This window comes from Priestia iocasae (assembly GCF_016909075.1).
Lineage (GTDB): Bacteria > Bacillota > Bacilli > Bacillales > Bacillaceae_H > Priestia > Priestia iocasae.
On sequence record NZ_JAFBFC010000001.1, the window covers coordinates 346,029 to 403,699 of the forward strand.

The following is a 57,671-nucleotide window of genomic DNA, read 5'->3' on the forward strand; positions in this document are numbered from 1 at the left end:
TGGCTATTACCGCTATTTTTTGTTGGAGGGCTAGGGTTATTTTTGCTATTTGGGACCCTGTATTATCTATCATTTCTGATTGAAGAAACCTACCATATCGATGGTTTTTTTAAAGGGACCGCTTTTCTATTTCCTTTAGGAGCAATGACCATTACGTCTTACTGGACAGGTAAAAAAATTAAGAATAATCATTTGCATATGAATAAGCTTATGATATTGGGTTTTTCACTACTTTTAGTTATGTTCTTATTATTAATTTTTTTTCATACATTAGCTTTTATTATGCTTTTTCTAACAATTGCATTTGCTGGATTAGGATTTATACTTCCTTGTGCCAATATGTTAATCACTTCTAGTGTGAAAGACGAAGAGCGGGGGTTTATGGTTTCTCTTTACGGAACGGTTCGCTTTTTGGGCGTAGCATTAGGACCCATTGTGTTTGCAAAGTGGATGAAAGATGAAGAGCGAATGTTTACAAATAGTTTTTTTCTTTTATTATTTGCGGGAGTTTGGGTTGGTTATAAAATGAATTTGTTTAAGGTGATTCGTGCCTTTAGATCTAGTGAGACAAAAAGATGAAATAGTTCTTTTTAACTAAAATTCACATCCTATTTACAATTCCTTTACATTTTTCTGCCATAATTTATGTGGGATAAAAAATGGAGGGCTTACTATGAAATTTAGAAGAACTAATAAAGCTGGACAATTATTTAGGAAAAAAAAACAAGTAAGGAATGCAAAAGACAAACCTTTTAAAAAGGTAAAGGCAATAGAAAAAATAACATCCGGCATTTCTCTACAAGTAAGATTACTTGTAGCAGTTTTATCTTTATTACTGATTTCTACAAGTGTAGTCAGCTTTATTTCCTACAATAAGTCAAAAGAAACAACTATAGATATCATTGAAAATCGACTTGAGAGAGAAGCGCAAACTACGTTTGAAATTTCTCAAAATTTGATGTATATGTACATAAATGATGAACCAAATTTTATGAGACACTTAAATCAATCCATTAAGTCACAAGATGCTCAGTTAACGCAGGATGGTTTAAAAGCACACTTCTTCTTAATAAAAGAAGACGCATTAAGTCCTTTCTCAGTAAGTGCACATAGTAACGTATCTTTCTCTGATGACATCTTAAATCAAGTAAATGAGAAACAGCATGGTGTTTTACATATTAAGCAAAGCAACACAAATTACACACTGGCTTTTAAAGAAATTCCCGAATTAAAAGGCATTTATCTCATAGCCGTACCAACTGAAAATTATTTAGAGCCCATTCAACAATTAGGATTATTCATGTTAACAGCTGTAATAGGAAGTATAGCTATTACATCAGCAGTGATTATTTTATTAGTTCGAAGCTTGACTAGTCCTTTAATACAATTGCGTCATACAATTAGAAAAGTAAGAGAAGGGGACTTAAGTCAGCAAGTGGCTATTGAGACATCTATACCAGAAATCTCATCCCTAAGTAAAACATTCAACCTAATGATTGAGCACATGCGTACGTTTCTTTCGCAAATCGATGAAACGACAAACGAACTACATAAAACAGGAAATGAGCTCCAAAATGCTTCTCGAAGTTCGATGTTTTATAATGAACAATTAAATGCAGCCATTTCTGTTGTGAAACATGGTGCAGAACAGACAGCAGCAAGCTCTGAGCATAATATTCAAGTGTTTCAATCAATGAAGCATGACATCCACTCCATCACTAGTCATATGGATGTTATTACTCATACTGCTCATAATATGAATACAAAAGCATATGAAGGAGAACAAAGTATTTCAAAAATTATTCGTTCAATGACAACATTTGAGCAAGAGTTTTTTGAAATGAATGAAACAATGAAAGAAGTAAAGCGACACTCTCATTTAATTGCACGTATCGTCAGTCTGATTCAAGATTTTGCTGAGCAAACAAAGCTATTAGCATTAAACGCTACGATTGAAGCAGCTCGCGCAGGAGAAGCAGGAAGAGGATTTGCTGTTGTAGCGAATGAAGTTCGTAAGTTAGCAGATCAATCAACAAATGCAACAGAAGAGATCAAAGAGTTAATTACATCCATGGAAGGCATCTCACTAAAAGCATCCTCAGAGTTTGAGGAGATGCTTTATAAAAGTAAATCAAATGTAGCTGTTGCTAAAGAATCAAGGATAACATTTGATCATTTATTAAAAGAGATTGACCACGTTAGTCAGCAACTACAGCTGGTTAAAGAGGAGTGTGGTGAATTGTATGAAATGGTACCAGGAATGGAGCAATCTGCAGAGAGCTTTGTTTCGGTTTCTCAAGAAACATTAGCAAGTGCTGAACAGATGTTAGGAACATCCAAAGAGCAAGTTGCACACGTGAACAACACTCATGAAATAGGGATGCAGCTAACAAATTTATCAACGACCCTCACAGGGATTACAAGTGAATTTTATGTCACTCAAAAACAATCTTAAAAAAAGAGGCTGAGTCAAACAGGGGTATTCTTTTCCCCCTTTGTCTCAGCCCCTTTTTTGTTTACATTATGAACTCACTAGCTTTTTTTTATTGTAGGTTGTTTACGAATCGGTACACGTTTCATAGCGAAAAATAAAAATAACAAGGTAACTACAGCGTGTGAAAAAAAGCTATATGGCACCATAATATGTAAAGCGTCTGTTAGAGTAAAGGTTAATGTCATGAGAGTGCTACTATATGCCCACATTACCCACACATGTTTGTATGTAAGAGGTCGATTTAATAGCTTGGCTAATCCTAATCCAACTATAGCAAGTAGGCTTACTTCAATAAACTTTACCCCTGATGCGACTATATACAAAAGAACCAGTGCTAATGGAATAAGGATAATGAGAAGTTGCTTTGCTTGATCGAATATGCCAAAAAACTCCTCTTTAGTTAAGTTATTCATTTGTAAAAGAGAATAGCTATAGGTTTGGGTGCTATAGTTGGTTGTAATGAACAAGCCATCTTGTAAAAACCCAATAGCTTGCCTGTAAGTATTTGTGTCCGTCGTTGTAATAGAGCCTGTTGAGTCAAAGATAAACGTTGTGTCATTTCTCGACGTAATTAATGGCTCGTTCATCGATGAATAAAGAGAGTCATCTTGAATTGAAAAGTCACGGATTTCCGTTAATAAAATGGTTTTTGATTGTGCATAACCATTTACAACGGTTTGGGTAATAAAAAACATTGTCGGTAACAATGAAAGAAATGTTAAAAGAAACAGATAAGAAATCGTTTTACCAATCCCTTGAAATCGAAACATCGCCACTATTTTTGGAGAATACAAGCTATAAAATAACTGATGAAATGCATTCATTGTTTTCACTCCTCGCCTATCTATTGTTCATTTTATAAAGAGGATGGAATGAATACAAGAAATTTTCAATACCAACAATAAATGTATGTACTGATAAATAATGTGAAGTTAATGTTAAGAAATTGTAAATATTAAAATAAAAACATTTACAATAACTTTATTTTAAGTTAATAATGATAAAGGACTTGTAGATATGTGTCGAAAAAACATAGTTAGGGGTTGAATTTTTGTGGAACTTGATGTTCAAAAGATGATATTTGAATTCATTGGTGGCCTTGGGATTTTCCTGTTCGGTATCAAGTTCATGGGTGACGGCTTGCAAAAATCAGCAGGCGATAAGCTCAGAGATATATTAGATCGATTTACAACAAATCCATTAATGGGTGTTTTAGCCGGGATTATTGTAACTATTCTTATTCAAAGTAGTTCAGGAACAACGGTTATTACGGTAGGGTTAGTTAGTGCTGGCTTTATGAACTTACGCCAAGCGATCGGTGTTATTATGGGAGCGAATATCGGAACAACGGTGACAGCTTTTATCATCGGTATTAAAATTTCTGATTATGCGTTACCGATTTTAGCTGCGGGTGCTTTATTATTGTTCTTCTTTAAAAGTCCGCGAATCAATAACTTTGGTCAGATTGTTTTTGGATTTGGAGCGCTATTCTTTGGACTCCAATTAATGGGAGATGGAATGAAACCATTGCGTTCATTACAGGCTTTCCAAGATTTAACGGTTAGCATGAGTGATAATCCAATTCTTGGTGTATTAATTGGAACGGTGTTTACGGTTATTGTTCAAAGCTCTAGTGCTACAATTGGTATTTTACAGGAACTATTTGGACAAGGTGCTCTTGACATTAAAGCTGCGTTACCGGTTTTATTTGGTGATAACATCGGAACGACCATTACAGCGGTATTAGCATCACTTGGAGCTAGTGTGGCAGCAAGACGTGCGGCCTTAACACACGTTATGTTTAACTTAATTGGAACAACCATCTTTTTAATTATTTTACCGTTGTATACAAAATTTATTGTGTATTTACAGGACTCTTTAAGCTTGAATCCAGAGATGACAATTGCTTTTGCACACGGTATCTTTAATACATCTAATACAATTATTCAATTCCCATTCATCGGGTTGCTTGCATTAATTGTAACGAAAGTCATTCCTGGTGAAGATTCTTTAGTGGAATTTAAAGCAAAACATCTAGATCCTGTCTTTATTCAACAGTCGCCTTCTATCGCATTAGGACAGGCGAAGGAAGAATTAATTCGTATGGGACAATTTGCGACAATTGGTCTAGATGAAGCAAATAAATATTTGAAAACAAAACAGCATAAACATGCGGAAATGGCACTACAAGTCGAAGATGCAATTAACAACTTAGATCGAAAAATTACTGATTACCTTGTAATGCTTTCATCGAGTTCAATGTCTGTATCTGAAAGTGAAGAGCATTCTACTTTCTTAGACTCTGCTCGAGATATTGAACGAATTGGTGATCATTTTGAAAACATTGTTGAGTTAGTTGACTATCAAATTGCTAACAAAGTGAAAATGACAGAAGAAGCAAACAAAGATTTAGAAGAGATGTTTGAATTAACAATTTCAACTGTAAAAGAAGCAATGTCAGCATTAGAAAACAATGATCGTGAAAAAGCAGTAAAAGTAATGCAAAAAGAAGATCAAATCGATACAATGGAGCGTACACTTCGTAAACAACATATTATTCGTATAAATGAAGGGCTATGTACAGGCTCGGCAGGTATTGTATTTGTTGATATTATTAGTAACTTAGAGCGTATCGGCGATCATGCTGTAAACATTGCAGAAGCAGTACTTGGAGATCGTCATTCAAAAACAAAATAATTGAAACGAAGTCACACTTTTTCTAGTGTGACTTTTTTTCTTTGATCAATTAATATACAATAATAATGGTGAAAGTTGGAAAGGTTAGGAGTGAGTAAAAACGGTGGATATTGTTTATTGGAGTGTTATTCTTATTGCTTTTGTTGTGTCTTTTGTAGGACTTGTTTATCCAATTATTCCGAGTGTTCTCTTTATAGCGTTAGGCTTTATCCTTTATGGTATCTTTTATACATTTAACGATTTTTCCGTTCTGTTTTGGATTGTTCAAGGTTTGTTTATCCTTGCTCTATTTGCTGCTGATTATGTAGCAAATATAATTGGCGTTAAGAAGTTCGGTGGAACAAAGGCTGGGGTATGGGGAAGCACAATTGGTCTTTTAGTTGGGCCGTTTGTTATTCCTGTTCTAGGGATTATTATTGGTCCTTTTGTTGGAGCGGTAGTAGGAGAGTTAATTTTTCAAAGAACATCTTTGTTACAAGCGATAAAAATCGGTTTTGGTTCATTAATTGGATTCTTCAGCGGTGCAGTTACAAAAGGTTTCATTCAATTAATTATGATTGGTTACTTTTTATATGTGGTTCTTTAACGGATTGTATTGACATGGTAACGAAATCATGATAAAGTTTCTATGTCGTTAGTTATTATTTCGTTTTTCCACAGTAGCTCAGTGGTAGAGCAATCGGCTGTTAACCGATTGGTCGCAGGTTCGAGTCCTGCCTGTGGAGCCACGGCGGTGTAGCTCAGCTGGCTAGAGCGTACGGTTCATACCCGTGAGGTCGGGGGTTCGATCCCCTCCGCCGCTACCAATTCTATACATAGTTTTTCATTCCACAGTAGCTCAGTGGTAGAGCAATCGGCTGTTAACCGATCGGTCGTAGGTTCGAGTCCTACCTGTGGAGCCAGTGGACCCTTAGCTCAGCTGGTTAGAGCAGACGGCTCATAACCGTCCGGTCGCAGGTTCGAGTCCTGCAGGGTCCACCAGTAATGAAAAACATCAAACGGAGGAATACCCAAGTCTGGCTGAAGGGATCGGTCTTGAAAACCGACAGGGGTGTTAAAGCCCGCGGGGGTTCGAATCCCTCTTCCTCCTCCATACATACACACTCAAGCTTTCTTATTTATAAATAAGAAAGCTTTTTTATGTTTAGATGGCATAGAAGAGGGGAAATCGGTAATTATATAGAAGGAATTAAATGCTTTTTCATTGAAAGAATAGGATGAATTTGCTAATCTTAAAGTATTGGTGCTTAGCACCTTACATTATTTCTACATATTTGAAGGAGGAATTTTCATGGCATACGAATTACCACAATTACCTTATGCATATGATGCACTAGAGCCACATATCGATAAGGAAACAATGAACATTCACCACACAAAGCACCATAACACGTACGTAACAAACTTAAACGCTGCAGTAGAAGGTAAAGCAGACTTAGCAGGCAAAAGTGTTGAAGAATTAATTGCAGATTTAGATGCGCTTCCAGAAGATATCCGTACAGCAGTACGTAACAACGGTGGCGGTCATGCTAACCATTCTTTATTCTGGACAATCTTATGTCCAAATGGTGGCGGTGAGCCAACTGGTGAATTAGCTGAAGCAATCAACAGCAAATTCGAAAGCTATGATAATTTTAAAGCAGAATTTACAAAAGCTGCTACAACTCGTTTTGGTTCTGGTTGGGCTTGGTTAATTGTAAACAATGGCGAATTAGAAATTACAAGCACTGCGAACCAAGATAGCCCATTAATGGAAGGTAAAACTCCTATTCTTGGCTTAGATGTTTGGGAGCATGCTTACTACTTAAATTATCAAAACCGTCGTCCAGACTACATTTCAGCATTTTTCAACGTAGTAAAATGGGACGAAGTGGCAAAGCTTTACTCAGAAGCGAAGTAATCGCACTAAAGCCAGAAAAGGATGATATTCCTTTTCTGGTTTTTTCATTATGTACATAACTCCTTTTCTTTTTGACACACTAGGTGTTAGAAGAGAAAAGGAGTTTTTTACATGCCTTTATTAAAAAAAGTAGTTGGAGACGTCGAAGTCAATAAAGATTTAGTGTTACTTTTATTAATTGGTGGTCTATACGCACTGTCAATTTCAATATCTAATTCGTTTGTGAATGTTTATTTGTGGAAACAGTCGGGGAAATTTTCAGACCTTGCCATTTACAACTTAGCAGTTGTTGTGTTGCAACCTCTAACGTTCATTGTAGCAGGAAAATGGGCTAAGAAAATAGATCGAGTCATTGTGCTAAGACTTGGTGTTTCTTTTTTAGCTGTTTTTTATTTAGTTGTTTTATTTGTCGGAACACAAGCTTCTAAATTCTTACTTGTGTTAGGAGCATTATTAGGGATTGGATATGGTTTTTACTGGTTAGCCTTTAATGTATTAACATTTGAAATTACAGAGCCTGATACAAGAGATTTTTTTAACGGTTTTCTTGGTGTACTTAATTCCTTTGCAGGAATGATAGGCCCATTGGGTGCAGGTTTAGTTATCTCAACTTTTTATGAGTATATTGGTTATCGAATTGTATTCGGCTTTTCTTTAGCTTTATTTGTGAGTGCGGTCTTACTAAGCTTTTTTCTTCAGAGAAGGCCAGCAGAAGGGCAATACATGTTTAGGGAAGTATTAGCAGAACGGAAAAGAAATAAGGATTGGAGACGTATTTTAAATGCTCATTTTTTTCAAGGGTTAAGAGAAGGTACATTTATTTTCGTTGTGTCTGTACTCGTATTCATTACAACAGATAGTGAACTAGCGCTAGGTACATTTGGGCTTGTAAATTCAGCTGTTGCGTTTGTCGGGTACTACCTCGCTTCTCGATTCATTAAAAAAGAGCAACGATTAAAGTTTATTTTGATAGGTGGCTGTATTTTATATGGATCAGTCTTTTTGCTTATCTTTAATCTGTCGTATACAAAACTGATTTTGTATGCAATCTGTATAGCAATTGCATATCCTATTTTACTTGTCCCTTATATGTCGTTAACTTATGATGTCATAGGAAGAGCGAAGGATATTGTTCAAAAGCGAATTGAGTACATTGTTGTACGGGAACTGTTTTTGAATATAGGACGAATTGTATCCATTACGTTATTTTTACTTTCTGTCACATTATTTGATGAACATAAAAGTATGCCAATTTTATTATCCATTATCGGAATTGGCCATACAATAATTTATTTCTGTGTGCGCAATATCCCTCAACAGATTGATTCAGGGAGAGGAGAGGAAGAGAAGAAACCTGTCACTTCGCCAGTTCTAAATGAAGGAGATGGGGAATCTCCTGCCTAAAAGAAGCTCAATATTAACAGATAGCTTTTAGTCTTTTATAAGAGAAGGTATAAACATTTTTTACTATAGAAATTTTTTTCTATTTCTTTTAAAATAGTATTAAAAAAGAGCTTGAATCAGCAGGAGAGTGGTGTCTTTTGTCATTTAAGCTAAATAAAATGGAACGTCGCATAATTCCACTTAATAAGGAAGTATGTTTACGTTCCATTTTGCGTGAAAGGCCCTTTTTGGTTTTAGTAGGTGGAGTTCCATTTATCTATGATCCTTACTTGTCCATTCAAAGTAACTAGTCAGCATGAAAGAATGTGTTATTTCTTTATGTGAAAATGGTTCATGATATGAATAGGCTTATTATGATAAAGTGTAGGTGTTTCAATGAAAAAGAAAAAAAAGAGAAGGACTCATGTGCCTTTTCGATTAAATTTACTATTTTTTATTGTGTTTTTATTATTCTCCGTTCTTATTTTGCGTTTAGGGCTTGTACAAATTGTATACGGAGAGAATTTTCAAAGAGAAGTGGAGAAAACGGAAGATGTAACAATCAATACTCCTGTCCCTCGTGGAAGAATTTACGATCGCTACAATCGAGTAATTGTAGATAATGCCCCATTAAATGCAATTACATATACACGCTTTCAAGGAACAGATGCAGAGGAGCGTTTAGAAGTAGCAAAGAGGTTAGCGAATCTGATGACCATTCCGCTATCTGCAGAATTCATTGATATAAAAGGGTCAGATGATCGTGAAGTAAGGCAACAAGAAGTAAGGTTGACAGAGAGAGATCTAAAAGATTACTGGATTATGACTCGACCAGAAAAAGCCGAAAAGAAAATTACTGCGGAAGATCGTCAACTTCTTAAAGAAGGAGAAATAACAGATAAGGAAGTGTACGATCGCCAGTTAGAACGAATAACGAAAAAAGATTTATTAGAGCTTAAAGAAGAAGTGAAAGTTATTGCAATTAAAAGACAAATGGAAGCAGGATATGCTCTTACACCTCAAATTATTAAAAGTGGTGTAACCAAAGAGGAGTTTGCCATTGTTAGTGAAAATTTAGAGCAACTGCCAGGTGTTGATACAACAACATATTGGGAGCGTTATTACCCAGAAGATCGTACTTTACGTACATTATTAGGGAATGTTTCTTCTGCCAATGAAGGCTTGCCACGAGATCGCATTGATTATTATTTATCAAGAGGTTATAACCGAAATGACCGAGTTGGAACCAGTTATCTTGAAAAGCAATACGAAGATGTATTAAGTGGTCAAAAAGCACAAGTAAAGCATGTCACAAGTAAAAGTGGAAGTTTATTAGAAACAATTCAAGTGTCTGAAGGTAATCGAGGGAGCGATCTTGTTTTAACCGTTGACATGGAATTGCAAAAAGAAGTAGAAAAAGTACTAGAAGAAGAGCTATTACAAACAAAACGAAAAGCTGGAACACAATATCTTGATCGTGCTTTTGTGGTAATGATGGATCCTCGCACAGGAGAAATTTTAACAATGGCTGGTAAGCAGTATACAATTGATCAAGAAACAGGTAAGCCTAAGGTGGATGATTTTGCATTAGGGAATATTTCTAGCTCTTATACAATGGGATCTGTTGTCAAAGGGGCAACAATTTTAGCCGGATTTGATTCAGGTGCTATTTCACCAGGAGATGTGTTTGTTGATCAACCATTAAAGTTTGCTGGTACAAAAGAGAAAAAGTCTGTTCGGAACTTCGGTCCCATCAATGATTTAACAGCGTTACAGCGTTCATCAAACGTCTATATGTTTAGAACAGTAATGGAAATGGCGAATGTGAAGTATCGTTTAAATGGAACATTGCCAATCAAGTCATCAACCTTCGCTCAATTAAGGTCATATTATAGTCAGTTTGGATTAGGAATTTCAACGGGTATTGACCTTGATAATGAATCGACTGGTTTCCAAGGTGGCAGTGATATTCCTGGTACAGCCTTAGACTTAGCGATTGGACAATATGACACATATACGCCGTTACAACTTGTTCAATACGTAGCAACCATTGCCAATGGTGGCTATCGTGTGAAGCCACAAATTGTGAAAGAAGTGCGTGAACCAACCATTCGAGAAGACGAAATTGGAAATGTTCAACACTCATTTGAACCAGAGATTTTAAACAAAGTAACGATGAGTAAAGATGAAATTGAGCGTGTGCAAGAAGGGTTTAGACGCGTGATGCAAACACAAAATGGTACAGCATACAGTGCATTTGCTAACGCATCTTATAAGCCAGCAGGGAAAACAGGTACAGCTGAAGCGTTTGTTTCTAGCAAAGTAAAAGGAGCAAAGCCAATTGAAGTGCGAAACTCAACACTTGTAGGGTACGCACCTTATGACAATCCTGAAATTGCATTTGCTGTTGTTGTACCCTCTGCTTATACACCTAATAGTTCTCATAGTATGAGTCGTGACTTAGGAAAAGCAGCATTAGATGCATACTTTGATTTGAAAGAAAAAGGTGAAGAAGAAGTAGCCGAAAAAGAAGCGCAAGAGGAAGTACAAGAACAAGAATAATATGAGATAAAGGCACTGATGCAATACGTTTCGGTTCAGAGGTAGAAAAGTAAAAATAACAAGTGTTGGCAAGCGAATTGACATAAAAATCCGCTTGCTTCTTTTTATTATGATGACAAGAATTATTGAGTTTTAACATCAAAAATAGCAATACATTTAGCTTAGGTTTTAACAAAAGGTCTATAGCTAGTGGTCACACTACAAAATATGTGTTAAAAGTATGATTAAAAACGGTGTTAAATGTGTAATCGCATGTAAGGAGTATCTAGGAAAGAAAAGGTTTATGTTAAACTGTATATAGAGAGTTTATGAAAAAATGCACTTACACTAACGGACAGGTTAGCAAACATCTGGAGTGTTTTTAATGTTGAAATGATATAAGTGAAACACTAATGAAAAAATATAAAAAATAAATTAGAGTTTTACAAGGCAGGGGAACAACTATTAAAAAGGCACGGGGTGTTAAAAAATATGAAACCATTGGGGACGCTTTACTTTTTCTGTGGAAAAATGGGTGCAGGAAAATCAACTAAATCAAAACAATTAGCGATAGATAAGCATGCTGTACTGTTATCTGAGGATGAATGGATTTCATCTCTTTATCCCAATCAGGTCGCATCATTTGAGGATTATCTAAAATTCTCAGCTCAGCTCAAGCCGTTGGTGAAAAAGCATGTCCAAAACATATTAAGTGTCGGTACTAATGTAGTGATGGATTTTCCGGCTAACACTCACAAACTGCGAAAGTGGTTTTTGGATATGGCGTCAGAGGTCAATGCAAGCCATCAACTAATTTTCCTTAATCTAACTAACGAGCAATGCTTACGTCAAATTGCACAAAGGCGTAACGAACAACCTGAAAGAGCAGCTTTTGACACGGAAGCGGTGTTTATTCATGTTACTAAGTTTTTTGAAGCACCAGAAGCATCTGAGGGTTTAAATATTTTGGAGATTAGTGAAAAAGAATCACAAGGAGTTCAACACAGCGTTATAGAACCAGAAAGAACAGATTATTAGGTGATTAAAAACGCAGAGGCTGCTAAAACCTCTGTGTTTTTTTGTGTGATTTTGTTGTCTAAAAGTGTGAGATAGCTTGTCAATTGAGCTTTTCTATTTCACAACCGAACTACTTAGCGATAAGCTTCGATGCTTTTTATGAGAATTAAATTCAAAAAAAAGTAAAAGATAATAGTGTTTCCTTTGTTGTTATAGAGATATAAGACAAATTGCCCGTATTTACAAAAGCTTAACATATTGTTAAAACAGAATTAATAGTTGAGCTTTATTCTATAACTCGTAGGACAATACAACCAAATGTCGTAGGGGGAATTAAAGAATGAAAAGCTTTAAATTTCTAACATTATCAGTAATGATCGGAGCGGTTTTAGCGTTTACAACTGCATGTGGTCAATCTAACGAAAGTAACGGATCATCTGGACAAGAGCAGTCTGGAGAAGAAAATAAACAATTAGAAGGTAACATCGCAATTGATGGTTCATCTACTGTTTATCCAATCATGGAAGCAATTGGTGAAGAGTACATGGCTACACAACCAGGTGTAAAAGTAGCGGTTGGATTGTCTGGTACAGGTGGCGGATTTGAAAAGTTCACAAAAGGTGAAACTGATTTCAGTAACGCTTCTCGTCCAATTAAAGATGAAGAAAAAGCAGCAGCAGAAGAAAATGGAATTGACATTCAAGAATTTGAATTAGCATATGATGGTTTATCAATCGTAGTAAACAAAGAAAATGATTGGGTAGATCATTTAACAGTTGACGAGCTTAAAAAGATGTGGGTACACAGCGGTAAAGCTATCAAATGGTCTGACATTCGTGAAGGCTGGCCAGAAGAAGAAGTTAAATTCTATTCTCCAGGTCATGATTCAGGTACATTTGATTACTTCAACGAAGTGATTTTAGAAGATGAAGAAATGAACGAAGCAGCAGTTCTTTCTGAAGATGATAACGTATTAGTTAATGGTGTAACTGGTGATAAAAATTCAATTGGTTACTTCGGTTATGCTTACTATGCTGCAAACAAAGATAAGTTAAAAGTTGTTCCTGTAGATGGTGGTAACGGCCCTGTAGAGCCAAACAACGAAACAGTAATGTCTGGTGAATATGCACCTTTATCACGTCCTTTATACACTTATGTGAACACAGCAGCTATTAAAGATAAAGAGCAAGTATATGATTATGCAAAATTCATGCTTGAAAATGCTGGTCCTCTTGCAGAAGAAGTTGGATATGTAAGCTTAAAGCAAGAAGAGTATGACGCGCAATTAGAAACACTTGAAGGATTAAAGAAGTAATAGACAAATGAAGATGAGAAGCGTGGATGTGCTTCTCATCTTTCCATGCAATGGAAAGGGGTTACGACATTGGCTTTCGTAAAAAGTGATGAAAAGAAAGTTTCCATTCGAGAAATGATTAAAGAGAATAAATCTAAAAAGGGTGCATCTACAATTATAGAAAAAGTGATGCCACTTCTTTTATTAATAACAGCAGTTGTTTCAGTTTTAACAACAGTGGGTATTTTATTTACATTAATTTTTGAAACAGCAACGTTCTTTTCGCGTGTGCCTTTTTTTGATTACATTACAGGCACAAAGTGGCTTCCTTTTGTTGAGGCAGAAGGTAACTACGGCGTATTACCATTAATTACAGGTACATTGCTAATTGCATTCATTGCAATGGCAGTGGCAATACCGGTAGGCTTAGGAGCAGCTATTTTCTTGAGTGAATATGCTTCAGACCGTACAAGAAGAATTATTAAGCCGATTTTGGAAGTTCTTGCTGGAATTCCAACAATCGTATACGGGTTTTTTGCCCTTACGTTTGTGACTCCATTATTAAAACAGGTTATTCCAGACTTAGGATTATTTAATGCGCTAAGTCCTGGTATTGTTGTTGGTATTATGATTATCCCTATGATTGCTTCATTATCTGAAGATGCAATGAGCTCTGTTCCTCGATCGATGCGTGAAGGTGCACTAGCTTTAGGAGCAACACGCTTTGAAGTAGCAATTAAAGTTGTGCTTCCAGCTGCCTTATCGGGTATTATTGCGTCATTTGTGTTAGGTATTTCACGTGCAATTGGAGAAACAATGATTGTAACAGTTGCAGGTGGTGCTACACCGACAATGGCAACAGATGTCACATCATCTATTCAAACAATGACTGCTTACATCGTTCAAGTAGCAACAGGTGATGCAGGTTACGGAACAACTGTTTATTACAGCATTTATGCAGTTGGGATGACATTATTTGTGTTTACGCTTGTGATGAACTTACTTGCTCAGTTTATTACGAAGCGCTTTAGGGAGGAATATTAATCATGTACGTAGATCGACAGCAAGTACAAAAGAGAATGGGCGGAAGATTAGTACAGAACAACATCTTTAAATTTATTTTCTTCTGTGCAACCATTTTTGGATTAGCCGTTTTAGCAATGCTTTTATATCGGATATTGACTCAAGGATTAGGCTGGTTAAATGTTGATTTTCTTCAAAATTTCGCGTCAAGAAGACCTGAACAAGCAGGTGTGAAAGCAGCGTTAGTTGGATCACTATGGTTAATGGCTGTAGTGGCACCAGTATCACTGTTTCTTGGTGTCGGAACAGCGTTATATTTAGAGGAATATGCGAAGAAAAATAAATTCAATGATTTTATTAAATTAAATATTTCAAACTTGGCTGGTGTGCCATCAATTGTATTTGGTTTATTAGGTTTAACGATTTTTGTTCGAGAGCTTGCGCTTGGAAGAAGTATTTTAGCAGCAGGTTTAACAATGAGTTTATTGATTTTGCCTGTTATTGTAGTAGCGGCTCAAGAAGCCATTCGCTCTGTACCTAGAGACTTGCGCGAAGCATCATTCGGAATGGGTGCGACGAAGTGGCAAACTATTTATCGTGTGGTTTTACCGGCAGCAATTCCTGGGATTTTAACAGGTAGTATTTTAGCGTTATCTCGTGCAGTAGGTGAAACAGCACCATTAGTTGTTGTAGGTTTACCAACATTTATTGCTTATTTACCAGCTGGCGTTTTAGATACGGCTACTGTGTTACCTATGCAAATTTACAACTGGACGAGTCGACCACAAGCAGACTTCCAAAGTGTTGCAGCTGCAGGGATTATCGTATTATTGGCTTTCTTAATTTTAATGAATTCAATTGCTGTGTTTATTCGAAATAAATTCCAAAAACGTTATTAATAAAGAGCGAAAATTTTCAACTTGGATGAAGGAGGACCATATTTATGGCCATCAATATTGAGACTCAAGAGAAAAATCAAGTAGAAGGCGTAAAAAAAGAAATTGTTTATAATACAAAAGGATTAAACCTATGGTATGGGGATACACATGCGTTAAAAAACATTGATTTACCAATTCGTGAAAATGAAGTAACAGCCATCATTGGGCCATCAGGATGCGGAAAATCAACGTATATTAAAACGTTAAACCGTATGGTAGAGATGGTGCCGACTGTTCGTACATCTGGAGAGATTGAGTACCGTGGTCGTAATATTTTTGATAAATCGTACCGTGTAGAAGATTTGCGTACTCAAGTAGGAATGGTGTTTCAAAAGCCAAATCCATTTCCGAAATCAATTTATGAGAATATCACGTATGGACCAAAGATTCATGGTATTCGTAATAAAAAAGTATTGGATGAAATTGTTGAAAAGAGTTTAAAAGGCGCGGCGCTGTGGGATGAGGTAAAAGGTCGTTTGCACGAAAATGCTTATGGATTATCAGGTGGACAGCAACAGCGTCTATGTATTGCTCGCTGTTTAGCAATTGAGCCAGATGTTATTTTAATGGATGAGCCAACATCAGCACTTGATCCAATCTCTACATTAAAAGTAGAAGAGCTGGTTCAAGAATTAAAGAAAGATTTTAGTATTATTATCGTTACGCATAATATGCAGCAAGCGGCTCGTATTTCAGACAAAACAGCGTTCTTCTTAAATGGTGAGGTTGTTGAGTATGCTGAGACAGATAAAATCTTCTCTAACCCAACAGATAAGCGTACAGAAGATTACATTACAGGTCGTTTCGGTTAAGACAAAACATCATTGAGGGGGTACGTAAAATGGTTGTACGTGAAAAGTTTCATGGTGAGTTAAAAGTACTTCGTGAAAAGTTATTAGAGATCGGTCGTTTAACAGAAGAATCATTAACAAAAGCCATTGAAGCATTGGAAACTAAAAATGTAGATTTAGCGCTCGAAATTATTGATGAGGACTACAAAGTAGATAATCTTGAAGAAGAAATTAATGATTTGGCAATTTGGTTAATTGCAAAGCAACAACCAGTGGCAATTGATTTACGTCGTGTGGTAGTAGCGATTAAGATTGCATCGGATTTAGAAAGAATGGCTGATTTTGCAGTTAACATTGCTAAGTCTACAATTCGTATTGGTGAAGAGCCTCTTATTAAGCCGTTAGAGCATGTTAAACAAATGCATACCATTTCTGTTGATATGTTATCCAAGTGCCTAACCGCGTATCAAGAAGAAGATGTGTTATTGGCTAAGCAAGTGGCAGAAATGGATGATAAAGTAGATGATTTATATGGTATTACAATTAAAGAACTACTAACTCTTGCTCAAGATGAAAAAGGTTCAATGAATCAAATTACTCAATTAATGTTTGTTGGTCGATATTTAGAACGTGCAGCAGACCATGCGACAAATATTGGAGAAAGTGTCCTTTATCTTGTAAAAGGAAAACGATACGATTTAAATGAATAAAAAAGGTGGTTGCGTAACGGCGCAGCCACCTTTTTTATTTAATTCGTGTTTGTTAAAATTTCTGCAATCTCTTTATGAGACATATCAGAAGAGAGTAAGTAAGAGCCAATTTGAATTTTTGTTGTTAGCTGATTCTTGGCTAAATACTGTTCAAAATCAGCAGAGTTTTTGATGATTTTTGCTTCAACAAGCTTAGAGCTAATATCCATACTCGTCATGCCACTCGTAATTTCGATCTTTGCTTTATTGATCAAATGAGATGCTTTATCTTTTTCATGAGGAGCGGAATTTTCGTTATGCTTTTGATTTTTTTGAGCTTGTAGAAGGTGTTCATAATCTGCTTGTTTTATTGTTGCGTAGCCTTTGCTGTCTAGATACTGTTGAGCATGTTGAACCGAAGAAACTGATTTATCATCTGGCTGATTATTCCCTTCCATATAATAAACGAGTCCTAAGATAGAAGTTGCTAGCAATACACCTGTCGAAAATCCTTGTAGTGTTGACCGATTCACGTTAACGCTCCTTCCATTTAACGTGATTGACAATTAGCCGAACTTCCTCAATAGGAACTGCTAATTGCTTTGCAATGGCATCAATGGTCATGCCATTACTAAATAATTGCAGGACATTGTGATGAAGAGAGGAAGCTTTCTTGTCTTTTTTTATACCTTCGTCCTTATTAGTAGCTAGATGCTCATAAGTAGGAGGCAGTAATAGCTCTTCTTCTAGTCTTTCGAAACGCCTCTTTGTTTGATATTGTTCTTGCAATGCATTTAAAGAGAGTTGTTCAACTTGCTGTTCTAATGATTTTATTTTATCTTCTTTAAAAAACGAAAATAGAAGTAGAATCAAAGATAAAATAATTAAACTAATAAATGCATATGTCATGAGTTCACCTCTTCAGTAATATAACGAATATAGTATACCATCAATCGACAAATTGTGTTTATTGTGGCAACATTTTCTTAATGTTAAGATAAAGGAAATCTAATTAAAAAGGTACTGTTGTAGATAGGGGACTATTATTCTTTTTGACACAGTTCCTAGTCAATGATACAAGTTATAGCAAGGTGGAAAAATGTGAAATATTTTGAGGTTAATGATCGGTTAGATGAATGTGTTGCTATTAAAAAAGGACAAGCCTCTATTTTGGTACAGTGGCATCTTTCGTCTACTACAAAAGAAATAATAAAAGAAAGCTTTGGTGTACATGTCACAGGAAAAAATATTGTGATTGTGATTTATGACACGACAGGAATTGCATTTAATGGTCACAATGCTCATAGGCTTAAACAATACAGAAATATTAAAGGTAGAAATTGCTGTTTCATTCAGCACTTACCTGTAAATCAGACGTATACCCTGGATGTAGCCATTTACACAAAGAGCGGTCAATTATTTTCACTTATTCGCTCAAATGAAATTTATCTAGATGGACCTGCTAATGCAAATAGAAAGTATGATTCAGCTTGGAAACATATCCATAAACGTTCTCCTAAATGGCAAGAAACCTTTAGTGCATATTCGTGTTATACGATTGATATGAATATGAAGGAGCAAAAGCGAGTAGGGAGATTGACTTTAAATCAAATAAATCAAAGTAAAAGATACGTGTGAAGGTGAGTGAGTACATGAAAAAAGAATACGAAAACAAAATGGATAGAAATGGTCAATCTACCTCTCAACCTTTATGCATTTTAATGCTATCGTGGGAATTTCCACCTCATATTATCGGGGGATTAGCTCGCCATGTGTTTGATTTGTCTCGCGCTTTCGCAAGAGTGGGGCATGATGTCCATGTTATAACTGCTTTTGTAGAGGGCTTGCCTGTTTACGAGCGTCTATACGGTGTACACGTTTACCGAGTGAAAAGTTTGCAGCCTCATCATGAAGATTTTCTAGCTTGGGTAAGTAGCTTAAATATTGCGATGACTCAAAAGGTTTTAAAGCTGTCAGAAAGTCTCTCCTTCGATTTAATTCATGCGCATGATTGGCTTGTTGGAGCCTCCGCTCGCGCCTTGAAAAAGAATATCAATAGACCTCTTATTACAACGATTCATGCAACAGAACATGGAAGGAATAATGGAATCTTCACAGAAATGCAAAGATCTATACACGATCAAGAACATTCTTTGATACAAGATTCTGAAGCTATTATCGTTTGTAGTAACTACATGAAAGCGGAAATTACGCGTTTGTTTCATGTACTTGAGCAGAAGGTCTCGGTGTTTCCAAATGGAATTGATGTAGATATGATTGTGTCACATACGCGGTCTTTAAAAATAAAAGACAAATTTCAGATTCATCCAGGTCCACTTGTATTTTCAATTGGAAGGATTGTGTATGAAAAGGGATTTAGTGTCTTAATAGAAGCTACTGAACAGCTAGTAAAAACGATACCAGATATACGAATAGTGATTGCAGGAAAAGGACCGTTACTGCATCATTATCGAGCGAATGTAATCGAAAAGAATCTGCAACAACATGTGTACTTTGTTGGTTATATTACAGATGAAGAGAGAAATCAACTTTTTCACTTGTGTGATGTCGCTGTATTTCCAAGCTTATATGAACCGTTTGGAATTGTAGCATTAGAAGGTATGGTTGTTGGAAGGCCAACAATTGTTTCTGACACAGGTGGATTAAGTTCAATTGTAACACATGAAGTAACAGGTTTACTTTGTAAGCCTGGAGATGTATCGAGTTTAGCTCAAGGCTTAATGCGTGTACTATCAGACCCACTATTTTCTGCAATGATAGGAGCAAATGCGAAAAAAGAAGTAACAGGTAAGTTTGGATGGGATGAAATTGCTTCTAAAACAAGTGAACTGTTTAAATGTAAAGTAAGCAAAAATAAAGCAGGGAAGGAAGAAGCAAATTGAAAGGGATTATATTAGCTGGTGGTCAAGGGACAAGGCTAAAGCCTTTAACCGATGAAGTCCCGAAGCCAATGCTCCCTTTATGTGGGAAACCGGTGATGGAATATAGTATCGAACTTCTAAAAAAACATGGGATTACAGATATCGCTGTTACATTACACCACCTTCATCATCATATTACTTCGTATTTTGGAGACGGAAGTAAATGGGGAGTAAGGCTTCATTATTTTATTGAAAAAGAGCCGTTAGGAACAGCTGGTAGTTTGAAGAATACTTGTGAGTTTATTGATGATCATTGTGTAGTTATTAGTGGAGATGCGCTCACAGCCATCGATTTACAATCTGTTTTTACTTACCATCATCGGCAACAATCAGTGATGACCATTATTACAAAAGAAGTAGAAAGTCCTTTAGATTACGGCATGGTATTACGAAACGCTTCTGGATTTGTCGAAAAGTTCATTGAGAAACCAAGAAGAAATGAAGTAACGAGTAATCTGATTAACACAGGTGTATACATTGTCACGAAAAAAGTCCTTCATTATATTGAAGAAAATAAGCCCTTTGATTTTAGTCTAGATCTCATCCCAGAGCTATTAAAAAGCAATGAAAAAGTTTGCAGCTATTTAACAGAAGACTATTGGATTGATATTGGTCAAATTCACCACTATCGACAGGCTAATTACGACTTGCTCAATCAAAAGCCCACTCTCACTTTTCCACTTTCTACATGTATAGAAGAAGACGTTATAATTGCAGAACAAGTCACCATCCACCCACCTGTTTATATAGGAAAAGGTGTAACAATCCAAAAAGGAGCTACGATTGGTCCCTATACAACCATTGGATCAAATAGCTTGATCGGTTCATCTTCCTCTATCTCCTATAGTGTTTTATTAGAAAATGTATTCGTAGGAGAAGAATGTCATCTCTATGAAGCAACCGTTGCTTCAAACGCCTCCATTCAACAACGTTCTACTTTATCTACGCTTGTGATAGGAGGGGATTGTTTAAATAAAAGTGCCAATGAGCTCATGAAAAGCACGGAAAATCCTCTTTTCATAAATGGCAGAGTGATAGTGAACGCACAGGAAGGCAAATCTCCTCAAGCTGTTTTTCGGCTATGTCAAGCGTTGCGGATGAGTATGCCTAATGAAAGTGTCATTATAGTAGGTAGTGATGATGATAGGTGTGCTCATCTTTTTAGTAATATTCTTATGTCTGGTCTTCAATTGCAAAATTTCAAAGTATATACAGTTGGTGCGCTCCCTCTTCCGCAATTGCGATATCAAGTTACAAAAGAAGCAGCAGATTATATGATTTACGTTCACAGAGAGCCACATCGAGCAGGAAGCTTTCTTTGCTTAGAAATATATAATGAAACAGGCTGTCTTATTGATTCAATGGTGGAGTGGAAAGTCGAAAAGCAGTACACATCTATGACAAACCTCGATGTTAAAATAGAGAATGTAAGCCCAATCTTAAAGCTTAAAAGTAACCAAAAGGATTATATTGACTATCTTATTCGGTCTATTAATGTATCGTCGGTCATTGGAGCAAATATTTCAATCATTGTTGTGGGCCCTTCCTTTATTAAGGAAATGGTTCACCATCTTTGCGACGAGTTGCGTATTACAAGATATGTGGCTTGTGGTAATGAAATAAACGAGGAGGACATCTCGGTACTGATTAAAAAGTATAGGGCAAGCTTTGCGATGATTATGGATGAAAAGGGCGAATTTTTCTCATTGTATGATGAAAATGGGCGAGTACTAACAGAGACAAACATATTAGCTCTTTACATTTATAGTGTAAGCCTTACAAAAAAACGTTCCATTATTCCTGTACCTGTTCATTATCCTTCATCTTTAGAACTACTTGCGAGTCGATTGCATGGAAAGTTAGTGAGGGTCAAATCTCAAAAGCGTGCTTTATTAAATGTGTTGGGCCCTATACATTTTCAAGTAGACGCATTGTATGCGCTATGTCAAATTATCGAATTGTTATCTATTCAACTTCACTCCATATCAGCTCTTATTGAAACTGTTCCTAAGATTCATATTGAAAAAGAACATATATTTTGCCCATGGGAATCACAAGGTCTTGTTATGCGAAAGCTATTAGAAGAATTCAGTGATCAACAAATTGAGCTAATTGATGGAGTCAAAGTTTATCATCAAAATCGAGGTTGGACACTTATCTTACCTCATGGAGAAATGCCGGCTTTAACCATTTATTCTGAAGCTACAAATGAATTGTTAGCAAAAGAGCTTTCAACATATGTTATGAGGAAAATTAGGGAGTATCAGGAAAAATAACATCATAAATTATTTTTAGCTCATCATGCTAGACAATGGGAAGAAGAAATTTAATATGTGAAATTGCATTCTTCATAAAAACAGACTAGAATTTCAAAATGAAAAGTGATATTATAGTATAGTCTGATTTATGTTCTTAATGTTTGGAGGGAAAATAGATGCGTGTAAACATTACATTAGCTTGTACTGAAACTGGTGATCGTAACTACATCACAAAGAAAAATAAGCGTAACAACCCAGATCGTCTTGAGTTAAAGAAATACAGCCCAAGACTTAAAAAAGTAACGCTTCACCGTGAAACAAAGTAAGCAGTAGGATGTTATTCCTACTGTTTTTTTTATAGGTTCTTTCAATCTCGAATAGATAGGTGAGGAGATGATGAAAGTGAAAGCAATATGGCGAAAAAAAATGAAACAACAATTAAATGAAATAGATGAGCTTACATATAACATTTTCTCAAAAGATATTATGGACGTGTTATGTCAATCTTCGTACTGGAAAGAAGCAAAGACGATTGGTGTAACCATTTCTAGAGGTAGAGAAGTGGCAACAAATGAAATTATTAAGAAGGCGTGGGATGAGGGGAAGCATGTAGTGGTTCCAAAATGTAACCCAAAAGAAAATGTCATGACGTTTTATGAAATTACATCATTTTCTCAATTAGAAACGGTTTATTTTGGGTTGCAAGAGCCAATTGTACAAAAAACAAAGAAGTATTTTCCAAATCAAATTGATTTAATCATCGCACCAGGGATTGTGTTTGACCAAAATGGCTATCGAATCGGATATGGTGGAGGCTATTACGATCGGTATTTGGCTGAATTTAACGGAGAAGTCATTGCACTTGCTTTTTCACTTCAAGTAGTAGAAGAAGTTCCTTACGAAGAACATGATCTTCCTGTGAAAGCACTCGTTACAGAACAGGGGATTATTCATTGTGATGATTGAAGGCCTGTTCGTTTATGTTGTTATTATCCTTGTTGCTCTCTTTGGCTATCTTGTACATTCATTGTCTGGATCAGGAGCAGTAGCGGCTGCTCTTGTAGGAATCTCTATCTATATAGGCTATGAGATTGAAGGGCTTATTGTATTAGGTGTATTCTTTGGTACGTCTACCTTATGGAGTAAATATAAAAGGGAAAAGAAGCGTGACTTAACAGAAAAAGTTGAAAAAGGTGATAGACGAGATTGGATTCAAGTCTTTGCAAATGGTGGAATAGCAGCGTTGATTAGCATATGCTACGCATTTAGTGGGTGGAGTAGTCTTGTGTATCTGTTTCTCATTAGCCTAGCCGCTGCTAATTCTGACACATGGGCTTCAGAAATTGGTTCATTAAGCAAACGAGCACCTTTTTTTATTTTATCGTTTAAGCGAGTTGAAAAAGGAACATCAGGAGCGGTTTCGTTGTTAGGAACATGTGCAGCTTTAGCTGGTTCATTTGTAATTGGTTATATAGGATACTTATTGTTTGAGCCTATTCATTTTTATTCTCTGTTATTTGTAACATTGTTTGGCTTTTTGGGAAATTTATTCGATACCTTGCTTGGTGCGACAATTCAAGTCGTTTATCGTTGTTCAGTCTGTTCGATTAAAACGGAACGTACATTGCATTGCGGAATAACAACAGTAAAAGAGAAAGGTTGGACGTTTTTTAATAATGATGTCGTGAATGTAACTGCGATTATTCTTTCAACGGTCATTGGTGGGATTGCTGTCCAACTGTTTCTCACTTAACTTGTATGCATGTGGACTTTCATCTATAAAACATACTGTGGAAGGGATAAAGTTATATAAATGGAGCAAGTTAATAGTAAGGAGGTCGTGAGAGTGCAACGTATCTTACTAGTAATACTTGGACTGCTTCTTCTTATTGTAAGCTATCGAATGAGATACCGTGTCGTCAACCTTATTTTAGGAAGTTCAGCGATTAGAAGTTTGGCCATTCGCTCATTATTAAATATCCCTTATGTAAAAGATAAGCTACTTGGGCAAGTATTTCGTTATTCATAATGAATGAAAGTAAAAAACAAAGGGTGAGCAGAACCTATACAGGGGACCGCTCACCCTTTGTTTATTAAGTATAAAAGGTTGCTTTTTCGTTTATTTTCTGACATCGTTAAGAAGAATAAATGCATATGAATCCTTATTTTGTAGGGTTAAACCGTATACGTGATAGGTAAGCCTTTGAAAAGGGAGTTAAGAGTTATAGAATAAGTTTTGAAGGTTGCTTTTTAAAGAAGCAACCTGTCGCTCTTTAATTGAACTTATGTAGACTCAGTTCGATTGCAACATCATTAGCATAAACTGATGAATGACTGATCTTGTTTATTGCATTTACAAGCCTTTTTATAATGGATTTTTAAATTGACTAAAGGGAGGGTTCGTATTTATGAAGCAGGATCTTCGTTATTGGAAAATCATAGAAGGTCTTTTAAGTAATGAGGCTTATCATCTTTTATATGCTTCTGAAGATTTGTCTCAAATATGGTTTGAAACAAATAAAAATCGAAAAACAACGTTATTTCGCATTGTAAGGAAGGATTTTACATGGTCTAATTTGCTTGAGAAAGATATTGATTACGTACATAAAAGAGCCGTGTCTCTGCGAAAGCAATGGTTGAAAAAAGAGTTATTTATCCAAAATGTTTACATAGTTGATGATTATCCCCTTAATGATTGGGAGGCCGTTGCAGGCTCATATGAAAAAAAAGACAAGATTCTCATTGATACCATCTTATTAACAGAGCAAGAGGATGAAGGAAGTTATGAACAATTTGCACGCAATATGAATGTTGCTTATTATGCACAACAAATGGAAGACTACGAAAGCTATTTATATAGTGAGAAAGTGAAACAAGCAGTGATTCAATCGATTCGGGAAGAAAAGAGCAAAGAGAAAGAGCTATTTAATAGAGGCAAGCCATTCTTTGCTTATGTTTTTTTAGCTGTTCAAGTCGCAATGTTTTTCTTTTTAGAATTAAAAGGTGGAAGTGAAAATAATTTAACATTGCTTGAATATGGAGCTAAGTATAATCCGTACATAATACAAGGAGAATGGTGGAGATTCTTTACACCAATCGTACTCCATATTGGATTTCTTCATTTGCTAATGAATAGTTTTGCTTTGTATTATTTAGGTCCGTTAGTGGAAAGGGTATATGGAAACTTTCGGTTTTTATTGATTTACTTGTTTGCTGGGTTTGCAGGCACATTAGGAAGCTTTGTTTTTAGTTCCTCTTTATCAGCAGGAGCTTCAGGTGCAATTTTCGGATGTTTTGGAGCCTTATTGTTTATTGGCAGAGCGTATCCCAAATTATTTCTCCGTACAATGGGATATAACATTATCATGGTCATTGTTATCAACCTCGTGTTTGGATTTGTTGTTCCAGGTATCGATAATGCAGGTCATATTGGTGGATTAATAGGAGGTTTTCTTGCTGCAAGTATTGTTCATTTACCGACACATAAACGAATTAGAACACAGTTTATATCGTTTCTGACAACAATTGCGTTAACGGTAGCTTTATTGATATATGGGTTTAATGAGCAAAATGTTGAGAAGGATACAGATTCAGCATTAATGATTGCTTCTCAATATATTCAAAAAGAAGAGTATAGCAAGGTGAACCGAGTGTTGACGCCATTCATCGATGGAAATAGCAAAGATAGCCGCGTTTATTTTTTGGCATCTATTGTTGAATTTCAGGAAAACGACTTAAATCAGGCAAGGCAGTATTTAGAGTCTGCTGTTCAATACAATAATCAGTTTCATGAAGCACATTATAATTTAGCTCTCATTTATAGTGAGATGAATGAGACAGAAAAAGCGAAAGAAGCCGTCAACAAAGCCGTACAGCTTGATTCAAGTAATGAGAAATATAATCAGCTATGGGGAAAACTTCACAATAAACCGTCTTGACGTAAGGCTAGTTTCCTTTATACTTTATGTATATGTAAACGTTTAAGGTAAATGGGTGAAAAAGATGAAAACGTTATATGATGTTCAGCAGTTTTTAAAATCTTTTGGCACAATAATATATGTCGGAGATCGTCTTGCAGATCTTGAACTAATGGAAGAAGAGTTAAAAGAGCTTTTTCATTCTAAATTAATTGATATTCAAGATTTTCAAATGGCTCTCTTGTTAGTTCGCCAAGAGTTACAATTACAAAAAGAAAAAAGGATGAGTCAGAATGGATGAAAAATGGTTAGTTGGTGTTGATTTAGGTGGAACAACGATTAAGATGGCCTTTATTAATCATTATGGGGAAATCATTCATAAATGGGAAATAGACACAGACATTAGTGAGCAAGGTCGAAACATTCCAACAGACATTGCAAAGTCTATCGATAAAACGATTATCGAATTAGGCCGTGATAAGAGTCAATTAGTGGGAATCGGAATTGGAGCTCCAGGTCCGGTAAACTTTGCAAACGGTTCAATTGAAGTAGCAGTTAATTTAGGATGGGAAAAGTTCCCGATTAAAGATATTTTAGAAGTAGAAGCATCTGTACCAGTGGTTGTAGACAATGATGCAAATATTGCTGCAATCGGTGAAATGTGGAAGGGTGCTGGAGATGGCGCGAAGGATTTACTGTGCGTTACTCTTGGTACAGGTGTCGGTGGTGGTGTAATTGCCAATGGTGAAATTGTACATGGTGTAAACGGTGCTGCTGGAGAAATTGGCCACATTACATCTGTCCCTGAAGGCGGAGCACCTTGCAACTGTGGAAAAACAGGCTGTTTGGAAACAATTGCATCGGCTACAGGGGTTGTTCGATTGGCAATGGAAGAGTTATCAAACACAACGACAACTAGTTCGTTGCGTGATGATTACACTCAAAGTGGTCAACTGACAGCAAAAATGGTATTTGATGCAGCAAGAGAAAGTGATGAATTAGCTGTTAAAATTGTAGACAAGCTTGCATTTCATTTAGGATTGGCATTAGCAAATGCAGCGAATGCTTTAAACCCTGAAAAAATTGTTCTTGGTGGAGGCGTATCAAAAGCTGGAGATGTCTTGTTAAATCCAGTCAGATCTTATTTTGATCGTTTTGCTTTTCCGAGGGTATCACAGGGAGTTGAATTAACCATTGCAACGCTAGGTAATGATGCAGGTGTCATTGGTGGAGCTTGGTTAGTGAAAACAAAAATTGCGTCTGTATAAATAGAGTTAGAAAATATACCATGACAAGAGAAGGGGCATTCACTTACGGAGGGTATCTAAGATGGAATGCACAAGCCTCGAATCCCCGTCTGTGAAGAAAAATTCTCTTTTGAAGAAACATAGGTTGAGTTATGAAATAATAGGTTTACTATTTTAAAACTCAGGGTATAAAATAGTAGCTTGAAAGAGTCTTCTCTATAGGAGGCTCTTTTATGTTAAGATTTAAAATATTTTTAATATTATGAATTTAAATTTTGACGAAACTTTTTTACGAGATATTCGTCTAAATAATTGTATAAACGAATATCAATAACATTACTATTCTACCTTTTGATTGTGAAAAATGATTTGCATTTTTGTAAAAAAAGCATTAAGATTATCTTCGTTATTATGAAGATATTAAATAAAATGATTATATTTTTACAAAGGAATACAGGGATTAAGGAGGTTTAAACGTGACCAATAAATCATCGTTGTCAAAGCTGTCGTTTATTCTTACAGCAACGATTTTACTATGGATTAAAACGTATATTGTATATAAAACCCAATTTGATATTAAAATTGAAAATGCTACACAGGAGTTTATTTTGTTTATTAACCCTTTAAGCTTCTTATTGTTAATACTAGGGATAGGGTTATTCTTTAAAACAGAAAAAGGACGTAATCGTTATACAATTATAACAAGCTTTATTATCACATTTGTTCTATTTGCAAACGTTATGTTCTATCGCTTTTTTAATGATTTCTTAACATTGCCAGTGTTGTTTCAAACAAGCAACATGGGGGATTTAGGGAATAGTGCGTTTGAGCTATTTAAGTGGACAGATATCTTAATGTTTATTGACGTTATCGTTTTAGCATTTCTAGCAAAATACTTGTCTAAGAAAAAAGAGGTAGATGAAGGACTTTCACTAGGGGTTAGCCGCAAGACTCGCTTTGCTTACTATGTAGCAGTGTTAGCGGTATTTATTTCAAACTTGGCTTTAGCGGAGACGGAGCGACCAGAGCTGTTAACTCGCGCGTTTGACCGTGAAATGTTAGTGAAAAATATTGGAACTTACAACTATCACATCTATGATGCAGTTCTTCAATCCAAAACAAAAGCTCAACGTGCATTAGCAGATAGCAGTGAGTTTGTTGAAATCGAAAACTATTTAAAAGCAAATCAAAAGGCACCAAATGAAGAGTTATTCGGTGCAGCTGAGAATAAAAATGTTATTATTGTTTCACTAGAATCATTACAGGATTTTGTTATTGGAAATACGGTAAATGGTCAAGAGGTTACACCGTTTTTAAATGATTTTATTGAAGAAAGCTATTACTTTGAAAATTTCTATCACCAGACAGGACAAGGTAAAACATCTGATAGTGAGTTTTTACTAGATAACTCGTTATACCCATTAGGTCGTGGATCAGTATTCTTTACACATGGTGGAAATGAATTTAATGGTACGCCAGAACTTTTAAAAGATAAAGGCTACTATAGTGCTGTATTCCATGCTAACAATCGTAGTTTCTGGAACCGTGATGTTGTCTATCCAAGACTAGGGTATGATCGCTTCTTCTCACTAGCTGATTATGAAGTAACGCCTGAAAACTCAGTGGGATGGGGATTAAAAGATAAAGAGTTCTTTGAGCAGTCTGTAGAACATATGAAAACTTTACCACAGCCGTTCTATTCAAAGTTCATCACTTTGACAAATCATTTCCCATTCGAATTAGATGAAGAAGATAAAATGGTGGATGAATTCGATTCTAATAGTCGAACATTAAATCGTTACTTCCCTACCGTTCGATATATGGATGAAGCATTTAAATACTTTATTGAAGATTTAAAAGCAGAAGGTTTATATGAGAATTCTATTATTGTTGTTTATGGTGACCATTATGGTATCTCTCAAAACCATAACGTTGCAATGGAGCAATATTTAGGAAAAGAAGTAACACCTTATCAATGGACACAGCTACAAAAAGTACCAATGATTGTTCACATTCCTGGTGAAGAGCATAAAGGTAAAAAAATCTCTAAAGTTTCAGGGCAAATTGACTTGAAACCAACTCTTCTTCACTTATTAGGTATTGATACGAAAGATCATGTACAATTTGGTTCAGATATGTTCTCTGAAGAAAAGATGGATTTTGCTGTTTTACGTGACGGTAGCTTTATTACAGATAAGTATGTATATGCTGATAATAAGTGTTACGATAAGTCTACGGAAGAAGAAACAAATCTATCTGCTTGTGAGCCATATATGGAAAAAGCAAAACAAGAATTAGATTACTCAGATAAGATTGTATATGGCGATCTTCTTCGCTTCTATGAAGGTAAAAACTATCGATTAGAAAAAACAGAAGATCATAACTAATAAAAAGAGCTTTGACAGGCAAAATGTCAAAGCTCTTTTTTATTCATGATAAAAGGCATTAACATCATATACTTGAATGACAGACCGTCATGAGTGAAGAGAATCATATTAGCAAAATAAAAAGGAGGGGACGATTAGAATGGTTAACATGCATATTCCATATAACTATGAACGGATGTTAAGTGATCTAGTGAACTTATTACATCGATATCCAATTGCTTCGGGAGAATATATTGGCCATAGTGTATTAGGAAAGCCGATCCCACATATTATAATTGGACATGGAAAGAAAAAAATTCACATTAATGCTTCCTTTCATGCGAATGAATGGATTACAACAAATGTAGTGATGAAGTTTATGGAAGATTACTTACATGCTATTTATTATGGTCAATCTTTAAAGGGGATAGATGCTAGGACATTGTATCAAGAAACATCCCTGTCCATTGTACCAATGGTTAATCCAGATGGAGTGAATCTTGTTCTTGATGGTCCTCCTATTATAGAGCCTTATTATTCAAATATATTGAAAATTAATAAAGAGAGAGAAGGATTTACTGGTTGGAAAGCAAACATTAGAGGTGTGGATTTAAATAATCAATTCCCTGCAAACTGGGAGATAGAAAAAGAGAGAAAAATACCCAAAAAGCCAGCTCCAAGAGATTATCCAGGTCGCTGTCCTTTATCTGAGCCCGAGGCGATTACGATGGTAAGACTAGCTAAAAGATGGAAATTTGATCGAGTAGTTGCATTGCATACACAAGGTGAAGAATTCTACTGGGGCTACATGGAAAATGAGCCGAGTGAGGCTGTTCATATTGCAAATGAATTTGAACGAGTTAGTGGATATCGAGCTGTACGAACAATAGATAGTCACGCAGGTTACAAAGATTGGTTTATCTTACATTATAAAAGGGCAGGGTTTACGATTGAGCTTGGCAAAGGAATTAATCCTTTGCCATTGTCGATGATTTCTGGAATCTATGAAAGAACATTTCCACTTTTATTAGCATCTATGTATGTATAGTGTATGAACCTTATTTCTTTATAAAAAAACAATTAGCAAAGGAATTAAGATATTGGTCTAGAAGTTTATGTTTATGTAAGATATTACTTGCATTGATAGAACAGAAATAGCATAATTTGATTGAAAGATAAAGGTGATGAAGATGATAAAAAGAGTTATGGTTTTCATTTTCGTCATCGTGATGTTAGTTGCTTGTCAGTCAGAAGCGTCGAACGATCCTAACAAAGCACAAAAGCAGCATGAAGGCGAAAAGAAAGTAACAAATCAACAAGAAATAAAACCTTACATCATTGAACAATCTGCTTTTGGTGGAATTGGAGATTGGTACGATAATCATCATGTGTTAATCATCAAACATGAAAAAAAAGGATCTATAATTGAGAAATACAACATTTATACGGGTAAAACAGAGCTCTTTTTTCGTTCTGATGCTCCTATTATTTCTGTAAAAGCAAACCCCAATTATCATACCTTTTTGGTACATCTATCACAATCAACAGAAGAGGCCACATTACTATTTCTTAATCAAAGTGGCGAGACATTAGATACGCTAAAACTAGAGTCTTTTGATGTACAGTACACATGGAATCCGTTTTTACCTAATCAAGTTTTTATTACGAGCTTTTTAGAGGATTGGACATTTAATTTATTCTTGAGAGATGTTGCGAAAAAAACGCATCAATTATATACCTTGCCTCAACCCTTCATTCATTGGATTAATCAAGATGAGATTATTTATTTAGACGTGGATGATGTGTTAGCCAATCCTTATGCACCACTTGTAAAGTTTAACCTCGATACAAATGAAGCAACTGTAATCAAGGAAGATGTAGTGGGCGTATCCTATTTAGGCTCGACATTGATTACCATTGAAGAGAACGATGGAGTAGGAACCTATACATTTTGGGATTCATCATTTGAAAAAGTGGATAAACTTACGTTGCCGATCATAACAGAATATGATGGTCCATTAATTCCTTATAGTCAAATGGATCCATCAGAACAGCTCTTTTATACATTTAAGTCAAATTCAAGCAAACAATTTGATTTTATTGTTTATTCACTCGAGCATAGTAAAGTAGAGACACTTATTGAAGGAATTGAAAATATGCCACTAAAGCTTTCGCCAGATGGAAAAATAAGCTTAATTGGTTATCAATTTGAGCAGGTCATAAAAATAAATGAAAAGACCATAATGGACTTAGTGAAATTTCAGTGAAATAAAAAAAGCCATCTCCAAAGGTGGCTTTTTTTGTATGCACTATGTAACGGCTACATTAGTGAGCAGTTGGATAACCGTGATTTAAGACAGTCATTACCGTAAACCAACCAAAGATTGCAAATGTTAACACTGCAAATCCTAATCCAAGGAAGTTTTTATTTCGCATGGCTGAGACAGCACCGAAAATTCCTAATAATGTCGTTAATGCAAAAATAATCATAAGACCCATCTGCAAAACCTCCCTTACGCTAAAATTTATAAAACCTTCTATAGTAAGGTTTTGGTAATAAAATAGCTATTTTTATTGTAAAGGTTTTCTTACAGTTTGTCGAGATGAAAAAGTGACACTTCTATGGATAAATTAAAAAGAGTGAACATTTTTAAAATGATGTGTTGTATTGTAGAATAAACCTAAAAGAAAGAATTCAATCATAAAAAATGGAGGTCATTACAAAATGATGTATGTTCAAATTCCTTTAGGTCCGTTACAAACCAATTGCTATGTATTAGCAAATGAAGAAAAAGAGTGTGTAATTTTTGATCCAGGTGCTCAATCAGAAAAATTAATTAGATTTATTGAAGAAAAGCAATACAAGCCTTTAGCTATTCTATTAACACATGCTCATTTTGATCACATTGGAGCAGTGGATGATGTTAAAGAGAAGTACAGTCTTCCTGTATATATTCACCAAGATGAACAACATTGGTTAACAGATCCTGCATTAAATGGATCACAATTCTTTGGGATTGGCTCGATTTCAGCAGGAGAAGCAACCGACATTATTTCCGAGGAAGGGATCTTAAACATCGGCTCATTTGAATTGTACGTCTTTGAGACTCCAGGTCATTCACCAGGCAGTGTGTCTTATTATGCAGCAAAAGAAGGGCTTGTGTTTTCAGGAGATGCTTTATTCGCTGGAAGCATAGGGAGAACGGATTTACCGGGTGGAAACCATCGACAACTGCTAGCTAGTATTGATAAAAAGTTAATGCAACTGCCTGAAGAAACGGTTGTCTTATCCGGTCATGGTAGTGAAACAACGGTTGGGCAGGAGATGGATCAAAATCCGTTTTTAAATGGATTTTAAGCAATGCAACAAGCTATAAAGAAACGTATCAAAGACTCCTTACATAATCGTATTTCCTATAGCGAATATATGAACATAGCTCTGTATGATGATGAACATGGGTACTATATGAAACACGCTCAGAAAGTAGGGAAGCATGGTGATTTCTTAACAACGAGTGAATTATCCTCTGCTTTTGGTCGAGCGATGGCACATCTTTTTGTGAAAGTTGTTGAACATCACTTATTACCTCCCATTATTTGTGAAATAGGGGGAGGTAATGGTAAATTTGCCGAGGTTGTAATAGACGAGTGGAAAAAAATCTCACCAAACACAGTTGACCAGTTAACGTACTACATGATTGAAAAAAGCAGTTATCATCAACAGCTACAAAGAAATGAGCTATTTTCAAATCAATTAATTTACTTTAAAACAGTCGAAGAATTTCTTTCACAAGTAGGCGAATTCAATGGCATTGTTTTTTCAAATGAATGGTTTGATGCACTTCCTGTAGAGGTAATTGAGAAGAAAGATGGCTTATTATATGAAGTATGGATTACGTTAGAAGGTAATCGACTTGTTGAAACCTATATTCCTGTAACGAATCAACATATTCTTAATTATTTATCAACCTATAATCTTTCTATAGCGGAAGGACAACGATTTGAGATTCCTCTTGATATGATAAAAGCGATTGAAAGATTAGGTGTAATGGTGAAAAGCGGGATAGTGGTAACGGTGGATTATGGCTATACATTTCAAGAATGGGAGCACCCTGCGCGTCGCAGAGGTAGTCTGAGAGGATATATGCAACACCAGCTAGTTGAGGATCCTCTTCAAAACATTGGTGAAATGGATTTAACGACACATATTCATTTTGATAGCTTAATAGAAAAGGGAAAACAGTGTGGACTGCAGCTTACAACTTTTAAGCGCCAAAGAGAGTTTTTACTGATGATTGGTTTACTTCAATTATTGGAGGAGCATACCTCAACAGATCCGTTTTCTAATCGTGCAAAAGCTAATCGATCTATTCGTAGCTTACTTATGGAAGGTAGTATTAGTGATTATTTTCATGTAATTATTCAACATAAAAATCTCGAGTTAGAAGAATCATTCCTCATTGATCTAATTAAGCATAAATGATTCATTTTTGTTCGTTTGCAAATATAAGAAAGCGGAAACAAAAAAAGCGATGAGAAATCATCGCTTTTAGTGTCCGCCTTGACCTGGAACCATCATAAAAGTTGTCCAATATGTAAAGGCAACAAAGAAAACAGTTAAGTACGCTCCAAAAACATAGATGTACATACGCTCAGAAAGCTTTAAATAACTTAAAAAGACGAAAAATCCAGTTTGAGCTAAGAAAATTAGCGCTGTTGTTGGCATATGACCTAAATAAAACATAACTGCAAAAATACCAGTCCAAAACCCTAATACACGGTACATGCGTTCCATATGCATCCCCTCCTTTAAACCCACATGTCAATTATTTATTATAAAGGACATTTTATACAATTGTAAATATTACTTTGTTTCTAGTTTGTGACAGCTACTTGATAAGTACAAGCTTCACATCCTACAGCTATATTATTTTTTGCAATTAAATCAACGTCTTCAAACAACAAATCAAACATTCCTTTTAAAAAAGCGTTATGAACTACACATACAGATTGTTGATGGATGGCTAGTTCTTTAAAGGGGCAATTGTTAATTTGAAAGTAAAGAGTATTATTTGCATGGTTAAATTCAATAATTGGGAGTAGACCAGCTTCTTTTGCTGCTTTTTTAATCAAGTTGACTTTCTCTTGGATAGATAAAGAATAAGCATCGTTACTCATCAGATGAGCATATTTTTGCTTAAAGTAAGTACGTCCATAATCATAAGCGTTTTTATGTAAACCATTTAATCCTTCTTCACCAAAATGCGAAAGTGTCTGCAGTAAGATGGTCGATAGCAGTTGATAATCCCGATAAGGAAACGACAATTGAATTGCTTCATGAGACATGCGATAAAAGCGACTAGGACGTCCACCTTTGCCTGTTTTCTTTGTGTGTGAAGAAACAAAGTTAACTTCCTCTAGTTTTGATAAGTGAAGTCTTGCAACGTTCGGATGAATATGGAATGTTTCTGCTATTTCTTGAACAGTCACATCCTTTAGTTGATGTGTGATGTATTCATAAATATGAAACCTCGTTGGATCGGATAACACACTAGTGACTTTTAGTGTATCTGTCATTCCCTCTCACTCCTATTTAATATGATTATTTCCAGTATAATACAAAAACATTGTGTTCTATTGAGAAAGTAGCGTTGTTACAAAAAATTCACAAATTGAAAGAGAAAAAACTGTACAAAAGTTATACAAAACATGTACAATGTATATAAATAAGTGTAACAAAAAATTAAACAATAGGAGGAATGACAAATGGAGAGGATTATGTTCTTTACATATCCTAGTTGTACTTCTTGTCGCAAAACAAAAAAATGGCTAAAGATGCAGGATGTTAATTTTACAGAGCGTCATTTATTTCGAGATACACCTACGTATGAAGAGATGCTACAGTTGTTAACAATGACGACGGAAGGTATTGATGAGTTGTTAGCAAAAAGAAGTCAAGAATATAAAAACTTGAATGTGGATGTAGATAATATGAGTCTTTCAGAGGTTGTCCAACTTTTAACGGAACAACCACGTTTATTGCGACGTCCTATTTTAACAGATGGGAAAAAATTAGTAGTAGGATACAATGAGTCTGCATTAAAGAATTTAGTGAAACGAAAAAAACGTACATCTTCTCTTGTAGGATAGTCATACGTTTCTAGAGGGAGATGGCGTAAATATGAAGGGTGTAAATTAGGTTGATTCAAAAGTGAATGTACTTTTGAATCAACTTTTTTAATTAATTATGTGTATTTTTGGTGTATGAAGAAGGATTTTGTAGAAGAGTGTAGAATTGTTGTAGGGCGACTAGCATCGTCGTATTTATTAATAAGGAGGGATTAGAAGTGAAGGAAATTGAAAGGTTTGCTGATCAGCTAGTGAAATATGCTGAGAAATACAATGTATCGGACATTCACATTGTGCCTAGGAAACTGGATGCCATTATTCAACTAAGAATGGATCAAGCACTTGTACAAAAAGAAGTGATTTCTCGAAATGTGTGCGAAAGACTCATTTCACATTTTAAGTTCTTAGGAGGGATGGACATTGGCGAAAGGAGAAAGCCACAAAATGGTGCATTAGTCATCTCTTTAGAACATCGTGAAGTTAATTTGCGATTATCCACTTTACCAACTTCTTATGATGAAAGTCTCGTTATCCGTGTTCTCCCTCAAGATAAAATGACCTCTATGTCTCACCTTTCTCTCTTTCAACAAGATACGAAAAAACTGATTTCCTTGTTAAAACACTCTCATGGCATGATTATTTTTACAGGCCCTACTGGTTCAGGTAAGACTACTACACTTTATACACTGTTAAACGAAACAAAGAAAATGTTAAATCGAAACATTATTACGCTTGAAGATCCAATTGAGCGTAAAACAGAAGATGTACTTCAAGTACAAGTGAATGAAAGGGCTGGCATTACGTATTCTACAGGTCTTAAAGCCATTTTACGACATGACCCTGATATCATTATGGTCGGTGAAATTCGAGATGATGAGACGGCTAAAATTGCGATGAGAGCGGCACTAACTGGACACTTAGTATTAACCACCATGCATACGAAAGATACTAAAGGGGCTATTTATCGATTATTAGAATTTGGTGTAAGTATCCAAGAAATAGAACAGACGTTAATTGCCATTGCAGCTCAGAGACTTGTAGAAATTAAATGTCCTTTTTGCGAAAAGACGTGCCATCCAGTATGTCGAAAAATGCGTCAGTATCGCCAGGCAAGTGTATATGAATTACTGTACGGTAAAGCATTAGGTGGTGTCATTAAGGAAGCCAAAGGAGAAGAAGGGGTGTATGATTATAAATTATTACGAGATGTGATAAAAAAGGGAGTTGCATTAGGTTATTTGTACTCTTCTTCTTTAGAAAACTGGGTGTTTAACGATTGAAGAAAAAAAGAAAAAAATGGACATTAGAACAACAATCAAAGTTTCTTATTCAACTTTCACAACTCCTTGAGAAAGGATATACACTCTCTCATGCTTTAGAGTTTTTACAGTTTCAACTTCCTCACAACCTCCGTGAACAAATTCATCATTCATTACTTCAACTAAAATCTGGAGATTCTCTTCATTCTGTATTTAGTACGTTACACTTTCATAAAGATGTTTTAAGCTACTTATATTTTGCCGAACAACATGGAGATATTTATTTTGCTTTACGAGAAGGAGGAAAAATGCTTCATCAAAAAGTAAAAAACATGAAGCAATTTCAAAAACTTATTCAATATCCCATTGTTCTGTTATTTTTTATGATGGCTATTTTATTTATGTTAAGTACCATCCTTCTACCACAATTTCAAACATTGTATCAATCACTTGGTCACAAACAATCAAGTTGGCTCATGTTCTTTATGAAAGGTTTATCACTCTTTCCTTACATGCTTCCTCTCTTTGTTCTTTTCCTTCTAATAAGCTATCTCATTTTTAAACGACTTCGAACAAGTCTTTCACCTATTCAGCAAGTTAATTTTCTATTGAAAGTTCCGGTTGTTAAAAAGATTGTTCTTCTGTTTAACTCTTATTTTTTCGCTATTCATATTAGCAATTTGTTAAAAGGAGGGTTATCCATCTATGATTGTTTGCAACTTTTTGAAAAGCAGTACCATTATGCTTTCTTTAAAGGCGAAGCTTCTTATTTAATGCAACAGCTATCTGCCGGTTTACAGTTAGATGACATTATAAGGGGTAGAACATATTACGATGATGAAATGGCAAATATCATTACACATGGACAGCTAAACGGAAATCTATCTCAAGAATTATATGATTATAGTTCATTTATGATTGAACGAATAGAAGCGATTATTCATAAAAGTTTACATTTTGTCCAACCTCTTCTTTTTTCTCTTATTGGACTTGTTATTTTGTTGATGTACCTAGGGGTTATGGTTCCAATGTTTGATGCAATGTCTAGCTTATAGAATGAAAAATCATAATCGATAAAGGAGTAATTTAGTTGAAGAAAAATGGATTTACATTAATAGAAATGTTAGTTGTTATGCTTGTTATTACAGTATTATTGCTTATTACAATTCCAAATGTATTAAAACATAATAGTGCGATTCATTCGAAAGGATGTGATGCTCTTGTTAAAACGGTTCAAGCCCAGGTTCAAGTGTATAAAATTGAGAATCAAGATCGTACACCTACAATTGATCAATTAAAAACCGAAGGCTATTTAAAAGAAGATCCAACATGTGCTGGAGGAAAAAGTATCGTCATTAGTACAGATGGAGAAGTACAAGTTGCACAACCATAAGAGTGTGTTTAAGAAGAGAAATAACCAATGTGCCTTTACTTTATTAGAGATGCTAGTGGTATTGTGTGTGATTCAAGTAATGACAAGCGTTCTTTTCTTAGTTGTTCAACCGTTAATGGAGCATTACCGTATTCAGCTTTTTCTTAAGCAACTTCAAACAGATTTATTCTATACACAACAAATTGCAATGTCTCGAGGTCAAGGAGGAACGTTTTCATTCAACAATGAAAACGCGACGTATTCTGTAGTGCAACGACAAGAAGTTTTATTTGAGAAATCGTATGATGAACAAATATTTGTATCGAGTGTTTCTGGGCTTAACAGCATTCGGTACAATCAGCGTGGAAATATCTCACAAGGAAGAACGTATATTATACGCTCGGGAGATACTGCTTATCGCTTGGTTTTTCAATTAGGAAGAGGGAGGTTCTATGTGGAAGAATTGTAGAGGATACACAATGTTAGAGGTGGTAGTTGCTTTTGGTGTATTGCTCTTGCTCCTTTTTAGTACGGCCCCCTTGTACGTGCAAATTGCAACAGAAAGGAAAAATCAAGAACTTGCTCATGCAGCTAATACGCTTTTACATGAAAAGCTAGTTGAATATAAATATAATGACCAGAATGCAACGTCTTCTACTCATACTGCAAATGGAACAGTATACAGAATAAGCTGGGAAGGAACTATGCAGGAATTGATGAAAGCATGCATTCATTGGCAAGATTTATCAAAAAGGCAGAAAAAAAGGTGTGATTATATACGGAAATGAAAAATCAAAAAGGATTTACATTAGTTGAAATGCTTATTAGTTTCTCCTTCTTTTTACTCATTGTTTCACTTATTCCTTTAATTGTACCTATTTTGTCTAAAACAAATGATTCTCATTTAGCTTTAACAAACATTGAATGGGAGCTTTTTATTGCGCAGCTAACGTTTGAGTATAGAGAAGCGAAAGAAGTGAAAGTGGATGCTTCTAAATTAACGCTTTTTACATTTGAAGATCACACAGTTACTTATGAAAGGTATCAAGATAAATTAAGGCGACGTGTAAATCAATCGGGTCATGAAGTGTTATTGCAGAATGTGCAATCTGTAGATTATAAACGAGAGGGCCATATGTTAACTGTTGAGCTCACAGATACAAAGCAAACGAAGTTTATTAGCAAAATTAGTAAGTTTGATGCGTGTTTCGTGTGTTATGATTAGTAATCAAAGAGGTGCTGCCTTGCCACTTGTTTTAGTGATTAGTTTTTTGGTGTTATTTCTGATAGCACGCCAGCTTTCTTTGTATGTTTCAGAGGCTACATTTTACAAAGAGGTACAAGGGTTTTATGAAGTTAATCATTTGTTAGAAAGTGGAGTCGTTGAGGCAATGTCTCTTGTGAAGAGTGAGCCCAGCCCTTATTCGTTAACGAACCGTTCTTCTTCTTATCCAACAGGCAAAATCTTTTTCACGTTTGAACAGGTAAGTGATGGTGTAGGGGCTGTCTTGATTGAGTGTGAAACATTATCAGGTCATTTTTATAGAGGACGAGCTTACTTTCAGTATAACGAAGCTAAAATCATTCGGTGGGTTGAATATAGGTAAGGAGAGAAAAAGATGAAAGCATTGTACCTAGTGGGTTTTATGGGGGCAGGTAAGACAACAATTAGTGAGGAGTTATCGGCTATACTTGAAATACCTGTGATTGACACAGATCAATACATTGAACAAAAAACAGGCAGGTCTATTCCACAGATTTTCGAAGAGAGTGGTGAACAAGCATTCCGAAAGCTTGAGAAAGAAATATTGAAAGAATTACCAACTAACGATGTCATCATTTCCACAGGTGGAGGTGTGTTTGTTCAAGAAGAAAACCGTCTTTGGATTAATAAAAAGGGGATATCTTTTTATTTGAATTGTGATTGGGAAGAATTAGAGAGACGACTCATCGGAGATACATCTCGTCCTCTTGTGCAAAAAAGTAATCTTGATCAGTTGCAGGCGTTATTTGAACAACGACGTCCTTCTTACGAGCAAGCCACATATACTATTGATACAGCAAATAAAACAATTCACGAGATTTGCATAGAGATGAAAGAATTGATTAAGTAATGAATGACTCGGTCATACTAAAACCGAGGAGATGATGACAATGAAAACAAATGATTACGTTAAATTTGTCACACAACAGTTTGTTCAATACATGGATCAACCAAAAACCGAGCGTAAAATGAAGCGAGTTCAACGAAAGGAAGAGCGCTCACCTTTTCCAAGTCGGTGGTTCGGAATGCTGCCTCTTGGTTTTATGATTTGGTATCGAAAAAAGCGCTCTTAAATGAAAAAGGAACGCAAGATGAGAGAACTAAGTCTCTTACCTTGCGTTTTTTTTATTCAAGCAAACTTTTGTACAGCTGTTTGTTCTGATAAGTAAAAGAGCCCGCCGTTGACAACTTTAATCATAATGGTTGGTTCGTATTGTTCTTGTAATGCTTGCTTTTCTCTTTCGTAGCTTTCTGGTACTTCCTCTGCTGTTTCATAAAAATGATCAAGTAAAGCAAGATCTTCATACCAGCGCTTCCTTGCATCTTCTGACCATTGGTGGTCATCTTGTTTGATTGCATGTAAAGTGTAATCTTGTAAACGAATAATCCCGCTTTTCGGTTTAATTAAAGGTGAAAGTGTAAAACAATAATCAGATATTTTTGATGACAATGTTTGCTGTTCTAGTCCTTCTTGGAAATTCTCAACAATCTTACCCGAAATAAGGTGTAACCCAAGTGACACGATATAATCGCGCTTTCGGTCACATTTATACGATACTTTTAAGTTTAATCCAAGCCATGGATGTAAGGCTTTACTAGCAGATGGTGCCGAAGACGAGCTTTCATACAAATGTGTAAAGCTTCCGAATTTCTGAGTCGAAGCGAAAATCTGATGCAATCTTGGTGAGCCAAAGTGAATACGTTCACCTTTTATTTCTTTATCCTCAAAGTTAGGATCAGTAATAAACGTTAAGCATGCAGGGGTAGGAGTGCCTCCTGTTTTTTCAACGTAGTGCCAATAAAATGGACGATTCATCAGCTCTTTATCCATATCAATTGTAAGCTGAAACGTTAAGTAGGAGGGGTGTTCTTCAACAATCTCACAATCATTTGTTTTAAAGTAGTTTTTTAGAAAATGATGAATATCAGTTTGCTGCATGTTGATCCTCACCTTCATTCATTTGCTCTGCGTATTCAATAACAGATGTTAAGTTTTCCATTTTAATTCGCATTTCGCCTTCACTATTTGAATGTAGCAAAATGTCTTGAATATGCTCTTCAATATTACCGAAATCAAGTTTTGTTAAAATCTCATCTAATTCTCCGATGACGCGTTCGAATAGATTAATTTTCTCATAAAGTAGTTTTAGGATATGTTCTTCTACTGTGTCTTTGACTGTAAGGTTATAGATGTGAACGTCGCTTTGCTGACCAAGACGATGAATACGTCCAATTCGTTGTTCAAGTCTCATAGGATTCCATGGTAAATCATAATTAATAATATGGTGACAAAATTGAAGATTAATACCTTCTCCGCCAGCTTCTGTTGCAATAAAAACTTGTGCGTGGTGTTCAAATAATTGCTTCATCCAATCTTTCTTTCCACGTTTGAAACCACCTCTAAAAGGAACAGATGTAATGCCATGTTGTTTGAGAAACCATTGAAGATAGAGCTGCGTGGCACGATATTCTGTGAAAATAATTACTTTATCATTAATGCTCTTAATAAGTTCTAATACTTTTTCTGCTTTTGCATTTTGTTTTACTTGTTCAATTTTTTTCATTAATGGATGAATCATCTCATCAGGCATTAAACTGCCTTCTTCTTGACGCTCGAGCATGTTTTTTAATGTCATGTATACGGCTTCACGACTACTACAAGCTTCACGTTGCAACGTTAAAATTGAAAATGTACTGGCTGATCCCATACCATGTTTCTTAAAAGAGGTAATCGATTCGTATAATTCTTTTTCTTCTGTTGAAAAATGGATTGGCACCGTCTGTACAATCCGCTTTGTCCATTCAATACCCGTATCACCTCTACGGTTACGAATCATAACCTTACTAATAAGTTCACGCAGTCTCTCATCGTTTTGTAAGGTTCGCTTTTTGGCTGAAAAAATTTCTTCAAAAAGAGCTTTGTTCCCTAAGTGCCCAGGCTTTAAAAGGGAAACCAAATTGAAAATTTCCTCAATACGGTTTTGCACGGGTGTTGCTGTAAGAAGTAAGCAAAACTTTTTCTTTAAGCTTTGGACGAATTCATAGTTTTTGGTTTTATTATTTTTTAGTTTGTGAGCTTCATCAATAATAATAAGATCGTAATCTTGTTCAAGTACAATATCGCGATGAGGTGGACGTTTAGCTGTATCAATTGATGAAACCACCACATCACATTGCTCCCACACATACGATTTCTTTTGGGCAACGGCTGGGATATAAAATTTTTGATTCAATTCCATCGTCCATTGTGAAACAAGGGAAGCGGGTACTAAAATAAGTACTTTCTTCACTAGGCCACGAATCATATATTCTTTTAAAACGAGACCTGCCTCAATGGTTTTACCCAGTCCTACTTCATCAGCTAGAATCGCTTTTCCATTCATGTTTTCAACAACTTGTTTTGCTACTTCTAATTGATGAGGAAGCGGTGTGAGTTGAGGTAAGTAATTAGGACATTGAAGACCCTCAAAATCATCAATAACGGTTTGCTTTTCAATGTTATATGCAAGTTTGTATAGTTCCCAGTTAGACCAAGGTCCTTCTTCTTCAAGACGAGTGAGAAATTGATCCGTCCACTCGTTGTCAAAATTTATAGCTACTTTCACTATAAATACACCCCTTTCGTAAAGTTTTTTATTGAACTAATGTAAAGATTCATGTAGGATGAGAATGTAATTTAGAAAATTTTAAATAAAGAGCATATTGCTACTTTACGAAAATATTTGTGAATAGATTTATAAACATTGTTTTTAAGTAGTATGTCCAAAAATAAAAACTTTATAGAAGCGGATGATGATAAGAGGAGAGACTACTTGAATGTAGCGCCGAAGGAGCAAGCGAATATGTGAATCTCTCAGGCAAAAAGACTCTTGTTGGACGCATCTCTGGAGAGTGTCGCTATGACCACCCACGAGGCAAACCTATCATAGTTAAAACAAACGTATGGGGAAACTTTCAGGTGAAAGGACAGAGACTTCCTAAATGCATTAGGGAGAGCTCTGTCCTTTTTTGTTATTCGTTTTTGAGTGACTGTCACAACAATAGTTAAGAGTGTAAGGGGGATTCATTTTTATGACTGAGCTAAAACAAACACCGCTTTACGATACATACAAGGAATATGGAGCAAAGATTATTGACTTTGGCGGGTGGGCTTTACCTGTTCAATTTTCTTCAATCAAACTCGAACATGAAGCAGTTCGCACAAAAGCAGGACTTTTTGATGTCTCACATATGGGGGAGATTGAAGTAAAAGGCTCTGACAGCCTTGGATTTTTGCAAAAAGTGATGACAAATGATGTGTCTGTTCTAAAAGATAATAAAGCACAATATACAGCGATGTGCTATGAAGATGGTGGCACAGTAGATGATTTACTCATTTATCGAAAAGGTGAAAATGACTTCTTGCTTGTTGTCAATGCTGCAAACATTGAAAAGGATTTTGATTGGCTAGCACAACATCGCTTTGGAGACGTGACCCTTAACAATGTATCCGATGAAACCGCTCAACTAGCATTACAAGGCCCAATTGCTGAAAAAGTTCTACAAAACCTCACATCTGAAAATTTATCAGATATTAAGTTCTTTAGTTTTAAAGATGATGTAGAACTAGCTGGTACAAAGGCACTCGTTTCACGCACTGGCTATACAGGTGAAGATGGTTTCGAGATTTATTGTGATGCAAAAGACGCTGCAATGCTATGGGATAAAATTGTAGAAGTTGGAAAAGGAGAAGGAGTTCTTCCTTGTGGATTAGGTGCTCGTGATACATTGCGCTTTGAAGCAAATTTAGCGCTCTACGGTCAAGAGTTATCAAAAGACATCACACCAATTGAAGCTGGAATTGGTTTTGCTGTGAAGGTAAACAAAGAAAACTTTATTGGTAAAGAAACGTTAAAGCAACAAAAAGAGCAAGGACCTAGTCGCAAGCTTGTTGGAATTGAAATGATTGACAAAGGAATTCCTCGTCATGGATATGAAGTATATGGTGGTGAAGAGCAAATTGGTTTTGTGACAACAGGAACACAATCACCGACCTTAAAGAAAAACATTGGGCTAGCTCTACTAAACGTGAATCATGCCAACGTCGGCACTGAGATTGAAGTTCAAATTCGTCAAAAGCGTTTAAAAGCAAAAGTGGTTTCAACACCGTTTTACAAGCGTCCTAAATAAGACGTTAAGGTACCGAAAAAAGGAAGGTCAAACTAGAAATAGAGATGTTCACTTGAGAGAGGAGCAACGTAACATGATGCATCGTTATTTGCCAATGACAGAACAAGACAAAAAGGAAATGTTAGAAACTGTAGGTGTTTCATCTGTTGATGAACTATTCAATGATATTCCAGAAAGTGTTCGATTTAAAGGAGAATACAACATTAAAAAAGCAGCGTCAGAATCACAGCTTGTAAAAGAAATGAGCGATTTAGCTGCTAAAAATGCAAATGTAAAAGAGTATGCATCATTTTTAGGAGCGGGTGTTTACGATCATTACATGCCAATCATTGTAGATCACGTCATTTCTCGTTCTGAATTTTATACAGCTTACACACCTTATCAGCCAGAAATTTCTCAAGGAGAATTACAAGCAATCTTTGAATTCCAAACAATGATTTGCGAACTAACAGGAATGGATGTAGCGAATTCTTCCATGTACGATGGTGGAACGGCATTAGCAGAAGCAGCAATGTTAAGTGCAGGTCAAACTAAAAAGAAAAAAGTACTTGTATCTCAAACTGTTCATCCTGAATCAAGAGATGTATTAAAAACATATGCAAACGGTCAGTACATTGAAGTAGTCGAAATTCCATCAGCAAATGGTATGACAGACATGGAAGCATTAAAAGCGGAAATGAGTGGGGATGTTGCGGCTGTCATCGTCCAATATCCAAACTTCTTTGGACAAATTGAACCATTAAAAGAAATCGAGCAAATCGCTCACCAAGAAAAAGGGATGTTAATTGTTTCAAGTAATCCGCTATCTTTAGGTCTACTGACACCACCAGGACAATTAGGGGCTGATATTGTAGTAGGTGATGCACAGCCATTTGGTATTCCTGCTCAGTTTGGGGGACCACATTGTGGGTATTTTGCAACGACAACGAAATTAATGCGGAAAATTCCAGGGCGCCTTGTTGGTCAAACTGTTGATGAGGAAGGCAAGCGAGGGTTTGTTTTAACGTTACAAGCGAGAGAACAACATATTCGTCGTGATAAAGCGACCTCTAATATTTGTTCGAACCAGGCGCTCAATGCACTGGCTGCATCTGTAGCGATGACAGCACTTGGTAAAAAAGGTGTAAAAGAAATAGCGGTGCAAAATATTACAAAAGCTCGTTATGCATTTAATGCTTTAAAAGCGGCAGGATGTAACGTGACATTTGAAGGACCTTTCTTTAATGAATTAGTTGTCGAACTTCCGGTATCGGTGAAAGAAGTAAATAAACGCTTGTTAGAAAAAGGAATGATTGGTGGGTACGACCTTAGTCGTGATTACCCAGATCTTCAACGTCACATGTTACTTGCAGTGACAGAACTTCGTACAAAAGAACAAATTGATCAACTTGTAAACGAATTGGGGGATCTTCATGAATAATCAAAATCAATCACTTATTTTTGAACTAAGTAAAGAAGGTCGTATTGGTTATTCGTTACCAGAATTAGACGTACCAGAAGTGACTTTAGACGAAGTTTTGCCAACTGAATACATTCGTACAGAAGAACCAAATTTACCAGAAGTGTCAGAGCTTGATATTATGCGACACTATACGTCTTTATCTAAACGCAACCATGGTGTAGATTCAGGCTTTTATCCATTAGGTTCTTGTACAATGAAATACAATCCGAAAATAAATGAATATACAGCGCGTATTGCAGGATTTGCTCATGTTCATCCGTTGCAAGAGGAAGAAACTGTGCAAGGGGCAATGGAATTAATGTATGATTTGCAAGAGCATCTGAAAGAAATTACAGGAATGGACGAAGTCACGCTTCAGCCGGCTGCAGGAGCACACGGTGAATGGACGGGGCTTATGATGATTCGTGCTTATCATGAAGCAAACGGTGATGTTGCACGTACAAAGGTAATTGTACCTGACTCTGCACATGGAACAAATCCAGCTTCTGCAACAGTAGCAGGATTTGAAACGGTAACCGTTAAGTCAAATGAAGATGGACTTGTTGATTTAGACGACTTGCGCCGTGTGGTAGGCGAAGATACAGCAGCACTCATGCTGACTAACCCAAATACGCTTGGATTATTTGAAGAAAATATTTTAGAAATGGCTCAAATTGTCCATGGAGCCGGTGGAAAGCTTTATTATGACGGGGCAAACTTGAACGCGGTATTAAGTAAAGCGCGACCAGGCGATATGGGGTTTGACGTTGTTCACTTAAACCTTCATAAAACGTTTACAGGCCCTCACGGTGGAGGAGGACCTGGTTCAGGACCAGTTGGAGTAAAAGAAGATCTTATTGCATATCTACCTAAGCCGGTATTAGTGAAAACCAATGATGGGTACCATTTTGATTATGATCGCCCTAAGTCAATTGGTCGAGTAAAGCCTTTCTATGGTAACTTTGGTATTAATGTTCGTGCGTACACATATATTCGCTCAATGGGCCCAGATGGATTAAAATCGGTAACAGAGCATGCGGTATTAAATGCAAACTATATGATGCGTCGTTTAGCAGAACATTATGATTTGCCGTTTGATCGTCATTGCAAACATGAATTTGTTTTATCAGGAAAACGTCAAAAGAAATTAGGTGTCCGTACGTTAGATATTGCTAAGCGTTTATTAGACTTTGGTTATCATCCACCAACTATTTACTTCCCCCTTATTGTAGAGGAATGTATGATGATTGAACCGACTGAAACGGAATCAAAGGAAACGCTAGATGCATTTATCGATGCGATGATTCAAATTGCGAAGGAAGTAGAAGAAAACCCTGAGGTTGTGCAAGAAGCCCCTCATACAACGGTTGTAAAACGTCTTGATGAGACGTTGGCTGCACGTAAGCCAGTTCTTCGTTATCAGCAAGCATAAAAAGAGGGAAAGTCTACTTGACTTTCCCTTCTTACGTTTAATAAGCTTTTTGTTTTGTTTTAATTTTGCCTGTCCAGTTTTTGAATCCACCTTTTAATTGATAGATTTCGTTTACACCTTGACGGCGAAGCATTTGAGCAGCACGACCTGCGCGAATGCCATTTTGACAATATAAATAAACAGGTTGATCTTTACGAAACTCTTTAATACGCATACGCATTTGAGAAACAGGAATGTTACGAGCTCCTAATATATGGCCACCTTCATATTCGTTTGGCTCACGGATATCAATAAGTTGAGCTTTACGGTAGCCGGCACGAAACTCCTCTTCTGTTAATGTTTTCATAATGCTACGTTGGTAGAAGAACATAATTACCGAGTATACGACAATTGCTCCTACAGCAATAAGGATAAATGTCATGCTGAATCGTTCCTTTCTTCGACTAAATACATATGACTATTATATAAGATATAAAGCCTGGCGTAAATCATTTGCAGTCGTGTTCTACGTTCTAAATCAAACTTCTTTGCTTTTCCTTCGTCGAATATTTTGATAGACTAAAAAGCAGATTTTACTGCAAGTTGGATGGCGCATTTACAACGTGCTTATTACATAGTTGAGGATGAGAGAAATGAAGGAAACTTGGAGATTTATTGATTCACAAAATCGTTCGCCATACTATAACATGGCATTAGACGAAGCGCTTTTAGATTGGCATAGTCAAGGGAAAATCCCAGCAACCATTCGTTTTTACGGCTGGGATCCACCGACTCTTTCAATTGGTTACTTTCAAAAAGCGGAAAAAGAGATTGATTTAGATAAGGTAAAAGAATTAGGTTTAGGATTCGTACGTCGCCCTACAGGAGGGCGTGGAGTGCTGCATGAACATGAGCTAACCTATAGTGTTATTGTGTCTGAATCGCATCCAGATATGCCTCATACGGTAACAGAAGCATATCGTGTTATCTCAGAGGGATTGTTAGAAGGATTTCGTAAATTGGGACTAGAAGCATATTTTGCAATTCCACGCACGGAGGAAGAGAAAAGTAGTTTGAAGAATCCGCGTTCGTCTGTATGTTTTGATGCACCTTCATGGTATGAGCTTGTTGTAGAAGGTAGAAAAGTAGCAGGTAGTGCTCAAACAAGGCAAAAAGGTGTCATATTACAACACGGCTCTATCTTACTAGATCTCGATGAAGATAAGTTATTTAGTGTCTTTAAATATTCAAACGACCGAGTGAAGGAGCGAATGCAACGAGCATTTCGTGAGAAAGCTGTCGCAATTAATGCGATTGCTAACCGAACTATTCATTTAGATGAAGCGAAAGAAGCATTTAGAGAAGGGTTTGCTAAAGCACTACATATTGATTTACAGCCCTATGAATTATCTGTAGAAGAAGAGGCATATGTTCAACAGCTCGCTGATGAAAAATATGCTTCAGAAGATTGGAATTTTAGAAGGTAAAGAAGGTTTACTCTTCATTTAGAGTAGGATAAAAAGAACAGAGCTGTCTTTTAACAGTTAGTCTCTTTATATGTCAAGATATCGTGTCTAAGCTCTCTGAGTTTAGTTTATATCTTGCATAATAGGTGACTGGCTGTTTTCTTTTAGTTGTGAGTTTTGAGACGGATTTTGAGACAAAGACAGAGGAAAGCAAAGATAAGTGTAAGAGACAAAGTTAGACAAAAGTCAATGGATTTATTTTTGTGATTTTAAATTTTCTTCTTGACAATATCTATATATAGGCAATCCTCTTTGTTTGGACACTACATGTTGATTTAGAATGTGACGTGTGTTAAGTTATGTTTATCTGACTAACATGGAATTTTCTAAAATGTGGAAAATATATTGCTGTTTTGTCAAGAAAAGCTTATGTGATAAGGGAGTTGTAAGAATGACTGTTGCGCTAAATGAAAAAGTAAATATTAACGTTGAAAAGCTAAATGAGGATATTCGTCTTTTCCCTCAAGTTCACCCTATTACACCAGATATGAAAACGACTCATAAAGGTGTGTCAAGATTAGTCATGCTTGATCGTTATTCGTTTAAGGATACGGAAAAGCTAACATTATCTGAAGGTGACTTTGTTGTCTTAACAGTAAAAGAAGACCCTAAATTCCCTGCTAGAGGTCTAGGTTACGTTCAACATGTAGATTTAGAAAATAAAGTAGCATCTGTTAAGGTTGAAGAAGAGTTCCGTGGTGTGTTAACAGAAAAAGAAGCGAAAACAGGAATTGTCACACGCTCACTAGATGTACTTGAAAAGCCACTTGAAGTTTATTATGAGCAGATTGCAAAGCGTAATGCCACAGGGCTTGCATCTGTAGAAAAGACAGAAGAGAAGCGAAAAGAGTGGTTTGAAAAGTTTTATAAAGAACTTGTTGAAATGAACTTCGTACCAGCGGGTCGTGTATTATATGGAGCTGGAGCGGACACGGATGTCACATATTTTAATTGTTACGTGATGCCTTATGTAAAGGACTCAAGGGAAGGCATTTCCGAGCATCGTAAGCAAGTAATGGAAATCATGAGCCGTGGCGGTGGAGTTGGAACAAACGGTTCGACACTTCGCCCACGCAACACATTAGCACGTGGCGTAAACGGAAAATCATCGGGTTCTGTTTCGTGGTTAGATGATATTGCAAAATTAACGCATTTAGTTGAGCAAGGTGGCTCACGTCGTTAACAAACCGGCGACGTAATCTCGTGAATTGCTGGAACATCCTTAGAGCTCTCTTTACCACAACGTGACTGGTGACGGTGGGCGTGACGGTTCAAAAAAAAGAGAGATTGGGCAATCAGCAGCCAAGTGTCTTTGGAAACGAAGATAAAGGTTCAACGACTATTGAAACTTCCTAAAGGTTCTAACTTTAATGAAAATCTTAAAATTAAGGTGATAGCATGATGAACACAAAGGAAGAAGTAAACCGTAGCAAACGGCGACGTGGTTACGGGGCACGAGACAAAGAGGCAATGTTCTTCTTTGATGATATAGTCTGATCTTGCATGAAAATGCAAGAGTGCGGCAGAAATGACCGTACCCCTCTACAAAATAAGAGGAGTAACAATTTGGGGGCACAAATGATTATGCTCAGCGACTGGCATCCTGACATTATCGAATTTATTATTTCGAAAATGCAAAATCCAAGAATTCTACGTTTCTTAATCGAAAACACGAATGATGAAACGATTAAAAAATATGCACATGATAAACTGCAATTCACGCCGCTGACAGAGCAAGAAGAAGCAATGTATCAAGGAATTATCAACTATAAACAAATTCCTGGATTAGGCGGATTTAACGAAAAAATCATTAAAGATGCTGAAGAAAAGCTACGCATAGGCGGAACATATAGTGTTCATAACTCAGAATTCTTAACAGGAGCCAATATCTCGGTTTGCTTAACAAAAGAATTTATGGACGCTGTTGAAAAAGACGAAGAATATGCACTTCGTTTCCCTGATGTAGAAAGCTATTCTGCTGAAGAAATGGCTAAATACAATGAAGAATGGCATGAGATTGGCGATGTACGTGAGTGGGAGAAGCTTGGCTACAAAGTGCGTACTTACCGTAAAATTCGTGCAAAAGAACTTTGGAACTTAATTAACATTTGCGCAACGTATTCAGCAGAGCCTGGCATTTTCTTCTTTGATAATGCAAACGACATGACAAACGCTCAAGCGTACGGTCAGCGTGTTGTTGCTACGAATCCGTGTGGTGAATAGTTTGCCTCACGTAAAAAACCGCGGAATTAAGCGGGGACGGTGAGATTCCGAATCCGAACCTAAGGCTAGTGTAAAAAGTTAGTCAGGGGCAACGCATAGGTGGTGAACCTCTAGTCAGAGAATATAATCCACCCACGAGGCCGCGGCATTACACACACTTTATAATAAAACTCTTATTAAGGTGATAAAAGTGAATAGAGGATATGCAGGTTTTTATAAAGGACATTATCTAAAAAGTTCTTATGAGTACGCATATGCCAAGTATTTAAACTATTTCTTAATTCCTTGGAGCTATGAAGATAAGTTATTTGATTTAGGATACAAAACATACAAGCCAGATTTTTTCTTCTACAATAAAGATCATAAGATTATAAAAATCGTTGAGGTTAAATCTAGAAATTCAGAAGCTAAAGAAAAGGCAAAAAAAGATTTAGAAGTCCTCAAAGAAAAATATGGTATTGAATGTGAACTAATCTCCTATGAGGAATTGTATAGAATGTATCAAGAGTTACCGTTTTCACTAAGTTCAACAATTAAAGAGTGGATAGATTCAGAAGAAACTACAATAAACAAAGCTACTTATGGAAAGTTGAATAGCCACTATAATATGAAGCATAGTGAAGAAACGAAAAGAAAGATTGGTCAACATACAAAAAAATTATGGGCTTCTAATGGCATTACAAAGCAAAAGATGTTAGAGGGATTAAGGAAATCTGGATTGTCTCAAAAAGGAAAGCTAAAAACACCTAGAGAATTACGCAAATGCAAAGGGTGCAATCAAAATTTCCAAGTGCTTATAACGTCTACTCAATTATTTTGTACACGTAATTGTTCAGGTAAAGAAGCGATAAAAAAGGCGACTAAATCTTATATGATACAAAGAAATAGCGTTCACCAAGAGATAAGGGAATATATTATTCAATGGTCTATAGATAATAAATCAATTGTTTTGAGTACGCCTCTAAATAGCATTAAAAGGACCTTACAATCGATGACGAATAATATTCACCAAAGGTTCGGCGTTAAAGATTTTAGAGTGATTTCAAAAGCAGTTTTTGGACAAGACCTAGGAAGAAAAGAACTTATAAGATTCATGAAAAAAGTGTGTAATGAAAAGATATGCTGAACTAACGGGAAGTCAACCGTTAGAACTAGAGGATAAAAAGCCTTTAGGATAACAAACTGGAACAACCACTTGCACCATTTTCTGTGTGTAATTTAGCTGCTGTAAACTTAGCGAAGATGGCAGATAAGGAAACGAAAACTGTTAACTTTGATAAATTAAAAGCAACGGTTGAAACGGGTGTGCGTATGCAAGATAACGTAATTGATGCGACGCCATATTTCTTAGAAGAAAACCAAAAGCAAGCGCTTGGTGAACGCCGTGTTGGATTAGGTGTAATGGGCTTGCATGACCTTCTCATCTATTGTGAAACGGAGTACGGCTCTGAAGAAGGGAACAAGTTGATTGATCAAGTATTTGAAGTGATTGCGACAACTGCTTATCGTGCATCTGTAGAGCTTGGGAAAGAAAAAGGAAGCTTCCCGTTCTTAATCGGTGATACAGAAGAAGAAACAGCGCGTTTACGTGAAGCATTTACAAATACAGGCTATATGAAGAAGATGCCAGAAGATATTCGTGAAGAGATTAAAGCATCTGGTATTCGCAACTCTCATTTATTAACCGTGGCACCAACAGGATCGACAGGTACAATGGTTGGCGTTTCAACAGGACTTGAACCATACTTTTCATTCTCTTATTTTAGAAGTGGACGTCTTGGGAAGTTCATTGAAGTAAAAGCAGATATTGTCCGTGAATATTTAGAGGAAAACCCTGATGCTGATCCGAACAACTTACCAAAGTGGTTTATCTCAGCAATGGACCTAGCACCAGAAGCGCATGCTGATGTACAGTGTGTCATCCAACGTTGGATTGATAGCTCAATTAGTAAAACCGTAAATGCACCACGTGGCTATACGGTTGAACAGGTTCAAAAAGTATATGAGCGTCTATATAACGGTGGTGCTAAAGGTGGTACGGTTTATGTTGATGGAAGCCGTGACGCACAGGTTTTAACGTTAAAAGCAGAAGAAAATACATTTGAAGAATCTGAGACAGTAAAGCCAAAAGCCGAAGCAAGAAAAGCGCATGTTGTACTGGTTGATACTATTAGCGATGTTCGTTCAACTGACGTTACAATAGGCTCAGAGGTTGGCAATACTTGTCCGGTTTGTCGCAAAGGAAAAGTAAAAGAAATTGGAGGCTGTAACACGTGTACAAACTGCGGTGCGCAGCTAAAATGTGGCCTTTAATGAGTAGCTAAAAGTTTTGGTGAAGAAGAGCATGAGAAGTTGTATTCATGCTCTTTTTTTGCTTATACTAAATGAGCATACATATTGACTTGCTTGTCAATTGTTATGATATATAGTAGAATTTTAATGATTGTCTTTTATAAAAAGAAATACATAAATTATTGGGGGAGATGTCATGCCTACGCCTAGTATGGAAGATTACATTGAACAAATATACATGCTCATAGAAGATAAAGGATATGCACGTGTATCTGATATCGCTGAAGCATTGGCAGTTCATCCCTCGTCCGTAACGAAGATGGTGCAGAAGTTAGACAAAGATGAATATCTAATTTATGAAAAGTATAGAGGGCTTATTTTAACACCAAAAGGAAAGAAAGTTGGTAAACGCCTTGTATATCGACATGAATTATTAGAACAGCTTTTACGTATAATCGGTGTAGATGAAAGTAACATTTATGAAGATGTTGAAGGAATTGAACATCATTTGAGTTGGAACGCAATTGATCGAGTTGGTGACTTGGTTCAATTTTTTGAAGAAGATGAAAAACGAATTGAAGCATTGCGTGCAATTCAAAAGCGAAATGAAGAAGAACAAACAACGTAATAAAGCAGGCATGCGATGCCTGCTTTTTGTTTTATATCATAAATTAAGAAACAAGAGACTAAAGATGTTAAAGGGGGCTGGAGAAGAGGGAGGGAACACATGTGTATATAGACGGTGTGTTTTCTGGGGGTGGCATAAAAGGGTTTGCGTTAATAGGTGCATTGCAAGCAATTGAAGAACGTGGAATTGTATTTAGAAGAATTGCTGGAACAAGTGCAGGGGCGATTATTTCATCGTTCATTATGGCTGGTTATACAAGTGATGATATGATTGAGATGATGAATGAAATTGACTTAGAAATGTTTCTTGATACACGAACAAAATTCTTACCTTCTAAACTAACGAAGTGGCTATTTCTTTATTGGAAACTAGGGTTGTATCGAGGTGAGAAGCTAGAAAAGTGGGTAAAAGAAAAGCTAGAGGCTCGAGGAATTCGAACATTTGGTGATTTACCACCTCATTCCTTACGCATTGTAGCTTCAGATTTAACGAACGGAAAAATAGTTGTACTACCTGATGACTTGGAGCGCTATGGTATTTCTCCTGACACATTTTCAGTAGCAAAAGCAGTCAGAATGAGCTGCAGTATTCCTTATTTCTTTGAACCTGTGAAGCTACGAACAAGAAAAACGACTAGTATTATCGTTGATGGTGGCGTGTTGAGCAATTTTCCAATTTGGTTATTTGATGATGATAAACGTCCTAAAGTACGCCCTGTTCTAGGTGTAAAGCTGAGCTCAAAAGAAGAGGATGGCCAAGTCAATCATATTACAAACGCAATCGAGCTTTTTGGTGCATTATTTGAGACGATGAAAGATGCTCATGATGCTCGCTATATTTCAAGAAGACATGAGAAAAATATTATCTTCATCCCTACTGATCATGTCCTAGCAACAGAATTTGTCTTAACTGATAAAAAAAAGGATGAGCTTATTGCATTAGGAAAGAAGCGAGGAACGGATTTCCTAAAGAAGTGGTGTTAGTAAGTATCGAGATAAATGATATAGAAAAGCTCCATCATATTATCCCTTTCTAGTGGGAATGATGGAGCTTTTTTTAAAAGAATGCTCTATTTTTCTTTTTGCCTTTTTTTCCTTCAATAACTGTTAAATGCGCATTGCTTTTTTTCTTTTTAGGCGTTGTCGATTTTGATGACAATTTTGAATTTGGTTGCTTAGTTCCTTTTTTCATTGTACTGTATGGACTCACTTCGACTTTCGATTGTCCGCGTCCTTTCAGACGACGTTTAGACTGTTTGACAGCTCGAAGATAATCCTTGTCTTGACCTTTCGTTTGTGAAGGGCGTAAGACAAAACGGTATAACAAGTAAAACAAAATGAAAAACAGAAATACATAGCCAGCTTGACGTAGTAAGCTAGTTGGATTGGTAAAGAGTGTATAGATAAAACCAAAAGCACCTAGCCCAAACAACACATATAAAAGTGGTTTGATGAACGAACGTCTCATTTTGTTCACCTCCTAAATTGTTAACACACCTAACGATTACACGACTTTATCCTCAGTGGTTGAAGAACTGCTTTCTTCCACTTTTAAGAGTTCTTTAAATGAAGCAATTGCTACTTCTACTTGCTTATCGTCCGGTTCTTTTGTTGTAAGTAACTGTAACCATAATCCAGGATATCCCAAAAAGCGAAGAACAGGAATATCGCGCACTTTATTTGTCAGTTGTAATACCTCAAACGAAATGCCGATTACAACAGGAATTAAAGCTAGACGATTAACAATTCTCACCCACAGTGGATCAGTGGGAACTAATAAGTAAACAAACACGCCAACAAGAACAGTGAAAATAATAAAGCTACTACCACAACGATAGTGTAAGCGTGAATGAGATTGAACAGATTCAATTGTTAATTCAGCATTATTCTCATACGCATTAATAACCTTATGTTCGGCACCATGATATTGGAAAACTCTTTTTATGAGCGGCGTTTGAGATATTGCATAAATATAGATAAGCAATAAAAGAAGTTTAAATAATCCTTCAATTAAAATCTGAGCAAGATTAGAGGAAAAAACAGGTCGCGTCAATTCAGCTAAAAACACTGGAATGAGTGTAAATAATACTTTCCCAAATAAAAAGGATAGTACACCAATCGTAGCTACACCTAAAATTAAGGTAAGCTTTGATTCTTTCTTTTCCTCCTCAAGGCGGTAATCTTCATCTGGATGTAAATCATATCGCTCAGATGAAAAGTTTAAATGCTTTGTACCATTCATGCTTGCCTCAATGATAGCTGCAATTCCACGGAGAAATGGAACTTTCTTTAACGTGGTTAGTAGCTTATTGGACTTTCGAGATGAATGGAAAAATTCAATAGAGTCATCTTTTCGGCGAATGGCAGTAACAGCTTTCGTTTTTCCACCAAACATAACGCCTTCCATAACAGCTTGCCCGCCGTACGCAGGCTTTTTTAATTCAGACATGTAAAACACCAACCTAAACTCATACTAGTTACCCTTATTATTCTATATTCTACAGTAATTTCAAATAAACCTCTAGGTAGATGTATGTTATCTATTGTAGCCAATATTTTAAATTACCACACATTTGTTTTCAATATTTTCCACCTGTGATTTTTAGGTATGGCTTGCTTGTTTTGTTCGTTAGTCATCTGAAACGTCGTCATCCTTGTTTTCTTATATTTACAAGTACATTTCTGGCCATTATATGGCTGAAATAGAAGTGGTAAAAAATGAAATAAAAATAAATAGATGAGCTCATACTAATCGATAGAGGTGAGATAACATGGCAGATCAAACAAAAGAAAGTAATGAAATGAGTCAACAACAAAATAAAGGAAATGAAGAAGCATCATTTCTAGCCAAGACAGCCATTATCGGATTGGTAGGGGGCATTTTGTGGAGTTTTGTTGGTTACTTATCCTATTTGTTTAATTTTAGTGAAGTAAGTCCATCTATGATTTTGCAACCATGGGTTTTGGGAGCTTGGAAAGAGACGTGGATAGGAACGGTTGTGAGTATTCTTCTTCTTGGTGTGTTATCAATTGTTGTTGCTCTACTTTATTATGCTGTCTTAAAACGATTCAAATCAATGTGGGTAGGAATTGGTTATGGATTGTTGTTATGGGCACTTGTGTTTTTTGTGTTGAACCCTATTTTTCCAAATGTAAAGTCAATATGGGAATTAGAAGTGAACACAATTATTAGTACAGTTTGTGTGTACATTTTGTATGGTGTGTTTGTTGGATATTCTATTTCATTTGAGGCAGCCGAGATTGAGACGAAAAGCCATTCATCGAACGCTTAAAAGTGACCTAAATGGTAAGACAGGTATTTGGTTTAAGGGAAGTGTAAATAGAAGTTTTGGTTTATTGTATGGTAGAATGTTCTAAGTAATGAACATTCTTTTTCTACTTTTCAGAAAAAGTCAGTTGGTTGAGGGAGAGGGAATATGAAAAAAGTTTTAATCATCAAT

The 57,671-nt window shown here is 36.1% G+C and carries 58 protein-coding genes, 5 tRNA genes, 3 pseudogenes and 2 riboswitches (2 of these 68 cut by a window edge); of the genes and pseudogenes, 55 read left to right on the forward strand and 11 right to left on the reverse strand.

What is annotated here, in order from left to right; genetic code table 11:
• Together JOC83_RS01690 and JOC83_RS01695 are read left to right on the forward strand one after the other, a co-directional pair.
• Positions 1–579 carry the 3' portion of an MFS transporter gene (locus JOC83_RS01690; RefSeq protein WP_205182870.1) on the forward strand. The gene continues 642 nt to the left of window position 1, outside the view, so only the last 579 of its 1,221 coding nucleotides appear in the window; its start codon lies beyond the left edge, outside the window; its stop codon occupies positions 577–579.
• Positions 580–673: 94 nt separating this feature from the next.
• Complete coding sequence (locus JOC83_RS01695) at positions 674–2,455, forward strand: methyl-accepting chemotaxis protein (protein ID WP_205182872.1); 1,782 nt, start codon at positions 674–676, stop codon at positions 2,453–2,455.
• A gap of 77 nt (positions 2,456–2,532) precedes the next feature.
• Here JOC83_RS01695 and JOC83_RS01700 read toward each other — a convergent pair whose 3' ends face one another.
• The gene (locus tag JOC83_RS01700) at positions 2,533–3,318 is read right to left on the reverse strand and encodes a DUF1189 domain-containing protein (RefSeq protein ID WP_205182874.1); all 786 of its coding nucleotides are present in this window, start codon (positions 3,316–3,318) and stop codon (positions 2,533–2,535) included.
• 229 nt (positions 3,319–3,547) lie between these two features.
• Here JOC83_RS01700 and JOC83_RS01705 point away from each other — a divergent pair, with 229 nt between their 5' ends.
• From JOC83_RS01705 to phoU, 16 genes are all read left to right on the forward strand, one after another.
• Entirely contained in the window at positions 3,548–5,191 is a 1,644-nt protein-coding gene (locus tag JOC83_RS01705; protein ID WP_205182876.1) for a Na/Pi symporter, read from the forward strand.
• Between the two features lie 103 nt (positions 5,192–5,294).
• Positions 5,295–5,777, forward strand: a complete 483-nt coding sequence (locus JOC83_RS01710) for a DUF456 domain-containing protein (RefSeq protein ID WP_205182878.1) — start codon at positions 5,295–5,297, stop codon at positions 5,775–5,777.
• A gap of 67 nt (positions 5,778–5,844) precedes the next feature.
• A tRNA-Asn gene (locus tag JOC83_RS01715) sits at positions 5,845–5,919 on the forward strand.
• A 1-nt stretch (position 5,920) separates the two neighbouring features.
• A tRNA-Met gene (locus JOC83_RS01720) sits at positions 5,921–5,997 on the forward strand.
• Between the two features lie 21 nt (positions 5,998–6,018).
• Positions 6,019–6,093 (forward strand) — tRNA-Asn (locus JOC83_RS01725).
• A gap of 2 nt (positions 6,094–6,095) precedes the next feature.
• A tRNA-Ile gene (locus JOC83_RS01730) sits at positions 6,096–6,172 on the forward strand.
• A gap of 19 nt (positions 6,173–6,191) precedes the next feature.
• A tRNA-Ser gene (locus JOC83_RS01735) sits at positions 6,192–6,284 on the forward strand.
• Between the two features lie 198 nt (positions 6,285–6,482).
• A complete protein-coding gene (sodA, locus tag JOC83_RS01740) occupies positions 6,483–7,091 on the forward strand; it encodes a superoxide dismutase SodA (protein WP_205182880.1) in 609 nt (202 codons plus the stop codon).
• A gap of 111 nt (positions 7,092–7,202) precedes the next feature.
• On the forward strand, positions 7,203–8,495 hold the full coding sequence (locus tag JOC83_RS01745; protein WP_205182882.1) for an MFS transporter: 1,293 nt from the start codon (positions 7,203–7,205) through the stop codon (positions 8,493–8,495).
• 375 nt (positions 8,496–8,870) lie between these two features.
• On the forward strand, positions 8,871–11,036 hold the full coding sequence (locus JOC83_RS01750) for a peptidoglycan D,D-transpeptidase FtsI family protein (protein ID WP_205182884.1): 2,166 nt from the start codon (positions 8,871–8,873) through the stop codon (positions 11,034–11,036).
• Between the two features lie 471 nt (positions 11,037–11,507).
• Positions 11,508–12,053, forward strand: coding sequence for a P-loop nucleotide/nucleoside kinase family protein (locus tag JOC83_RS01755; RefSeq protein ID WP_205182886.1), 546 nt, complete (start codon positions 11,508–11,510; stop codon positions 12,051–12,053).
• A 319-nt stretch (positions 12,054–12,372) separates the two neighbouring features.
• Positions 12,373–13,347 carry a PstS family phosphate ABC transporter substrate-binding protein gene (locus tag JOC83_RS01760; RefSeq protein WP_205182888.1) on the forward strand — a complete coding sequence of 325 codons (975 nt, stop codon included), beginning with the start codon at positions 12,373–12,375 and terminating at the stop codon, positions 13,345–13,347.
• 45 nt (positions 13,348–13,392) lie between these two features.
• Positions 13,393–14,370 (forward strand): phosphate ABC transporter permease subunit PstC, encoded by a 978-nt coding sequence (gene pstC, locus JOC83_RS01765; RefSeq protein ID WP_205182890.1) that lies wholly within the window; start codon positions 13,393–13,395, stop codon positions 14,368–14,370.
• Between the two features lie 2 nt (positions 14,371–14,372).
• Positions 14,373–15,248 carry a phosphate ABC transporter permease PstA gene (pstA, locus tag JOC83_RS01770; RefSeq protein ID WP_205182892.1) on the forward strand — a complete coding sequence of 292 codons (876 nt, stop codon included), beginning with the start codon at positions 14,373–14,375 and terminating at the stop codon, positions 15,246–15,248.
• Positions 15,249–15,292: 44 nt separating this feature from the next.
• Positions 15,293–16,099 carry a phosphate ABC transporter ATP-binding protein PstB gene (gene pstB, locus JOC83_RS01775; protein ID WP_205182894.1) on the forward strand — a complete coding sequence of 269 codons (807 nt, stop codon included), beginning with the start codon at positions 15,293–15,295 and terminating at the stop codon, positions 16,097–16,099.
• A gap of 29 nt (positions 16,100–16,128) precedes the next feature.
• Positions 16,129–16,788, forward strand: coding sequence for a phosphate signaling complex protein PhoU (gene phoU / locus JOC83_RS01780; protein ID WP_205182895.1), 660 nt, complete (start codon positions 16,129–16,131; stop codon positions 16,786–16,788).
• A 38-nt stretch (positions 16,789–16,826) separates the two neighbouring features.
• Here phoU and JOC83_RS20120 read toward each other — a convergent pair whose 3' ends face one another.
• Together JOC83_RS20120 and JOC83_RS01790 are read right to left on the reverse strand one after the other, a co-directional pair.
• Entirely contained in the window at positions 16,827–17,300 is a 474-nt protein-coding gene (locus tag JOC83_RS20120) for an endolytic transglycosylase MltG (protein ID WP_205182896.1), read from the reverse strand.
• Position 17,301: 1 nt separating this feature from the next.
• Positions 17,302–17,676: a DUF6115 domain-containing protein gene (locus JOC83_RS01790; RefSeq protein WP_205182897.1), complete on the reverse strand. Its 375-nt coding sequence runs from the start codon at positions 17,674–17,676 to the stop codon at positions 17,302–17,304.
• Positions 17,677–17,868: 192 nt separating this feature from the next.
• On the opposite strand from JOC83_RS01790, the gene JOC83_RS01795 reads away from it, so the two are divergent.
• The 13 genes from JOC83_RS01795 (at position 17,869) to JOC83_RS01855 (ending at position 31,764) form a co-directional block, all read left to right on the forward strand.
• Positions 17,869–18,405, forward strand: a complete 537-nt coding sequence (locus tag JOC83_RS01795; protein WP_205182898.1) for a DUF4912 domain-containing protein — start codon at positions 17,869–17,871, stop codon at positions 18,403–18,405.
• Between the two features lie 14 nt (positions 18,406–18,419).
• Positions 18,420–19,670: a glycosyltransferase family 4 protein gene (locus tag JOC83_RS01800; protein WP_205182899.1), complete on the forward strand. Its 1,251-nt coding sequence runs from the start codon at positions 18,420–18,422 to the stop codon at positions 19,668–19,670.
• Positions 19,667–21,985, forward strand: a complete 2,319-nt coding sequence (locus tag JOC83_RS01805) for a sugar phosphate nucleotidyltransferase (protein ID WP_205182900.1) — start codon at positions 19,667–19,669, stop codon at positions 21,983–21,985. The genes JOC83_RS01800 and JOC83_RS01805 overlap by 4 nt, the downstream gene beginning before the upstream one ends.
• Positions 21,986–22,143: 158 nt before the next feature.
• Positions 22,144–22,293 (forward strand): 50S ribosomal protein L33, encoded by a 150-nt coding sequence (rpmG, locus tag JOC83_RS01810; RefSeq protein ID WP_110111337.1) that lies wholly within the window; start codon positions 22,144–22,146, stop codon positions 22,291–22,293.
• 70 nt (positions 22,294–22,363) lie between these two features.
• The gene (locus JOC83_RS01815; RefSeq protein ID WP_239583263.1) at positions 22,364–22,933 is read left to right on the forward strand and encodes a 5-formyltetrahydrofolate cyclo-ligase; all 570 of its coding nucleotides are present in this window, start codon (positions 22,364–22,366) and stop codon (positions 22,931–22,933) included.
• Positions 22,926–23,720, forward strand: coding sequence for a DUF92 domain-containing protein (locus JOC83_RS01820; protein WP_205184737.1), 795 nt, complete (start codon positions 22,926–22,928; stop codon positions 23,718–23,720). Before JOC83_RS01815 ends, JOC83_RS01820 begins: the two co-directional genes overlap by 8 nt.
• A gap of 93 nt (positions 23,721–23,813) precedes the next feature.
• A complete protein-coding gene (locus JOC83_RS01825) occupies positions 23,814–23,996 on the forward strand; it encodes a hypothetical protein (RefSeq protein WP_205182903.1) in 183 nt (60 codons plus the stop codon).
• A gap of 379 nt (positions 23,997–24,375) precedes the next feature.
• Positions 24,376–25,905 (forward strand): rhomboid family intramembrane serine protease, encoded by a 1,530-nt coding sequence (locus tag JOC83_RS01830; RefSeq protein WP_205182905.1) that lies wholly within the window; start codon positions 24,376–24,378, stop codon positions 25,903–25,905.
• A gap of 64 nt (positions 25,906–25,969) precedes the next feature.
• A complete protein-coding gene (locus JOC83_RS01835; RefSeq protein WP_205182907.1) occupies positions 25,970–26,185 on the forward strand; it encodes a YqgQ family protein in 216 nt (71 codons plus the stop codon).
• Positions 26,178–27,152, forward strand: a complete 975-nt coding sequence (locus JOC83_RS01840; protein ID WP_205182934.1) for an ROK family glucokinase — start codon at positions 26,178–26,180, stop codon at positions 27,150–27,152. The genes JOC83_RS01835 and JOC83_RS01840 overlap by 8 nt, the downstream gene beginning before the upstream one ends.
• 455 nt (positions 27,153–27,607) lie before the next feature.
• Positions 27,608–29,518 carry a sulfatase-like hydrolase/transferase gene (locus tag JOC83_RS01845; protein ID WP_205182937.1) on the forward strand — a complete coding sequence of 637 codons (1,911 nt, stop codon included), beginning with the start codon at positions 27,608–27,610 and terminating at the stop codon, positions 29,516–29,518.
• Between the two features lie 139 nt (positions 29,519–29,657).
• Entirely contained in the window at positions 29,658–30,545 is an 888-nt protein-coding gene (locus JOC83_RS01850) for a M14 family metallopeptidase (protein ID WP_239583264.1), read from the forward strand.
• A 142-nt stretch (positions 30,546–30,687) separates the two neighbouring features.
• On the forward strand, positions 30,688–31,764 hold the full coding sequence (locus JOC83_RS01855) for a YqgU-like beta propeller domain-containing protein (protein WP_205182940.1): 1,077 nt from the start codon (positions 30,688–30,690) through the stop codon (positions 31,762–31,764).
• 58 nt (positions 31,765–31,822) lie between these two features.
• Here the strand turns inward: JOC83_RS01855 and JOC83_RS01860 are convergent, their stop codons facing one another.
• A complete protein-coding gene (locus JOC83_RS01860) occupies positions 31,823–31,996 on the reverse strand; it encodes a DUF2759 domain-containing protein (protein ID WP_205182943.1) in 174 nt (57 codons plus the stop codon).
• Between the two features lie 226 nt (positions 31,997–32,222).
• On the opposite strand from JOC83_RS01860, the gene JOC83_RS01865 reads away from it, so the two are divergent.
• Both JOC83_RS01865 and JOC83_RS01870 read left to right on the forward strand, forming a co-directional pair.
• On the forward strand, positions 32,223–32,855 hold the full coding sequence (locus JOC83_RS01865; RefSeq protein WP_205182946.1) for an MBL fold metallo-hydrolase: 633 nt from the start codon (positions 32,223–32,225) through the stop codon (positions 32,853–32,855).
• Positions 32,856–32,858: 3 nt separating this feature from the next.
• Positions 32,859–33,980, forward strand: coding sequence for a class I SAM-dependent methyltransferase (locus tag JOC83_RS01870; protein WP_205182948.1), 1,122 nt, complete (start codon positions 32,859–32,861; stop codon positions 33,978–33,980).
• Positions 33,981–34,046: 66 nt separating this feature from the next.
• Here the strand turns inward: JOC83_RS01870 and JOC83_RS01875 are convergent, their stop codons facing one another.
• Together JOC83_RS01875 and JOC83_RS01880 are read right to left on the reverse strand one after the other, a co-directional pair.
• The gene (locus JOC83_RS01875) at positions 34,047–34,292 is read right to left on the reverse strand and encodes a DUF2626 domain-containing protein (protein ID WP_110111325.1); all 246 of its coding nucleotides are present in this window, start codon (positions 34,290–34,292) and stop codon (positions 34,047–34,049) included.
• Between the two features lie 80 nt (positions 34,293–34,372).
• Positions 34,373–35,074, reverse strand: coding sequence for a helix-turn-helix transcriptional regulator (locus JOC83_RS01880; RefSeq protein ID WP_205182949.1), 702 nt, complete (start codon positions 35,072–35,074; stop codon positions 34,373–34,375).
• 189 nt (positions 35,075–35,263) lie between these two features.
• Here JOC83_RS01880 and JOC83_RS01885 point away from each other — a divergent pair, with 189 nt between their 5' ends.
• The 10 genes from JOC83_RS01885 (at position 35,264) to JOC83_RS01930 (ending at position 40,594) form a co-directional block, all read left to right on the forward strand.
• Positions 35,264–35,647, forward strand: coding sequence for a Spx/MgsR family RNA polymerase-binding regulatory protein (locus JOC83_RS01885; protein ID WP_205182950.1), 384 nt, complete (start codon positions 35,264–35,266; stop codon positions 35,645–35,647).
• A gap of 197 nt (positions 35,648–35,844) precedes the next feature.
• The gene (comGA, locus tag JOC83_RS01890; protein WP_205182951.1) at positions 35,845–36,906 is read left to right on the forward strand and encodes a competence type IV pilus ATPase ComGA; all 1,062 of its coding nucleotides are present in this window, start codon (positions 35,845–35,847) and stop codon (positions 36,904–36,906) included.
• Positions 36,903–37,940, forward strand: coding sequence for a competence type IV pilus assembly protein ComGB (gene comGB, locus JOC83_RS01895; protein WP_205182952.1), 1,038 nt, complete (start codon positions 36,903–36,905; stop codon positions 37,938–37,940). Before comGA ends, comGB begins: the two co-directional genes overlap by 4 nt.
• A 35-nt stretch (positions 37,941–37,975) precedes the next feature.
• Positions 37,976–38,278, forward strand: a complete 303-nt coding sequence (comGC, locus tag JOC83_RS01900) for a competence type IV pilus major pilin ComGC (protein ID WP_205182953.1) — start codon at positions 37,976–37,978, stop codon at positions 38,276–38,278.
• On the forward strand, positions 38,265–38,726 hold the full coding sequence (gene comGD / locus JOC83_RS01905) for a competence type IV pilus minor pilin ComGD (RefSeq protein WP_205182954.1): 462 nt from the start codon (positions 38,265–38,267) through the stop codon (positions 38,724–38,726). The genes comGC and comGD overlap by 14 nt, the downstream gene beginning before the upstream one ends.
• A gap of 10 nt (positions 38,727–38,736) precedes the next feature.
• Positions 38,737–39,045 carry a hypothetical protein gene (locus JOC83_RS01910; RefSeq protein ID WP_205182956.1) on the forward strand — a complete coding sequence of 103 codons (309 nt, stop codon included), beginning with the start codon at positions 38,737–38,739 and terminating at the stop codon, positions 39,043–39,045.
• Positions 39,042–39,482 (forward strand): competence type IV pilus minor pilin ComGF, encoded by a 441-nt coding sequence (comGF, locus tag JOC83_RS01915; RefSeq protein WP_205182959.1) that lies wholly within the window; start codon positions 39,042–39,044, stop codon positions 39,480–39,482. Before JOC83_RS01910 ends, comGF begins: the two co-directional genes overlap by 4 nt.
• Before the next feature lie 19 nt (positions 39,483–39,501).
• Positions 39,502–39,864: a competence type IV pilus minor pilin ComGG gene (gene comGG, locus JOC83_RS01920; protein WP_205182962.1), complete on the forward strand. Its 363-nt coding sequence runs from the start codon at positions 39,502–39,504 to the stop codon at positions 39,862–39,864.
• 12 nt (positions 39,865–39,876) lie between these two features.
• Complete coding sequence (locus JOC83_RS01925; protein WP_205182965.1) at positions 39,877–40,371, forward strand: shikimate kinase; 495 nt, start codon at positions 39,877–39,879, stop codon at positions 40,369–40,371.
• A gap of 40 nt (positions 40,372–40,411) precedes the next feature.
• A complete protein-coding gene (locus tag JOC83_RS01930) occupies positions 40,412–40,594 on the forward strand; it encodes a YqzE family protein (protein ID WP_205182968.1) in 183 nt (60 codons plus the stop codon).
• 56 nt (positions 40,595–40,650) lie between these two features.
• On the opposite strand, the gene JOC83_RS01935 is transcribed toward JOC83_RS01930, so the two are convergent.
• Together JOC83_RS01935 and JOC83_RS01940 are read right to left on the reverse strand one after the other, a co-directional pair.
• Complete coding sequence (locus JOC83_RS01935; RefSeq protein ID WP_205182971.1) at positions 40,651–41,460, reverse strand: YqhG family protein; 810 nt, start codon at positions 41,458–41,460, stop codon at positions 40,651–40,653.
• The gene (locus JOC83_RS01940) at positions 41,447–43,126 is read right to left on the reverse strand and encodes an SNF2-related protein (RefSeq protein WP_205182974.1); all 1,680 of its coding nucleotides are present in this window, start codon (positions 43,124–43,126) and stop codon (positions 41,447–41,449) included. Before JOC83_RS01940 ends, JOC83_RS01935 begins: the two co-directional genes overlap by 14 nt.
• A 184-nt stretch (positions 43,127–43,310) precedes the next feature.
• A riboswitch (glycine riboswitch) is annotated at positions 43,311–43,400 on the forward strand.
• Between the two features lie 2 nt (positions 43,401–43,402).
• Positions 43,403–43,494, forward strand: a riboswitch (glycine riboswitch).
• Between the two features lie 98 nt (positions 43,495–43,592).
• On the opposite strand from JOC83_RS01940, the gene gcvT reads away from it, so the two are divergent.
• From gcvT to gcvPB, 3 genes are all read left to right on the forward strand, one after another.
• Positions 43,593–44,690 carry a glycine cleavage system aminomethyltransferase GcvT gene (gene gcvT / locus JOC83_RS01945; protein ID WP_205182977.1) on the forward strand — a complete coding sequence of 366 codons (1,098 nt, stop codon included), beginning with the start codon at positions 43,593–43,595 and terminating at the stop codon, positions 44,688–44,690.
• Between the two features lie 73 nt (positions 44,691–44,763).
• Positions 44,764–46,110, forward strand: coding sequence for an aminomethyl-transferring glycine dehydrogenase subunit GcvPA (gene gcvPA, locus JOC83_RS01950; protein ID WP_205182980.1), 1,347 nt, complete (start codon positions 44,764–44,766; stop codon positions 46,108–46,110).
• A complete protein-coding gene (gene gcvPB, locus JOC83_RS01955) occupies positions 46,103–47,563 on the forward strand; it encodes an aminomethyl-transferring glycine dehydrogenase subunit GcvPB (RefSeq protein ID WP_205182983.1) in 1,461 nt (486 codons plus the stop codon). Before gcvPA ends, gcvPB begins: the two co-directional genes overlap by 8 nt.
• Before the next feature lie 37 nt (positions 47,564–47,600).
• On the opposite strand, the gene JOC83_RS01960 is transcribed toward gcvPB, so the two are convergent.
• Entirely contained in the window at positions 47,601–47,984 is a 384-nt protein-coding gene (locus tag JOC83_RS01960) for a rhodanese-like domain-containing protein (protein ID WP_205182987.1), read from the reverse strand.
• A gap of 211 nt (positions 47,985–48,195) precedes the next feature.
• On the opposite strand from JOC83_RS01960, the gene JOC83_RS01965 reads away from it, so the two are divergent.
• The 7 genes and pseudogenes from JOC83_RS01965 (at position 48,196) to JOC83_RS01995 (ending at position 55,194) form a co-directional block, all read left to right on the forward strand.
• On the forward strand, positions 48,196–49,029 hold the full coding sequence (locus tag JOC83_RS01965; RefSeq protein WP_205182990.1) for a lipoate--protein ligase family protein: 834 nt from the start codon (positions 48,196–48,198) through the stop codon (positions 49,027–49,029).
• Between the two features lie 430 nt (positions 49,030–49,459).
• Positions 49,460–50,248 (forward strand): annotated as a pseudogene (locus tag JOC83_RS01970) (ribonucleotide reductase N-terminal alpha domain-containing protein); the annotation flags it as partial.
• Positions 50,249–50,634: 386 nt separating this feature from the next.
• Positions 50,635–51,288 (forward strand): annotated as a pseudogene (locus JOC83_RS01975) (hypothetical protein); the annotation flags it as partial.
• A gap of 193 nt (positions 51,289–51,481) precedes the next feature.
• On the forward strand, positions 51,482–52,417 hold the full coding sequence (locus tag JOC83_RS01980) for a restriction endonuclease (protein WP_205182997.1): 936 nt from the start codon (positions 51,482–51,484) through the stop codon (positions 52,415–52,417).
• A 59-nt stretch (positions 52,418–52,476) separates the two neighbouring features.
• Positions 52,477–53,604, forward strand: a pseudogene (locus JOC83_RS01985) (ribonucleoside-diphosphate reductase); the annotation flags it as partial.
• Positions 53,605–53,779: 175 nt separating this feature from the next.
• Positions 53,780–54,211: a transcriptional regulator MntR gene (gene mntR, locus JOC83_RS01990; protein ID WP_205182999.1), complete on the forward strand. Its 432-nt coding sequence runs from the start codon at positions 53,780–53,782 to the stop codon at positions 54,209–54,211.
• A 101-nt stretch (positions 54,212–54,312) separates the two neighbouring features.
• Positions 54,313–55,194: a patatin-like phospholipase family protein gene (locus JOC83_RS01995; RefSeq protein ID WP_205183001.1), complete on the forward strand. Its 882-nt coding sequence runs from the start codon at positions 54,313–54,315 to the stop codon at positions 55,192–55,194.
• Between the two features lie 73 nt (positions 55,195–55,267).
• On the opposite strand, the gene JOC83_RS02000 is transcribed toward JOC83_RS01995, so the two are convergent.
• Both JOC83_RS02000 and JOC83_RS02005 read right to left on the reverse strand, forming a co-directional pair.
• Complete coding sequence (locus tag JOC83_RS02000) at positions 55,268–55,678, reverse strand: SA1362 family protein (protein ID WP_205183003.1); 411 nt, start codon at positions 55,676–55,678, stop codon at positions 55,268–55,270.
• A 36-nt stretch (positions 55,679–55,714) separates the two neighbouring features.
• A complete protein-coding gene (locus JOC83_RS02005) occupies positions 55,715–56,659 on the reverse strand; it encodes a DUF1385 domain-containing protein (RefSeq protein WP_205183005.1) in 945 nt (314 codons plus the stop codon).
• A gap of 322 nt (positions 56,660–56,981) precedes the next feature.
• Here JOC83_RS02005 and JOC83_RS02010 point away from each other — a divergent pair, with 322 nt between their 5' ends.
• Both JOC83_RS02010 and aroQ read left to right on the forward strand, forming a co-directional pair.
• The gene (locus tag JOC83_RS02010) at positions 56,982–57,503 is read left to right on the forward strand and encodes a YqhR family membrane protein (RefSeq protein ID WP_205183007.1); all 522 of its coding nucleotides are present in this window, start codon (positions 56,982–56,984) and stop codon (positions 57,501–57,503) included.
• Between the two features lie 144 nt (positions 57,504–57,647).
• Positions 57,648–57,671 carry the 5' end (the start) of a type II 3-dehydroquinate dehydratase gene (gene aroQ, locus JOC83_RS02015; protein ID WP_205183009.1) on the forward strand. Its footprint extends 420 nt past the window's final position, so only the first 24 of its 444 coding nucleotides appear in the window; its start codon is at positions 57,648–57,650; the stop codon falls past the right edge of the window.

Bases quoted from the DNA above. Each gene is read 5' to 3' on its own strand.
- JOC83_RS01695 (WP_205182872.1), top strand. From the start codon at position 674: ATGAAATTTAGAAGAACTAATAAAGCTGGACAATTATTTAGGAAAAAA.
- JOC83_RS01700 (WP_205182874.1), bottom strand. From the start codon at position 3,318: ATGAATGCATTTCATCAGTTATTTTATAGCTTGTATTCTCCAAAAATA.
- sodA (WP_205182880.1), top strand. From the start codon at position 6,483: ATGGCATACGAATTACCACAATTACCTTATGCATATGATGCACTAGAG.
- JOC83_RS01745 (WP_205182882.1), top strand. From the start codon at position 7,203: ATGCCTTTATTAAAAAAAGTAGTTGGAGACGTCGAAGTCAATAAAGAT.
- JOC83_RS01750 (WP_205182884.1), top strand. From the start codon at position 8,871: ATGAAAAAGAAAAAAAAGAGAAGGACTCATGTGCCTTTTCGATTAAAT.
- JOC83_RS01755 (WP_205182886.1), top strand. From the start codon at position 11,508: ATGAAACCATTGGGGACGCTTTACTTTTTCTGTGGAAAAATGGGTGCA.
- JOC83_RS01760 (WP_205182888.1), top strand. From the start codon at position 12,373: ATGAAAAGCTTTAAATTTCTAACATTATCAGTAATGATCGGAGCGGTT.
- pstC (WP_205182890.1), top strand. From the start codon at position 13,393: ATGCAATGGAAAGGGGTTACGACATTGGCTTTCGTAAAAAGTGATGAA.
- pstA (WP_205182892.1), top strand. From the start codon at position 14,373: ATGTACGTAGATCGACAGCAAGTACAAAAGAGAATGGGCGGAAGATTA.
- pstB (WP_205182894.1), top strand. From the start codon at position 15,293: ATGGCCATCAATATTGAGACTCAAGAGAAAAATCAAGTAGAAGGCGTA.
- phoU (WP_205182895.1), top strand. From the start codon at position 16,129: ATGGTTGTACGTGAAAAGTTTCATGGTGAGTTAAAAGTACTTCGTGAA.
- JOC83_RS01790 (WP_205182897.1), bottom strand. From the start codon at position 17,676: ATGACATATGCATTTATTAGTTTAATTATTTTATCTTTGATTCTACTT.
- JOC83_RS01800 (WP_205182899.1), top strand. From the start codon at position 18,420: ATGAAAAAAGAATACGAAAACAAAATGGATAGAAATGGTCAATCTACC.
- rpmG (WP_110111337.1), top strand. From the start codon at position 22,144: ATGCGTGTAAACATTACATTAGCTTGTACTGAAACTGGTGATCGTAAC.
- JOC83_RS01815 (WP_239583263.1), top strand. From the start codon at position 22,364: ATGAAAGTGAAAGCAATATGGCGAAAAAAAATGAAACAACAATTAAAT.
- JOC83_RS01820 (WP_205184737.1), top strand. From the start codon at position 22,926: ATGATTGAAGGCCTGTTCGTTTATGTTGTTATTATCCTTGTTGCTCTC.
- JOC83_RS01830 (WP_205182905.1), top strand. From the start codon at position 24,376: ATGAAGCAGGATCTTCGTTATTGGAAAATCATAGAAGGTCTTTTAAGT.
- JOC83_RS01835 (WP_205182907.1), top strand. From the start codon at position 25,970: ATGAAAACGTTATATGATGTTCAGCAGTTTTTAAAATCTTTTGGCACA.
- JOC83_RS01840 (WP_205182934.1), top strand. From the start codon at position 26,178: ATGGATGAAAAATGGTTAGTTGGTGTTGATTTAGGTGGAACAACGATT.
- JOC83_RS01850 (WP_239583264.1), top strand. From the start codon at position 29,658: ATGGTTAACATGCATATTCCATATAACTATGAACGGATGTTAAGTGAT.
- JOC83_RS01855 (WP_205182940.1), top strand. From the start codon at position 30,688: ATGATAAAAAGAGTTATGGTTTTCATTTTCGTCATCGTGATGTTAGTT.
- JOC83_RS01860 (WP_205182943.1), bottom strand. From the start codon at position 31,996: ATGGGTCTTATGATTATTTTTGCATTAACGACATTATTAGGAATTTTC.
- JOC83_RS01865 (WP_205182946.1), top strand. From the start codon at position 32,223: ATGATGTATGTTCAAATTCCTTTAGGTCCGTTACAAACCAATTGCTAT.
- JOC83_RS01870 (WP_205182948.1), top strand. From the start codon at position 32,859: ATGCAACAAGCTATAAAGAAACGTATCAAAGACTCCTTACATAATCGT.
- JOC83_RS01875 (WP_110111325.1), bottom strand. From the start codon at position 34,292: ATGGAACGCATGTACCGTGTATTAGGGTTTTGGACTGGTATTTTTGCA.
- JOC83_RS01880 (WP_205182949.1), bottom strand. From the start codon at position 35,074: ATGACAGATACACTAAAAGTCACTAGTGTGTTATCCGATCCAACGAGG.
- JOC83_RS01885 (WP_205182950.1), top strand. From the start codon at position 35,264: ATGGAGAGGATTATGTTCTTTACATATCCTAGTTGTACTTCTTGTCGC.
- JOC83_RS01910 (WP_205182956.1), top strand. From the start codon at position 38,737: ATGTTAGAGGTGGTAGTTGCTTTTGGTGTATTGCTCTTGCTCCTTTTT.
- comGF (WP_205182959.1), top strand. From the start codon at position 39,042: ATGAAAAATCAAAAAGGATTTACATTAGTTGAAATGCTTATTAGTTTC.
- JOC83_RS01925 (WP_205182965.1), top strand. From the start codon at position 39,877: ATGAAAGCATTGTACCTAGTGGGTTTTATGGGGGCAGGTAAGACAACA.
- JOC83_RS01930 (WP_205182968.1), top strand. From the start codon at position 40,412: ATGAAAACAAATGATTACGTTAAATTTGTCACACAACAGTTTGTTCAA.
- JOC83_RS01935 (WP_205182971.1), bottom strand. From the start codon at position 41,460: ATGCAGCAAACTGATATTCATCATTTTCTAAAAAACTACTTTAAAACA.
- gcvT (WP_205182977.1), top strand. From the start codon at position 43,593: ATGACTGAGCTAAAACAAACACCGCTTTACGATACATACAAGGAATAT.
- gcvPA (WP_205182980.1), top strand. From the start codon at position 44,764: ATGATGCATCGTTATTTGCCAATGACAGAACAAGACAAAAAGGAAATG.
- gcvPB (WP_205182983.1), top strand. From the start codon at position 46,103: ATGAATAATCAAAATCAATCACTTATTTTTGAACTAAGTAAAGAAGGT.
- JOC83_RS01960 (WP_205182987.1), bottom strand. From the start codon at position 47,984: ATGACATTTATCCTTATTGCTGTAGGAGCAATTGTCGTATACTCGGTA.
- JOC83_RS01965 (WP_205182990.1), top strand. From the start codon at position 48,196: ATGAAGGAAACTTGGAGATTTATTGATTCACAAAATCGTTCGCCATAC.
- mntR (WP_205182999.1), top strand. From the start codon at position 53,780: ATGCCTACGCCTAGTATGGAAGATTACATTGAACAAATATACATGCTC.
- JOC83_RS02000 (WP_205183003.1), bottom strand. From the start codon at position 55,678: ATGAGACGTTCGTTCATCAAACCACTTTTATATGTGTTGTTTGGGCTA.
- JOC83_RS02005 (WP_205183005.1), bottom strand. From the start codon at position 56,659: ATGTCTGAATTAAAAAAGCCTGCGTACGGCGGGCAAGCTGTTATGGAA.
- JOC83_RS02010 (WP_205183007.1), top strand. From the start codon at position 56,982: ATGGCAGATCAAACAAAAGAAAGTAATGAAATGAGTCAACAACAAAAT.